The sequence below is a fragment of the Amycolatopsis anabasis genome, assembly GCF_009765355.1.
GTDB lineage: Bacteria > Actinomycetota > Actinomycetes > Mycobacteriales > Pseudonocardiaceae > Amycolatopsis > Amycolatopsis anabasis.
Genome location: NZ_VTHK01000022.1, coordinates 112,523 through 157,723, shown reverse-complemented (window position 1 = coordinate 157,723; position 45,201 = coordinate 112,523). Strand labels below are relative to the sequence as shown.

At 70.3% G+C, this 45,201-nt stretch carries 53 protein-coding genes (1 of these 53 running past the window's edge); 36 read left to right on the top strand and 17 right to left on the bottom strand.

Annotation, left to right across the window (positions count from 1 at the left end; translation table 11 throughout):
* Positions 1 to 67: 67 nt before the first annotated feature.
* Complete coding sequence (locus FXO23_RS27395; protein WP_158888320.1) at positions 68 to 1,105, bottom strand: hypothetical protein; 1,038 nt, start codon at positions 1,103 to 1,105, stop codon at positions 68 to 70.
* Between the two features lie 196 nt (positions 1,106 to 1,301).
* Positions 1,302 to 1,832 (bottom strand): NUDIX domain-containing protein, encoded by a 531-nt coding sequence (locus FXO23_RS27390; protein ID WP_425484911.1) that lies wholly within the window; start codon positions 1,830 to 1,832, stop codon positions 1,302 to 1,304.
* A gap of 292 nt (positions 1,833 to 2,124) precedes the next feature.
* On the opposite strand from FXO23_RS27390, the gene nucS reads away from it, so the two are divergent.
* From nucS to FXO23_RS27345, 9 genes are all read left to right on the top strand, one after another.
* Positions 2,125 to 2,784 (top strand): endonuclease NucS, encoded by a 660-nt coding sequence (gene nucS, locus FXO23_RS27385; RefSeq protein ID WP_179956885.1) that lies wholly within the window; start codon positions 2,125 to 2,127, stop codon positions 2,782 to 2,784.
* A gap of 93 nt (positions 2,785 to 2,877) precedes the next feature.
* Positions 2,878 to 3,948, top strand: a complete 1,071-nt coding sequence (locus tag FXO23_RS27380) for a hypothetical protein (protein ID WP_158888318.1) — start codon at positions 2,878 to 2,880, stop codon at positions 3,946 to 3,948.
* 141 nt (positions 3,949 to 4,089) lie between these two features.
* Positions 4,090 to 5,790, top strand: a complete 1,701-nt coding sequence (locus FXO23_RS27375; RefSeq protein WP_158888317.1) for a sodium:solute symporter family protein — start codon at positions 4,090 to 4,092, stop codon at positions 5,788 to 5,790.
* Between the two features lie 13 nt (positions 5,791 to 5,803).
* Positions 5,804 to 6,082: a hypothetical protein gene (locus FXO23_RS27370; RefSeq protein WP_158888316.1), complete on the top strand. Its 279-nt coding sequence runs from the start codon at positions 5,804 to 5,806 to the stop codon at positions 6,080 to 6,082.
* A gap of 47 nt (positions 6,083 to 6,129) precedes the next feature.
* Entirely contained in the window at positions 6,130 to 7,134 is a 1,005-nt protein-coding gene (locus FXO23_RS27365; protein ID WP_158888315.1) for a DUF3558 domain-containing protein, read from the top strand.
* A gap of 136 nt (positions 7,135 to 7,270) precedes the next feature.
* Positions 7,271 to 8,272, top strand: coding sequence for a dihydroxyacetone kinase subunit DhaK (dhaK, locus tag FXO23_RS27360; protein ID WP_158888314.1), 1,002 nt, complete (start codon positions 7,271 to 7,273; stop codon positions 8,270 to 8,272).
* Between the two features lie 3 nt (positions 8,273 to 8,275).
* Positions 8,276 to 8,902, top strand: a complete 627-nt coding sequence (gene dhaL, locus FXO23_RS27355; RefSeq protein ID WP_158888313.1) for a dihydroxyacetone kinase subunit DhaL — start codon at positions 8,276 to 8,278, stop codon at positions 8,900 to 8,902.
* On the top strand, positions 8,899 to 9,582 hold the full coding sequence (gene dhaM / locus FXO23_RS27350; protein WP_246257870.1) for a dihydroxyacetone kinase phosphoryl donor subunit DhaM: 684 nt from the start codon (positions 8,899 to 8,901) through the stop codon (positions 9,580 to 9,582). Before dhaL ends, dhaM begins: the two co-directional genes overlap by 4 nt.
* An 813-nt stretch (positions 9,583 to 10,395) precedes the next feature.
* A complete protein-coding gene (locus FXO23_RS27345; protein ID WP_158888312.1) occupies positions 10,396 to 12,174 on the top strand; it encodes a 3-hydroxyacyl-CoA dehydrogenase family protein in 1,779 nt (592 codons plus the stop codon).
* Here FXO23_RS27345 and FXO23_RS27340 read toward each other — a convergent pair.
* Both FXO23_RS27340 and FXO23_RS27335 read right to left on the bottom strand, forming a co-directional pair.
* Positions 12,171 to 12,389, bottom strand: a complete 219-nt coding sequence (locus tag FXO23_RS27340; protein WP_158888311.1) for an FmdB family zinc ribbon protein — start codon at positions 12,387 to 12,389, stop codon at positions 12,171 to 12,173. The two genes, FXO23_RS27345 and FXO23_RS27340, sit on opposite strands and share 4 nt — an antisense overlap.
* Positions 12,390 to 12,397: 8 nt before the next feature.
* Positions 12,398 to 12,868: an NUDIX domain-containing protein gene (locus FXO23_RS27335; protein WP_158888310.1), complete on the bottom strand. Its 471-nt coding sequence runs from the start codon at positions 12,866 to 12,868 to the stop codon at positions 12,398 to 12,400.
* A gap of 66 nt (positions 12,869 to 12,934) precedes the next feature.
* Here FXO23_RS27335 and FXO23_RS27330 point away from each other — a divergent pair, with 66 nt between their 5' ends.
* Positions 12,935 to 14,065 (top strand): alkaline phosphatase family protein, encoded by a 1,131-nt coding sequence (locus FXO23_RS27330; protein WP_158888309.1) that lies wholly within the window; start codon positions 12,935 to 12,937, stop codon positions 14,063 to 14,065.
* A 30-nt stretch (positions 14,066 to 14,095) separates the two neighbouring features.
* On the opposite strand, the gene FXO23_RS27325 is transcribed toward FXO23_RS27330, so the two are convergent.
* Positions 14,096 to 14,668 (bottom strand): class I SAM-dependent methyltransferase, encoded by a 573-nt coding sequence (locus FXO23_RS27325; RefSeq protein WP_158888308.1) that lies wholly within the window; start codon positions 14,666 to 14,668, stop codon positions 14,096 to 14,098.
* Positions 14,669 to 14,723: 55 nt separating this feature from the next.
* On the opposite strand from FXO23_RS27325, the gene FXO23_RS27320 reads away from it, so the two are divergent.
* Genes FXO23_RS27320 through FXO23_RS27310 form a run of 3 tightly spaced genes read left to right on the top strand, consistent with a single transcriptional unit; the run spans position 14,724 to position 16,525 of the window.
* A complete protein-coding gene (locus FXO23_RS27320) occupies positions 14,724 to 15,500 on the top strand; it encodes an AraC family transcriptional regulator (protein ID WP_158888307.1) in 777 nt (258 codons plus the stop codon).
* 3 nt (positions 15,501 to 15,503) lie between these two features.
* A complete protein-coding gene (locus FXO23_RS27315; RefSeq protein WP_158888306.1) occupies positions 15,504 to 15,794 on the top strand; it encodes a hypothetical protein in 291 nt (96 codons plus the stop codon).
* On the top strand, positions 15,788 to 16,525 hold the full coding sequence (locus FXO23_RS27310; RefSeq protein ID WP_158888305.1) for an alpha/beta hydrolase: 738 nt from the start codon (positions 15,788 to 15,790) through the stop codon (positions 16,523 to 16,525). Before FXO23_RS27315 ends, FXO23_RS27310 begins: the two co-directional genes overlap by 7 nt.
* Here FXO23_RS27310 and FXO23_RS27305 read toward each other — a convergent pair.
* Complete coding sequence (locus FXO23_RS27305) at positions 16,504 to 17,019, bottom strand: GNAT family N-acetyltransferase (RefSeq protein WP_158888304.1); 516 nt, start codon at positions 17,017 to 17,019, stop codon at positions 16,504 to 16,506. The two genes, FXO23_RS27310 and FXO23_RS27305, sit on opposite strands and share 22 nt — an antisense overlap.
* Before the next feature lie 38 nt (positions 17,020 to 17,057).
* Between FXO23_RS27305 and FXO23_RS27300 the strand changes: the two genes are divergently transcribed.
* Positions 17,058 to 17,810, top strand: coding sequence for an alpha/beta fold hydrolase (locus FXO23_RS27300; RefSeq protein WP_158888303.1), 753 nt, complete (start codon positions 17,058 to 17,060; stop codon positions 17,808 to 17,810).
* Positions 17,811 to 17,842: 32 nt separating this feature from the next.
* On the opposite strand, the gene FXO23_RS27295 is transcribed toward FXO23_RS27300, so the two are convergent.
* Positions 17,843 to 18,685 carry a phosphotransferase gene (locus FXO23_RS27295; RefSeq protein ID WP_158888302.1) on the bottom strand — a complete coding sequence of 281 codons (843 nt, stop codon included), beginning with the start codon at positions 18,683 to 18,685 and terminating at the stop codon, positions 17,843 to 17,845.
* A gap of 137 nt (positions 18,686 to 18,822) precedes the next feature.
* Between FXO23_RS27295 and ctaD the strand changes: the two genes are divergently transcribed.
* The 8 genes from ctaD to FXO23_RS27255 all read left to right on the top strand — a co-directional run bounded on the left by ctaD (position 18,823) and on the right by FXO23_RS27255 (position 26,394).
* The gene (ctaD, locus tag FXO23_RS27290; RefSeq protein WP_158888301.1) at positions 18,823 to 20,607 is read left to right on the top strand and encodes an aa3-type cytochrome oxidase subunit I; all 1,785 of its coding nucleotides are present in this window, start codon (positions 18,823 to 18,825) and stop codon (positions 20,605 to 20,607) included.
* Entirely contained in the window at positions 20,604 to 21,833 is a 1,230-nt protein-coding gene (gene serB, locus FXO23_RS27285; RefSeq protein WP_158888300.1) for a phosphoserine phosphatase SerB, read from the top strand. The genes ctaD and serB overlap by 4 nt, the downstream gene beginning before the upstream one ends.
* Positions 21,830 to 22,582, top strand: coding sequence for a peptidyl-tRNA hydrolase (locus tag FXO23_RS27280; RefSeq protein WP_158888299.1), 753 nt, complete (start codon positions 21,830 to 21,832; stop codon positions 22,580 to 22,582). The genes serB and FXO23_RS27280 overlap by 4 nt, the downstream gene beginning before the upstream one ends.
* Before the next feature lie 169 nt (positions 22,583 to 22,751).
* Positions 22,752 to 23,168, top strand: a complete 417-nt coding sequence (locus FXO23_RS27275) for a hypothetical protein (protein WP_158888298.1) — start codon at positions 22,752 to 22,754, stop codon at positions 23,166 to 23,168.
* Entirely contained in the window at positions 23,165 to 23,794 is a 630-nt protein-coding gene (locus FXO23_RS27270) for a DUF3558 domain-containing protein (RefSeq protein ID WP_158888297.1), read from the top strand. Before FXO23_RS27275 ends, FXO23_RS27270 begins: the two co-directional genes overlap by 4 nt.
* On the top strand, positions 23,791 to 25,104 hold the full coding sequence (locus FXO23_RS52310; RefSeq protein ID WP_158888296.1) for a hypothetical protein: 1,314 nt from the start codon (positions 23,791 to 23,793) through the stop codon (positions 25,102 to 25,104). The genes FXO23_RS27270 and FXO23_RS52310 overlap by 4 nt, the downstream gene beginning before the upstream one ends.
* 29 nt (positions 25,105 to 25,133) lie before the next feature.
* Positions 25,134 to 25,907 (top strand): ESX secretion-associated protein EspG, encoded by a 774-nt coding sequence (locus FXO23_RS27260; RefSeq protein ID WP_158888295.1) that lies wholly within the window; start codon positions 25,134 to 25,136, stop codon positions 25,905 to 25,907.
* Between the two features lie 85 nt (positions 25,908 to 25,992).
* Positions 25,993 to 26,394 carry an OsmC family protein gene (locus FXO23_RS27255; RefSeq protein WP_158888294.1) on the top strand — a complete coding sequence of 134 codons (402 nt, stop codon included), beginning with the start codon at positions 25,993 to 25,995 and terminating at the stop codon, positions 26,392 to 26,394.
* Here the strand turns inward: FXO23_RS27255 and FXO23_RS27250 are convergent.
* From FXO23_RS27250 to FXO23_RS27235, 4 genes are all read right to left on the bottom strand, one after another.
* Positions 26,391 to 27,143 carry a carbonic anhydrase gene (locus tag FXO23_RS27250; protein WP_158888293.1) on the bottom strand — a complete coding sequence of 251 codons (753 nt, stop codon included), beginning with the start codon at positions 27,141 to 27,143 and terminating at the stop codon, positions 26,391 to 26,393. The two genes, FXO23_RS27255 and FXO23_RS27250, sit on opposite strands and share 4 nt — an antisense overlap.
* 54 nt (positions 27,144 to 27,197) lie before the next feature.
* On the bottom strand, positions 27,198 to 27,548 hold the full coding sequence (locus tag FXO23_RS27245) for a hypothetical protein (RefSeq protein WP_158888292.1): 351 nt from the start codon (positions 27,546 to 27,548) through the stop codon (positions 27,198 to 27,200).
* A 78-nt stretch (positions 27,549 to 27,626) separates the two neighbouring features.
* A complete protein-coding gene (locus FXO23_RS27240) occupies positions 27,627 to 29,675 on the bottom strand; it encodes an ATP-dependent DNA helicase (RefSeq protein ID WP_158888291.1) in 2,049 nt (682 codons plus the stop codon).
* A gap of 11 nt (positions 29,676 to 29,686) precedes the next feature.
* Positions 29,687 to 30,571, bottom strand: a complete 885-nt coding sequence (locus tag FXO23_RS27235) for a LysR family transcriptional regulator (protein WP_158888290.1) — start codon at positions 30,569 to 30,571, stop codon at positions 29,687 to 29,689.
* Positions 30,572 to 30,641: 70 nt separating this feature from the next.
* On the opposite strand from FXO23_RS27235, the gene FXO23_RS27230 reads away from it, so the two are divergent.
* Positions 30,642 to 31,565, top strand: a complete 924-nt coding sequence (locus tag FXO23_RS27230) for a DMT family transporter (RefSeq protein ID WP_158888289.1) — start codon at positions 30,642 to 30,644, stop codon at positions 31,563 to 31,565.
* On the opposite strand, the gene FXO23_RS27225 is transcribed toward FXO23_RS27230, so the two are convergent.
* The gene (locus FXO23_RS27225; protein ID WP_158888288.1) at positions 31,498 to 32,082 is read right to left on the bottom strand and encodes a biotin transporter BioY; all 585 of its coding nucleotides are present in this window, start codon (positions 32,080 to 32,082) and stop codon (positions 31,498 to 31,500) included. The genes FXO23_RS27230 and FXO23_RS27225 overlap by 68 nt on opposite strands.
* A 195-nt stretch (positions 32,083 to 32,277) precedes the next feature.
* Here FXO23_RS27225 and FXO23_RS27220 point away from each other — a divergent pair, with 195 nt between their 5' ends.
* The gene (locus tag FXO23_RS27220; RefSeq protein WP_179956884.1) at positions 32,278 to 32,931 is read left to right on the top strand and encodes a hypothetical protein; all 654 of its coding nucleotides are present in this window, start codon (positions 32,278 to 32,280) and stop codon (positions 32,929 to 32,931) included.
* A 9-nt stretch (positions 32,932 to 32,940) separates the two neighbouring features.
* Complete coding sequence (locus tag FXO23_RS27215; RefSeq protein WP_158888287.1) at positions 32,941 to 33,831, top strand: alpha/beta fold hydrolase; 891 nt, start codon at positions 32,941 to 32,943, stop codon at positions 33,829 to 33,831.
* Here the strand turns inward: FXO23_RS27215 and FXO23_RS27210 are convergent.
* From FXO23_RS27210 to FXO23_RS27195, 4 genes are all read right to left on the bottom strand, one after another.
* Positions 33,811 to 34,752 (bottom strand): sugar kinase, encoded by a 942-nt coding sequence (locus FXO23_RS27210; protein ID WP_281356601.1) that lies wholly within the window; start codon positions 34,750 to 34,752, stop codon positions 33,811 to 33,813. The two genes, FXO23_RS27215 and FXO23_RS27210, sit on opposite strands and share 21 nt — an antisense overlap.
* A gap of 295 nt (positions 34,753 to 35,047) precedes the next feature.
* Positions 35,048 to 35,680, bottom strand: a complete 633-nt coding sequence (locus FXO23_RS27205) for a bifunctional 4-hydroxy-2-oxoglutarate aldolase/2-dehydro-3-deoxy-phosphogluconate aldolase (RefSeq protein ID WP_158888286.1) — start codon at positions 35,678 to 35,680, stop codon at positions 35,048 to 35,050.
* Positions 35,677 to 36,249 carry an isochorismatase family protein gene (locus FXO23_RS27200; protein WP_158888285.1) on the bottom strand — a complete coding sequence of 191 codons (573 nt, stop codon included), beginning with the start codon at positions 36,247 to 36,249 and terminating at the stop codon, positions 35,677 to 35,679. Before FXO23_RS27200 ends, FXO23_RS27205 begins: the two co-directional genes overlap by 4 nt.
* A 16-nt stretch (positions 36,250 to 36,265) precedes the next feature.
* Positions 36,266 to 37,570, bottom strand: coding sequence for a nicotinate phosphoribosyltransferase (locus FXO23_RS27195; protein WP_158888284.1), 1,305 nt, complete (start codon positions 37,568 to 37,570; stop codon positions 36,266 to 36,268).
* A 90-nt stretch (positions 37,571 to 37,660) separates the two neighbouring features.
* Here FXO23_RS27195 and clpS point away from each other — a divergent pair, with 90 nt between their 5' ends.
* From clpS to FXO23_RS27180, 3 genes are read left to right on the top strand one after another with little or no spacing between them, the layout of a single operon-like run.
* The gene (gene clpS / locus FXO23_RS27190; protein WP_158888283.1) at positions 37,661 to 37,960 is read left to right on the top strand and encodes an ATP-dependent Clp protease adapter ClpS; all 300 of its coding nucleotides are present in this window, start codon (positions 37,661 to 37,663) and stop codon (positions 37,958 to 37,960) included.
* Positions 37,957 to 38,514 (top strand): DUF2017 domain-containing protein, encoded by a 558-nt coding sequence (locus FXO23_RS27185; protein ID WP_158888282.1) that lies wholly within the window; start codon positions 37,957 to 37,959, stop codon positions 38,512 to 38,514. Before clpS ends, FXO23_RS27185 begins: the two co-directional genes overlap by 4 nt.
* Before the next feature lie 28 nt (positions 38,515 to 38,542).
* Positions 38,543 to 39,559 (top strand): P1 family peptidase, encoded by a 1,017-nt coding sequence (locus FXO23_RS27180; protein WP_158888281.1) that lies wholly within the window; start codon positions 38,543 to 38,545, stop codon positions 39,557 to 39,559.
* On the opposite strand, the gene FXO23_RS27175 is transcribed toward FXO23_RS27180, so the two are convergent.
* The gene (locus FXO23_RS27175) at positions 39,556 to 39,921 is read right to left on the bottom strand and encodes a PLDc N-terminal domain-containing protein (RefSeq protein ID WP_158888280.1); all 366 of its coding nucleotides are present in this window, start codon (positions 39,919 to 39,921) and stop codon (positions 39,556 to 39,558) included. The genes FXO23_RS27180 and FXO23_RS27175 overlap by 4 nt on opposite strands.
* A gap of 335 nt (positions 39,922 to 40,256) precedes the next feature.
* On the opposite strand from FXO23_RS27175, the gene FXO23_RS27170 reads away from it, so the two are divergent.
* The 8 genes in view from FXO23_RS27170 to FXO23_RS27135 are tightly spaced (at most 54 nt apart) and all read left to right on the top strand, a layout consistent with a single transcriptional unit that may run on beyond the window.
* Entirely contained in the window at positions 40,257 to 41,036 is a 780-nt protein-coding gene (locus FXO23_RS27170; RefSeq protein ID WP_158888279.1) for a DUF817 domain-containing protein, read from the top strand.
* A gap of 31 nt (positions 41,037 to 41,067) precedes the next feature.
* Entirely contained in the window at positions 41,068 to 41,478 is a 411-nt protein-coding gene (locus FXO23_RS27165; RefSeq protein WP_158888278.1) for a M67 family metallopeptidase, read from the top strand.
* A 51-nt stretch (positions 41,479 to 41,529) separates the two neighbouring features.
* The gene (locus FXO23_RS27160; protein ID WP_158888277.1) at positions 41,530 to 41,805 is read left to right on the top strand and encodes a MoaD/ThiS family protein; all 276 of its coding nucleotides are present in this window, start codon (positions 41,530 to 41,532) and stop codon (positions 41,803 to 41,805) included.
* Between the two features lie 3 nt (positions 41,806 to 41,808).
* Positions 41,809 to 42,759: a PLP-dependent cysteine synthase family protein gene (locus tag FXO23_RS27155; RefSeq protein ID WP_158888276.1), complete on the top strand. Its 951-nt coding sequence runs from the start codon at positions 41,809 to 41,811 to the stop codon at positions 42,757 to 42,759.
* 19 nt (positions 42,760 to 42,778) lie between these two features.
* Entirely contained in the window at positions 42,779 to 43,492 is a 714-nt protein-coding gene (locus FXO23_RS27150; protein WP_158888275.1) for an aspartate/glutamate racemase family protein, read from the top strand.
* 54 nt (positions 43,493 to 43,546) lie between these two features.
* Positions 43,547 to 44,212, top strand: coding sequence for a rhomboid family intramembrane serine protease (locus FXO23_RS27145; RefSeq protein WP_158888274.1), 666 nt, complete (start codon positions 43,547 to 43,549; stop codon positions 44,210 to 44,212).
* Positions 44,209 to 45,012: a glutamate racemase gene (gene murI, locus FXO23_RS27140; RefSeq protein ID WP_179956883.1), complete on the top strand. Its 804-nt coding sequence runs from the start codon at positions 44,209 to 44,211 to the stop codon at positions 45,010 to 45,012. The genes FXO23_RS27145 and murI overlap by 4 nt, the downstream gene beginning before the upstream one ends.
* A 30-nt stretch (positions 45,013 to 45,042) precedes the next feature.
* Positions 45,043 to 45,201, top strand: partial view of an MBL fold metallo-hydrolase gene (locus tag FXO23_RS27135; protein ID WP_158888273.1) — the 5' portion only. The gene runs 612 nt beyond the window's last position; only the first 159 of its 771 coding nucleotides appear in the window; it begins with the start codon at positions 45,043 to 45,045; the stop codon falls past the right edge of the window.

Here is a 45,201-nt window from a genome sequence, read left to right as displayed (position 1 = left end):
ACACCCGGTCAACCCCACCCCACCAGCAAAAACCAAGATGAAAAATGCCCATTGGGGGAACTTCAGGTCAGTTGATGAACGAGTCGCCGACCCACTTGGCGCCGAGGTAGTTGCGGCCGGAGAAGCCGACCGTGCCGTCCGCGGCGACCCCGGTGTTCAGGAACGCCAGCAGCTGGCCGTCGGACTTCAGGCGGCTCACGATGTCCGGCTTGCCGTCGAGGTTGACGTCCTTGACCACGGTCCGGTCCGCGAGCGACCAGCCGCCGCTGATGATCTGGTACTGCGGCACCGCCGCGGCGGCCGTGCGCGCCTGCGGGGAGGACACCCGGTTCTTGCTGAACACCACGGACGCGGTGAACGGCGCCCCGGCCGCCGAGCGGCTCTGCGCCTGCTGGGTCGGCTGGCCGTAGTAGACCACCAGCTGGTCGCCCTCGCGGACGATCGCGTCCGGCAGGGTGTCGGCGTTCAGGTCGGCGATGTCGAGCTGGTCGATGCCGTCGAAGTACTCGCCGATCTGCTGCGCCGGGTAGACCTGGATCTTGTCGGACGCGTCCGGCACCACCGGCCACACGTAGAGCTTGTCGCCCCGGCGGCCGACGACGTCGTCGATCCCGTCACCGTTGAAGTCCGCCTGCAGCTTCAGGTCGAACAGGTCCCAGCCCGCGCCGCCGAACTGCTGGGTCTTGCCGAGCGTCGCGGTCGGGTTGGCCGGGTCGTAGGCGCCCGAGTGCTGGTACGCGGTGACGATGCCGCCGACCTGGGCCAGGATGTCGGTCTTGAGGTCGTTGGTCACGTTGCCCGCGGAGATCCACGAGGCGTTGTTCCAGCCCCAGTTGATCGCCACCCCGTTCTGGTAGGTCGCGCCCGCGTTCGCGGCGTCGAACGACCCCGAGTGCGGGTACACGGTGAGCGCGCCGTTCGCCTTCCGCGAGATCACGTCCTCTTTGGAGTCGAGCGTGATGTCGCGGTTGCGGCCGCCCGGGGCCGGATCGGCCGCGGCGACGGCCGGCGCGGCGGTCAGCACGGCGAGCGTGGCCGCGGCCGCGCCGAAGAAAGCGCGCTTACCCCAGGATCTGCGGCGCGAGCCGGAATTGTCTACTGACATGGAACACCCCTGATTCAAGAAACTACCGAATAGTATGCCGATAATTGCGCGAGTCGCGAGAACCCCCGATATTCTGTCTCCCGCGCGCTCTGTCAACCTACACCATTATCCGCGGGAGCGGGATAGTGTTTTTTGTTGTTCCGCGGATTCCCGGAGGAAGTCACTAGATATGTGACGTGAGCTGTTCGTCAATTTCTCACCTTCGTTCGTGGAAGCACAACAGGGTGTACGCCGCGATCGACTGGGCGTCGGTGATCTCGTTCCGCGCGATCATCGATTCGACCTCGGCACGGCCGAACCAGGCCGTCCGCATGTCCTGTTCCTCGTGCTCCCGCTCGTGCTCGCCCTCGGTCAGTTCGGTCGCCAGGTAGACCCGGCCGCGCTGGCTGGACACCCCGGGCGCCACGTCGAGCAGTCCGAGTTCGACCATCGACCCGGCGCGCAGCCCGGTCTCCTCCCGCAGTTCCCGCGCGGCCAGTTCGAGCGGGTCCAGATCGGCGAGATCCGGCGCGGTGCCCTGGGGAAACTCCCACCGGCGGAGCCCCAGGGGGTAGCGGAACTGGTCGACCAGGTGCAGCCGGTCGCCGTCCATCGGGACGATCAGCGCGTAGGTCGGTTTGTCGACCACGCCGTAGATGCCCTCGGAGCCGTCCTCCCGGCGGACGGTGTCCTCCCGCACCGTCATCCAGTTGTTGCGATACACCTCGCGCGAAGTCATGCGTTCGATCACGCCACCCATTATGGCCGGGGCGCCGGAGCGCGTCCTCGTGGCCGTTCCGGGAGAAATCGCGTGAATGTCGCACCGGTCGAGCGGGTGTCATTCCGCTGCCGGAAAATGGCATGGAAACCCCCAATTCTGTTGTGCTGAACACCCCGAGAAAAGAAACCGGATGGCGATGCTTCCCCCGAGCCGCCCGGTCGAACGGAACACGCGGGAGCCGGGCCGGAGGTTGCCCGCCGGGACGGGTGTGTTGCGGGGTGGGAGCGAACGGCTTCGGCGCGTCCCCTACTCTCGCCGGGTGCGTCTCGTGATCGCTCGCTGTCAGGTCGACTACGCCGGTCGCCTCACGGCCCACCTGCCCATGGCCACCAGGCTGCTGCTGATCAAGGCGGACGGTTCGGTCTCCGTGCACTCGGACGACCGCGCCTACAAGCCGCTGAACTGGATGAGCCCGCCGTGCTGGCTGATCGACGACGCCAACCCGTGGATCGTGGAGAACAAGTCCGGCGAGAAGCTGGTCATCACCATCGACGAGGTGATCGACGAGATCGGCCACGAACTGGGCGCCGAACCGGGCCTGGTCAAGGACGGCGTGGAAGCGCACCTGCAGGAACTGCTCGCCGAGCACATCACCACCCTGGGCGAGGGCTACTCCTTGGTCCGGCGGGAGTTCCCGACCGCGATCGGCCCGGTGGACATCATGGCCCGCGACGCCGACGGCCGCGCGGTCGCCGTGGAGATCAAGCGCCGGGGCGAGATCGACGGGGTCGAGCAGCTCACCCGCTACCTGGAACTGCTCAACCGCGATCCGCTGCTGGCCCCGGTCCAGGGCGTCTTCGCCGCCCAGCTGATCAAGCCGCAGGCGCGCACGCTCGCCGAGGACCGCGGCATCCGCTGCCTCACCCTGGACTACGACGCCCTGCGCGGCATCGAATCCGACGAGTTCCGGCTGTTCTGAACCCCGGGCCCGGGGCCACTCGCTAGGATTGACCGACGGTGACGCACTGGTTGCGCACCGGTTGCTTCCGGCCGGTCAAGCAGGGAGTTCTGGGTGGGTGGGATCCGTCGGCGCGTCTCGCGGCCGAACCGTCTCTGGAAATATCTGAGCCATCAGCGGTACTACGTGGCGATCGTGGCGGCGCTGCTGGTCGTGGTCGGGGTGCTGCTGGCCGTCTCGAGTTCGCTGGCCGACTACGGCCCGAACCTCGGCCTCAACCTCGGCGCCGACCTGATCGGCACGATCGTGGTGCTGTTCCTCATCGCACCCCTGATCAACCGGGCCGATCAGGACAAGGAAAAGCGGCGGGAACGCTTCCACCACCACGAGTTCATGAACGAGGTCGAGACCGCGCAGGACCGGGTCCGCATCCTCGAGCTCTGGCTGGACCTGCTGCAGGACGAGTACAAGGAAACCTTCGTCAACGCGGTCCGCGCCGCCCTGGACCGCGGGATCGACGTGCGGATCCTGATCCTGGACCCGGACGCGGAAGCCGCCGAGCAGCGGAACCGGGACCTGCACGGGCAGACGAACGTCATGGCCAACATCCTGGACAACCTGCGGGTCCTCTACGGCGAATTCGTGCGCGTCCCGGCGTCGCGGAACATCGAGATCCGGGTCTACTCCGCGTTGCCGCCGGTGCAGATGTACCAGACGGACGACCACGTCGTGGTCTCCTTCTACCCGGTCGACGTCACGTCGTGGAACGCCGAGCAGTACCACACGAGCCAGTCGTCCCAGCTGGGCACGTTCGTGAGCGCCAAGTTCGACGAACTGTGGGAGGCGCACAGCACCCGGACCCTCGAGCAGTTCATGAAGGTCGCCGTGATCGTCGAAACCGGGTCGGAGCAGAAGGCCTACCGGCTCCCGTTCGTGACCAGGGGGCAGACGACGTACGTGAACGGGCGCGAGATCATCGAGCACCACGCGGCCACCGGGATCGGCGGCCTGGCCGCGCGCGTGGTCATCGGCAACGCGCACGGCCACCGGGAGGAGCGCGGGCCGTACCAGCTGACCCAGCCGAACCACGCCCACGACGAAGTGCGGAAACTCTTCGAGCGCAAGTACGGGCCGGACCACCACGAGATGCTCCTGGAGCTGGTCGAAGTACCCGCGAGGGGGTGATCGGATGCCCGATCGGGTCTCAAGAAGGACAAGACCGCCCAGCCGCATTCACCTCGCGGAAATCTTGCAGTAGTGTGCGCGTCCAGGTTGATCGTGGTGGTTCTTGTTGAAAGATGTTGACTCCGGACGGAGGTGGGTCGGGTGCATGTCCTAGCCGAGGCGAACCTGCGGCTTGATGCGAGCGCCATCGACTACGTGTTGCTCGCGTTCTATTTCGTACTGGTGCTCGGCATCGGGTACCTGGCCCGCAGGCAGGTGTCGACCAGTCTCGACTTCTTCCTGTCCGGGCGTTCGCTGCCCGCCTGGGTCACCGGGCTGGCGTTCATCTCGGCGAACCTCGGGGCCATCGAGGTCATGGGCATGTCGGCGAACGGCGCGCAGTACGGCCTGCCGACCGCGCACTACTTCTGGATCGGCGCCATCCCGGCGATGCTGTTCCTCGGCGTCGTGATGATGCCGTTCTACTACGGCTCCAAGGTGCGCAGCGTCCCCGAGTTCATGCGGCGCCGCTTCGGCAGCCCGGCACACCTGGTCAACGGCGTCAGCTTCGCGCTGGCGCAGATCCTGATCGCCGGGGCGAACCTGTTCCTGCTCGCCAGCGTGGTCAACCTGCTGCTCGGCTGGCCGATCTGGGTTTCGGTCATCCTCGCCGCGGTGATCGTGCTGACCTACACCGCGCTCGGCGGGCTGTCCGCGGCGATCTACAACGAGGTGCTGCAGTTCTTCGTCATCGTCGCCGCGCTGGTGCCGCTGACCTTCGTCGGCCTGTACAAGGTCGGCGGCTGGCAGGGCCTGGTGGACAAGGTCACCAACAGCCCCGGCGGCGCCGACCAGCTGCACTCCTGGCCGGGCAACCAGCTCACCGGGTTCGGCAGCAACTTCCTCTCCGTGCTGGGCCTGGTCTTCGGCCTAGGGTTCGTGCTGTCGTTCGGTTACTGGACGACGAACTTCGTCGAAGTGCAGCGCGCGATGGCGTCGAAGAGCATGTCGGCGGCCCGGCGCACGCCGATCATCGGCGCCTTCCCGAAGATGTTCGTGCCGTTCATCGTGATCATCCCCGGCATGATCGCCGCGGTCAGCGTCACCGAGCTGATGGGCGAGAACAAGACCGCGCTGCTGGCGGGGGACAAGGCGCCCAGCGGGGCGACCTTCAACAACGCGCTCCTGCTGCTGATGCGCGATCTGCTGCCCAACGGCATGCTCGGCATCGCGATCGCCGGCCTGCTGGCCTCGTTCATGGCCGGGATGGCGGCGAACCTGAGTTCGTTCAACACGGTGTTCACCTACGACATCTGGCAGTCCTACATCAAGAAGGACAAGCCGGACGGCTACTACCTCAGCTTCGGCCGGGTGGTCACCGCGGCGGGCACGATCCTCGCGATCGGCACGGCGTTCATCGCGTCCACCTACGCGAACCTGATGGACTACCTGCAGCAGCTGTTCTCGTTCTTCAACGCGCCGCTGTTCGCCACGTTCATCCTGGGCATGTTCTGGAAGCGGATGACGGCCACCGCCGGGTGGGTCGGCCTGGTGTCCGGAACGCTGTCCGCGGTCGCGGTGTTCGTGCTCGCCAAGACCGGCGTGTGGGACCTGCCCGGCCAGGGCGCCAGCTTCATCGGCGCCGGTGCGGCGTTCGTGGTCGACGTGGTGGTCAGCGTGCTGGTCTCCTACGCGACGCGGCCCAAGCCCGACACCGAGCTGGTCGGCCTGGTGTACTCGCTGACGCCGAAGTCCGCGCGGCAGCATTCGACGACGGGCGCGGACGCGGGCTGGTACCGCAACCCCGGCCTGCTCGCCGGGATCGCCCTGGTCATCACCATCGCCCTGAACATCGCGTTCTAGGAGGACTCCCGCAATGGCTACGGAATCCACTCGTTCCCGCCGGGCCGGCGCCTTCGACATCCGGCTGATCATCGCGCTGCTGATCGGCGTCTACGGCGTGGTGCTCACCGTCATGGGCGCCGGGTTCACCAGTGACGAGGACCTGAACAAGGCCGACGGGCTGAACATCAACCTGTGGGCCGGGATCGGCATGCTGGTGTTCACCGCGCTGTTCGTGCTGTGGGCGCTGGTGCGGCCGCTGAAGGTGGACGAACCGGAGTCCGCCGAGGGCGCGGACACCTCGGGCGAATAGCGAGGTTGTGCGGACACGCCGTGCGCGGGGCGGCTACCGTGCACGGCGTGTTCTCCTCCGTTCTCCGGCCCCGCCGGGTGCCCGCCGTCCGCACCGGACTCGCCGTGCTCACCGTGCTCGCGATGACCGCGGCCTGCGGCGGGACCGACCTCGGCAGGTCCAACTACCCGCGCACCACGGTCACCCGGGATTCGGCCGGCGCCGGATCGGCGCCGGACGGGCCGATCACCGATCAGGCGGTGGCCACCTCGGCGCTGCGGACCGTGGATCCCTGCCCGCTGCTGGACGCCACCACGCTCGCCGAACTGGGCACGCCCGGCACGCAGAGCGCGTTCGGCCTGGACAAGTGCTCGAACGAGGTCAAGGACGCGGGCGGCAAGACGATCCGGGTGTCGCTGCAACTCGGCGACTCGCTGAGCGGCGCGGGCAAGGACGCGAACGGATCGGTGGAGGGCCTGCCGCAGATCGAGCGCAAGCAGGACGACGCGACCTGTTTCGTCACGGCGGTCACCTCGAAGGAACCCGACCTCGGCATCACCGCGCAGGTCAGTTACCAGGGCGGCGATCCGTGCCGCCCGGGCCGGGTCGTGCTGCAGAAGGTGATCAAGCGGCTGCGCGACAAACCGGCCCAGTACCCGCAGGTGCCCGGTTCGCTGCTCGCGGTGGACCTGTGCACGGTCGGCGACGACGCGGTGATGGCCGAGATCTTCGGCGGTGACGTGAAGAAGTCCCCGATCGGGTTGCACAACTGCTCCTGGAGCGGCCGGAGCCCGTCCGGGAACCTGGTCTACCGCACCGGTTCCGCGCCGACGCCCGACGGCCAGACCAAGGAGGTCGACCTCGGCGGCGGGATGAAGGGGTACTCGAAGTCGCGCAGCAAGACCGGGTCGCAGTGCAACATCACCTGGCTGCACCGGCAGACCAAGGAAGGCGAGGGCGAGATCGTCTCCTTCGACTACAACAACTACACCGCCGAGGCGTCGGCCGACGACCCGTGCGGCAAGGCCCTCAAGGCCGTGAAAGCGATCGTGCCCAAGCTCCCCAAGGGCTAGCTCGCCGGGTTTCATGAGGGGACCCCTCCGGACAAATTTTGTCCGGAGGGGTCCCCTCATGACAGGGCGCGTCCGGGTCGCCAGCGCGGGGGCGAACGCCTAGGTTGGGGCCTGCACCTGATCACTGGGAGGCCGCATGAAGAAGATCATCAACGATCCGGCGAACGTGGTCACCGAGTCGCTGCGCGGGCTCGCCGCGGCGCATGCCGAACTGCTCCGCGTGCACGAGGATCCGGCCCTGGTGGTGCGGGCCGACGCGCCGGTGCCGGACAAGGTCGCGGTGATCTCGGGCGGCGGATCCGGCCACGAGCCGTTGCACGGCGGGTTCGTCGGCCCGGGCATGCTCGACGCGGCGGTGCCCGGTGCGGTGTTCACCTCGCCCACCCCGGACGCCGTGCAGGCCGCGGTCGCGGCCACCACCGGCGCCGCGGGCGCGCTGCTGATCGTGAAGAACTACACCGGGGACGTGCTCAACTTCGAGACCGCCGCCGAACTCGCCGCCGCCGAGGGGCTCGAGGTGCGCAGCGTGGTGATCGACGACGACGTGGCGGTGGCCGATTCCACGTTCACCGCGGGCCGCCGGGGCGTCGGCGGCACCGTGCCGCTGGAGAAGATCACCGGCGCCGCGGCCGCGCGCGGGGCCTCGCTGGACGAGGTGGAAGCGCTGGCGCGCAAGGTGATCGGCCAGGTCCGTTCGATCGGGGTCGCGCTCACCGCGCCGACCGTGCCCCATGTCGGCGAGCAGAGTTTCACCCTCGGCGACGACGAGATCGAGTTCGGCATCGGCATCCACGGCGAACCGGGCCGCGAGCGGATTCCCGCCGAACCGGCCGACGCGCTGATCGAGCGCATGGTCGCCGCGGTCGCCGAGGATCTGCCGTTCGCCGCGGGGGACCGGGTGCTGCTGTTCACCAACTCGATGGGTGGCACGCCGCAGCTCGAGCTGTACCTGGCGCACGGGATCGCGGAACGGCGGCTCGCCGAGCGCGGGATCGCGGTCGAGCGCAGGCTGGTCGGGCCGTACATCACCAGCCTGGAAATGCAGGGGATCAGCATCACCCTGCTGAAACTGGACGACGAGCTGATCGATTTGTGGGACGCGCCGGTGAACACGGCCGCGCTGAGGTGGAGGAGCTGACCTATGGGGTGCACCGCGCGAGATGTGGCCGGTGCCTTGCGCGCGGCCGCGGCGGTCGTCGCCGAGCACCGCGACGAACTGGTCGAACTGGACCGCGCGATCGGCGACGCGGACCACGGCGAGAACCTGAACCGCGGCTTCACCGCAGTGGTGTCCACACTGGACTCCGGCGAGCCGGAAACCCCGGGCGCGGTCCTGAAGGCGGCCGCCACCACCTTGATCTCCAAGGTCGGTGGCGCGGCGGGACCGCTGTACGGCACGGCGTTCCTCCGGGCCGCGACCGCGGTGGGCGATGCGTCCGAATTGGACGGTGCCGCCGTGGTGGCCGCGCTGCGGGCCGGGCTGGCGGGCGTGCAGGCGCGCGGCAAGGCGGTCGAAGGCGACGCGACCATGGTGGACGCGCTGCTGCCCGCGGTCGCCGCCGCCGAGGAGGCGGGCGGCGACCCGGCCGCCGTGCTGGCCGCGGCCGCCGCGGCGGCGGAGAAGGGCGCGGAATCCACGGTTCCGCTGGTCGCCCGCAAGGGCCGGGCTTCCTATCTCGGCGAACGCAGCGCCGGTCACCTCGATCCGGGCGCGCGCTCGACCGCGCTGATCCTGCGGGCCTTCGCGGACGCGGCGGGTGCCGCGTGAGCAAGGTGAGCCTGGTCCTCGTCTCGCACAGCGCGAAACTCGCCGAAGGCTTGGCCGAGCTCGCCACCCAGATGGCGCCGGAGGTTTCCGTGGTCCCGGCGGGCGGGCTGCCCGAGGGCGGGCTCGGCACCGACTACGACGCCGTGGTCGCCGCCGTGCAGCGCGCGGACTCCGGCGCCGGGGTGGTGCTGCTCTACGACCTGGGCAGTGCGCAGATGACCGCGGAGCTGGCGGTCGAATCGCTGGCCGATCCGGAGGCGGCGGTGGTCGCGGACGCGCCGTTCGTCGAGGGCGCGGTGGCCGCCGCGGTCGCGGCGCAGGGCGGCGGCGACCGGATGGCGGTGCTCGCCGCGGCCGCGAAGGCGGGCGCGCCACCCGATCTGGACACCTCGGCCGATCCGGAACCGCCGGCAGGCGTGCGCAGCCTGGAACTCACCCTGACCAACGACGTCGGCCTGCACGCCCGGCCCGCCGCACTGCTCGCCCGGAGCCTGGCCGGGCTGGCGGCGGACGTCAGCGTGAAACTCGGTGACCAGGAGGCCGACGCGCACAGCGTGCTGGCGCTGATGTCGCTCGGCGCCCGCCAGGGTGACCGCATCGAGATCCGGGCCCGCGGCGACCAGGCCGCCGAAGCCCTGGACCGGGTGAAATCCCTGGTGGAGCGCGACTTCGACGAGTAACGAGTTCTCCAATGTGGCATTGGGGGCGTTGAGGGTACCGAATGCCGCATTGGGGGCGCGGCTTGCCGGGGAGGCGGCACTTTGGGGGAAGAGTGCCCTGGTTGCGTGCGCAAGCACTTCGCATTTCGCCGACGAAGTGCGCCCACCCGGTACCGAAATCCCCCAATGCGGCATTGGGGGCGTTGAACGTTACGAATGCCGCATTGGGGGCACAGGGAACCAGGGCCGCGCCGTGGGTGAGGGCCTCCCACGGCGCGGCGGTGGTGGCCTGGTTCAGCCGATGCCGATCGCCTTCAGCAGGGCGAGCAGGGCGTCGACGAGTGAACCGAGAATGCTGGTTTCTCCCATGGAGATCTCTCCCATTCGAAAGAATTGTGGCGTGCTTGCCTGGAATGCTGACTCTTGAATCAGCCGATGCCGATCGCGTGCAGCAGCGCGGACACGGCCTCGACGAGCTGACCGATGATGCTCATGGAAACTCCTCCTGATCTACTCGTGCGGCGATTCCTCGCGGAAACGTTCGGGTTTTCCCGGACTTCGCCGTCACGACGGATAAAATCCCGTGTGTATTTCCACCGGGTTACGCGCGCTTTCCACGCGGTAAAGTAGATTCCTCATCGGTGTCGCGCAGGTGAAAAGATCACCGTTTGGCAGCGGATCGAATTGCGGGTGCCAGGTTCACCTCATCGGCGGCTGACACTCACCCAAGCGGGTGCTGACTCGATTCCGTCGGGCGGAGACTCGGTGGGAGCGGGTCCCGCGTGGCACTATCAGTCGCAGAAACTACTAGCGAGTAACCACCGGAGGCCGGTTGTGGCGCGGGACATCGCGAAGGTAGGGGTCATCGGACTCGGCACGATGGGTGCCGGGATCGCCGAGGTGCTCGCGCGCAGCGGGCTGTCGGTGGTGGCGGTCGAGATCGACGACGAGGGCGCCCGGCGCGGCCGCGGCCACATCGAGCATTCGACCGAACGCGCGCTGAGCAAGGGCAAGCTCGACGAGGCGGGCCGCGCCGCGCTGCACGAACGGATCACCTACACCACGGCGCTGGCCGATCTGGCCGAAGTGGACTTCGTGATCGAGGCGATCCCGGAGAACCTGGCCGCCAAGGCCGAGGTGTTCGCCGAACTCGACAAGATCACCAAGCCGGACACGGTGTTCGCCTCCAACACCTCGTCCCTGTCGATCACCGAGATCGGCGTGCACACCGCGCGGCCCGGCAAGGTCGTGGGGATGCACTTCTTCAACCCGGCGCCGGTGCTCAAGCTCACCGAGATCGTGCGCACGGTGGTCACCGAGCCCGAGGTGATCGCCGACGTCGTCGCCTTCGCCGAGCGGCTGGGCAAGACGCCGGTGGTGATCGGCGACCGGGCCGGGTTCATCGCGAACGCCCTGCTGTTCGGCTACCTCAACCACGCCGTGCGGATGTACGAGCAGCACTACGCCACCCGGGAGGACCTGGACGCGGCGATGCGGTTCGGCTGCGGCTACCCGATGGGGCCGCTCGCGCTGCTCGACCTGATCGGCCTGGATACCGCGTACGAGATCCTCGACACGATGTACCACCAGTCCCGCAACCGGTTGCACGCCCCGGCGCCGCTGCTCAAGCAGATGATCACCGCGGGCCTGCTCGGCCGGAAGACCGGACGCGGTTTCTACACCTACGACGCGCCGGATTCCCCGACCGTGGTCGCGGACAGCACCCAGGAATCCACTGTGGACACCGCGAGCGCGCGCCCGGTGCGGCGGGTCGGCGTGGTGGGCACCGGCACCATGGCCACCGGTATCGCGGAAGTCTTCGCCAAACGCGGTTTCGAGGTCGTCCTGCGCGCCCGCGCGGCGGAGAAGGCGGACGCCGCGGTGGCGAAGGTGCGCAAGTCCCTGGACAAGGCCGTGGCCAAGGGCAAACTGTCCGAATCGGACGCTTCGGCGGCGCTGGGCCGGATCACCCCCGCGGTCGAGTTCGACGCGCTGGCCGACGTCGACCTGGTGGTCGAGGCGGTCGCCGAGGAGCTATCGGTCAAGCAGGCCGTGTTCGCCGCGTTGGACGAGGTGGTCAAACCGGGCGCGATCCTGGCCACCACGACGTCCTCGCTGCCGGTCATCGAATGCGCGGCGGCCACCACCCGACCGTCCGATGTGGTCGGTCTGCACTTCTTCAACCCGGCGCCGGTGATGAAACTGGTGGAGGTCGTGCACACGATCGCCACCGCGCCGGACGTGGTCGCGACGGCGCACGCGGTGTGCGGCGCGGTCGGCAAGCATCCGGTGCGCTGCGCCGACCGGGCCGGGTTCATCGTCAACGCGCTGCTCTTCCCGTACCTCAACGACGCGGTGAAGATGCTCGAGGCGCACTACGCGGAGGCCGCGGACATCGACACCGCGATGAAGGTCGGCTGCGGCCTGCCGATGGGTCCGTTCGCACTGCTCGACGTCGTCGGGCTGGACGTGTCGCTGGCCATCCAGCGCACGCTGTACAACGAGTTCCGCGAGGAGGGCTTCGCGCCCGCCCCGCTGCTGGAACACCTGGTCACCGCGGGCCGCCTCGGCCGCAAGACCGGCAAGGGCTTCTACGACTACACGGTCCGCTAGCCGCAGCAGCCGCCGCCGCAGCAACCACCGCCGCCGGACGGCGCGGGCGCCGGGCCGCCGCCCGTCGCCGCTCCGGTGAGCGCGACCGTGGTCAGCAGCTTGACGGTGTCCGCGTGGCCCGCCGGGCAGGTGGCCGGTGCGCTCGACTCGCTCATCGGCCGGGACAGCTCGAAGGTCTCGGTGCACTCGCGGCAGCGGTATGCGTAGGTCGGCATGGGACCCATTATCCGGACGGCCGGGCCAGCCGGGCCAGTGCCAGGTCGAGCGGCGAGACGCGCCCGGTGAGCGGCGAGACGCCATCCCACCAGCACACCGCGCCGATCTCGTCGTTCGGGGTGAAACCGGAGCGGGGCGCCGACCGGCCGGTGTAGAGGGCGGCGTACTCGGTCCGCGGCGGCGCGACCAGAGCGAACCGCGCGTACCCGGCGAAGGCCAGGTTTTCCGCCACGAGCCCGGATTCCTCGCGCAGTTCGCGGATCGCCGCCTGCCGCGGCGTCTCACCCGGATCGATCATGCCGCCCGGTAGTTCCCAGCACCGCCGCTGCCGGTTGAAGACGAGCAACAGCCGGTCGGCGTGCCACAGCGCCACCAGGGCGGCGGGCAGGGGCGCGTCGGTGCACGCGACGTCCTCGGCCACCGCGTGGAAGGCCGCCAGGACGTCGCCGGTTTCGTCCACCGCGAGTGGGCCGGTCATGAAACCAGCTTGCGACATCCGCCATTTGCGCACCACCATTCTCCGCTCGAGTGGCAAGCTGAACGAGTGGATCTGCCAACGTTGCAAGACCGCCCTCATCTCGGCCAGGTCATCCCCGCCGCGCTCGCGGCGCTCGGTGTCGAAGGATTCGAGAACACGCTGGACTTCCCCCGGCTGTCCCGGGCATGCGTGCTGCTCGTGGACGGCCTGGGCTGGGAACTGCTGAACGAGCACATTTCCGACGCCCCCGTGCTGAACGCCCTGTCCCGTTCTTCGCTCCAGGTGGGCTACCCGGCCACGACCGCGGCCGGGCTCGCCGCGATCGGCACCGGGGTTTCCTCCGGGGAGCACGGCCTGGCCGGGTACACCTTCGAGGTCCCCGGGGCCGGGGTGATCAACGCGCTGCGCTGGTGCAGCCATCCCGGCGGCCTCGACCTGCGCGACCGGCTGCGGCCCGAAGAGGTCCAGCCGCTGCCGACCACCTTCTCCCGCGCCGCCGCGGCGGGCGTCGAGACGACCGTGGTGTCCTCGGCGGAATTCGCCGATTCGGCGCTGACCCGGGCGGTGCTGCGCGGCGCCCGGTATTCCGGGGTGTACGCGTTCGGCGACCTGGCCGCGGCGACGCTGCACGCGCTGCGCGCGAGCCCGAGCCTCTGCTACGCCTACCACAGCCAACTCGACATGCTGGGCCATCTGTACGGTCCCGGTTCGCCCGCCTGGCGGATGCAGCTGCGGCAGGTCGACCGGCTCGTGGAGTCCCTTGTGGACGAACTGCCGCCCGGGTGCATGCTCGCCGTGGTCGCCGACCACGGCATGGTGCACGTCGCCGATTCGGTCGTGGACGTCGACGCGACCCCCGGCCTGCTCGGCGGCGTGCGCGCGATCGGCGGCGAGGTGCGCGCCCGGCACGTGTACACCGTGGACGGCGCGGCGAGCACGGTGCTGTCCGCGTGGCGGGAGACCCTCGGCGACCGCGCCTGGGTGGCGAGCCGCGAGGAGGCGATCGAGGCGGGGTGGTTCGGGCCTTCGGTCGGCGACCGGATCCGCGCGCGGATCGGCGACGTGGTGGCCGCGGCACGCGGTGAGTTCGGCCTGCTCCGCCGCCGCGCCGAACCGCTCGAATCCTCCTTCTTGGGCCAGCACGGTTCGCTCACCACCGCCGAACAACTGGTTCCCCTGGTCGTCGCCTACTCGTAGCGGGAGGCTGGAGCGCGCGCGTGGTGGGAGCTAGGCGGGTTTGCGCGCGCTCCAGCGTTGCCGGGAACCGTCCGAAGTGGACACCGAGACGTCGGTGAACCCGGCGGCGGACAGGCGGTCCGGCAGGGTGGCGGGAGCGACCGGGTTGTAGGTGTCGCCGAGGTGGATCAGCCGGAACAGCAGGCCGTGCACGCCGTCGCTCCCGGCGAACGTCCCGCCCGGCCGCAGCACCCGCAGCGCTTCGGCGAACAACGCGTCCTGCTGCCGCGCGGTGGGCACGTGGTGCAGCATGGTGAAGCACACGACCGAATCGAAGTCGTTGTCCGGTAAGGGCATTCGCGCGCCGTCGCCGTGCACGAACTCGGCGCGGCCGCCGTAGCGGCGGCGCAGCCCGGCCAGCAGTTCGCCGTCGATCTCCAGGGCGGTGAGGCTGGCGACGCGATCCGCCAGCACGCGCAGGTTCGCGCCGTAGCCGGGGCCGATCTCCAGCACGCGGTCGCCCAGTTCCACCCCGGACAGCGACCACGGCAGCAGGTCCCGCTCGACCGAACGTGCCCACTTCGCCGAGCTGCAGCACTTGCGGTGGAGCCAGTTCATCGCCATGGGAACGACGTTAGGGACGCCGGAGGTTGTCCGATAGGCGCTAGGCTGTCAACCGATGTCGCGAAACGGTCAAGTGTACTCCGCGCCGGTGGAAGCCAGCGGCGCGCTCGTGCTCGGCGACTTCGAACTGGCGGCGGGCACCTGGTTTCCCTGGCACGTCCACGAAAGCCACCACCAGCTCGTCTGGGCTTCGCGCGGAATCGTCGCGGTGAACGTCGGCGACGCGCACTGGGTGCTGCCGCCGACCCGGGCGCTGTGGCTGCCCGCGGGCACCGTGCACCGCACCGGCGCCGACGGGCGCGCGCGGCTGTCCGGTATCTACGCCGATCCCGCCCGGTGCCCGGTCGGCTGGCCGGAGCCGCGGCTGATCGCGGTCGGTCCGCTGCTGCGCGAGCTCCTGCGGCACCTGACCGCCGACGATCTCGGCGAGGAGCCCAGGGCGCGCGCCGAGGCGGTCGCGTTCGACCTGCTCGAACCGGTCGACGTCACGCCGATCAGCGTGCCGATGCCGCGGGACCCGCGGGCGCGCGAGGTCGCCGAGGCGCTGCTCGCCGATCCGGCGGATCCGCGGGGACTCGCCGAGTTCGGCCGCGTGGCCGGGGCGAGCGAACGCACGCTCGCCCGGCTCTTCCTCACCCAGTGCGGGGTCGGCTTCGGCCACTGGCGCACCCAGGTCCGGCTGCGGGCCGCGCTGCCGTGGCTCGCGGCCGGGACCCCGCTGACCGGGGTGGCCCGCCGGGTCGGCTACTCCTCGCCGAGCGCGTTCGTCGCCGCCTTCCGGCGCGCGGTCGGGATGCCGCCGGGCGAGTACTTCGCCGGTGGTTACCGTTGACGCGTGCCCCGACGCAACCGCCCGCCGCGCGCCCGGCCCGCACCGCCGCGCGCGGTCGGCGCGGCGACCGGCTGGGCGCGCGCCGAATCGGGGCCGGACGGGGACTGGATCGTGCGCAGCGTCCCCGGGTCGCAGGCGACCAAGTTCTACCGCTGCCCCGGCTGCGACCACGAGATCCGGCCGGGCATCCCGCACGTGGTGGCGTGGCCCGCGGACGAGACGGGGTCGGCGGACGACCGGCGGCACTGGCACCGCGGCTGCTGGGAGGCCCGGGGAAGGCGGCGGCCGTGGTGACCCGGATCGGACCGAACACCCGGCTCCCGGCGCGGCGCGAGCGGATCACCCTGCACACCGGGGACGGGTTGCGCCTGGTCGGCGAGCTCGCGCTGCCCGCCGATCGCGACCCGATCGCGACGGTGATCCTGCTGCACCCGCTGCCCACCCACGGCGGGATGATGGATTCGCACGTCCTGCGCAAGGCGGCCTTCCGGCTGCCCGCACTGGCCGGCTTCGCGGTCCTGCGCTTCAACACCCGCGGCGCCGCGAGCGAGGCGGGCCGCAGCGAGGGCGAGTTCGGCCGCGCCGAGGCGGAACGGTTCGACGTGGCCGCCGCGCTGGGGTTCGCGCGGGCGCGGGAGCTGCCCGGGGTGTGGCTGGTCGGCTGGTCCTTCGGCACCGATCTCGCCGTGCGCTACGGGCACGATCCGCTGGTCACCGGGCTCGTGCTGATCGCGCCGCCGATGCGCTGGAGCACCCCCGAGCACCTGGCGGCCTGGGCGCCGACCGGGAAGCCGGTGATCGTGCTGGTGCCGGAGTTCGACGACTTCCTGCGCCCGGACGGGGTGCGCGAGAAGTGCGCCGTGCTTCCCGGAGCGCGGGTGATCGAACTCGCCGGGGCCGGGCATCTGCTGGTCGGACATGCCGACGAGGTGCTCGACCGGATCGTCGCCGCGGTGGCTCCGGAGGTGCCCACCCCACTGCCGCGCACCTGGGACGGCGAGAGCTACGAGGTGATCTTGCGGTAGTGGCGCGAGAGCGCCCCGTCGTACATGTCTTCGAGGAAACAGGTGAACCCGAGTCGCTCGGCGACCCGGATCGACGGCTTGTTCCCCACCGAGATGCTGATCAGCACCGGGCGTTCGGGCAGTTCCCGTTCCGCCCAGTCCACCACCGCCGCGGCCATCTCCGAGGCGTAGCCCTGCCCCCAGGCAGCCGGCCGGAACCGGTAGTAGAGGTTGAGCACGTCCGCACCGGCGTGCTGGCGGACCTGCACACCGCCGAGGCCGAGCACCTTCCCGGTCGCGGCCTCGAGCACCACGAGGTAGCCGAAGCCGTACCGGCGCCAGTGGTCCAGCCAGTACGCGAACTTCTGCTCGGTCTCTTCGACCGTGGGCGGACGCGGGTTGAACTCGTTGGTGCGCGGGTCGGTCTGGATCTCGAGCACGGTCGGGCGGTCGGCCTCGCGCAGCGGCCGCAGCACCAGGCGCTCGGTCCGGATCTCGGTGAACTCGGTGATCACTGCCTGACGGTAGCCCAAGGATCCGACAGAATGCGGGCATGGCTGAACTTCCCCTGGTCCTGCTGCACGCGTTCCCCCTCGATGCGCGGATGTGGAACCCGGTGCGCGAACCGCTCGCCGCGCGGACCCGGCTGATCACCCCCGACCAGCGAGGACTCGGCCGGACCAAGCTCCCGGAGACCGATCGGGCGCCGAGCCTCGAGGATGCGGCGCTGGATGTCCTCGCGCTGCTCGACAAGCTCGAACTGGAGAAGGTCGTACTCGGCGGGTGCTCGATGGGCGGCTATCTGACGCTGGCGGTGCTGCGCGCGGCGCCCGAGCGGATCGGCGGCCTGGTGCTCATCGACACCAAGGCGACCGCGGACGCCCCGGCCGCGGCGGAGAACCGGCGGGCGATCGCGCGGCGCGCGGAATCCGACGGGGTCACCGGCTGGCTGGCGACCTCGATGCTGCCGAAACTGCTCAGCGTCGGCACGATCTACCGGCGGCCGGACATCGCGGAGACGGTCCGCGACCTCGCCGACTCGCAACCGCCGTCCGGGATCGCCTGGGCCCAGCGGGCGATGGCGGCGCGGCCGGATTCGCGGGAACTGCTGGCCGAGACCGAGATCCCGGCCCTGGTGATCGTCGGCTCCGAGGACAAGCTCACCCCGCCGGACGCCGCCCGCGAACTGGCCGAAGCCCTGCCGAACGGGGAACTCGTGGTGGTCCCGGGCGCCGGGCACCTCACCCCGCTGGAGAAACCGGCCGCGGTCACCGAAGCCATCCTCGACTGGTACCCGGGGTCGTGAGTGTTCGGGCCGGTTAGAACCGGTCCAACCGCTCACGACCCACTGAGGTAGGCGGCCAGGGCTGACTCGGCCTCGGGCTGCCGATCCGGGAACCGGCGCGCGATGGCGAACCGCCAGCAGACGCCGAACAGTTCGCGCAGGGCCACGAAAGGCGCCAGTTCGGCGGCGGGCGGGGCGTCCGGATAGGCGGCGAGCGCGGCCGTGCCGTCCAGGCGCGGCGTGGTCGCGAGGCAGGCCAGGTCCCAGCCGAGCGGCCCGTGCCAGGTGTCCTCGAAGTCGAGCCAGCACGGGCCGTCCGGGGTGGCGATCAGGTTCCCGGGATGGGCGTCGCCGTGCAGCGGCTGCTCCGGGCCGTCCGGCAGCGAGGTGGCGATGGACGCCACGGCCCCCCACAGTTGGTCCGGCGCGGGGTCGTCGCCGAAAAGCCGGTCCAGCATGGTGCCGATCTCCACGAGCGGTCCGTTCGCGGGAAGTTCGCCGGGGTATCCGCGTAACGCCTCGTGCAGCGCGGCCAGCGATTCCGCCACCTCGGCCGGGCGGAACCGGTAATCCGGATCATGCGGGGTGAAATGCCACAAAGTCACCGGCAGGCCGCCCGCGAAATGCGGGCCGGGCGGCGGGTCTGCGGTAGGTGAGACGACGCGCACACCCTGTCCGGCGAGGTAAGCCGAGAGTGCCACGTCCCGCCTCAGCCAGGCTTCCACGCCGGGCCGGGTGAGCCGGGTGGTCGCGGGCACCCTGGCCACCACCGCACCCAGTCTCACCAGCACATTCGACCGCGCGTGCAGCACCTCGGCCGGGTCGGCCGGGAGCCCGAACCGGGCGGCCACCTCGCGGGCGGCGGCGATCGCGTCGCGGGTGTATCGGTCGGTCATGGCGTGATCTTGCCAGGCGGTGCGCGCGGGCCGGGACAGCGAAGGATACGATCCACCTCGAGCCGCCGGTGCCCGCGTAGTGCACTGGTGACCCGGACTAAAGACCACCACAAGGTTTCACAGTGCAGGAGGCAGGAGTGACGGCCGTAGCCCCCCAGCCGATCGCCACGCGTCCGTATCCGACGCGCGAGTCGGTTAAGGGTTCGTACCTGCTGCGGTTGTTCCGCACTACGGACCACAAGCAGATCGGGATCATGTACCTGGTCACGTCGTTCGCCTTCTTCATGGTGGGCGGCGCGATGGCGATGCTCATCCGCAGTGAGCTCGCCCGGCCGGGGCAGCAGTTCCTGTCGCAGGAGCAGTACAACCAGCTGTTCACCATGCACGGCACGATCATGCTGCTGCTGTACGCGACCCCGATCCTGTTCGGTTTCGCGAACTTCGTCCTGCCGCTGCAGATCGGTTCGCCGGACGTCGCGTTCCCGCGGCTGAACGCGTTCTCCTACTGGCTGTACCTGTTCGGCGGCCTGATCGTGATGTCCGGGTTCCTCACCCCGGGTGGCGCCGCCGACTTCGGCTGGTTCGCCTACACGCCGCTGTCGGACGCGATCCACTCGCCTGGCGTGGGCGCCGACCTGTGGATCTCCGGTCTGGTGGTGTCCGGTCTCGGCACCATCCTCGGCGCGGTCAACATGATCACCACGGTGATCTGCCTGCGCGCCCCCGGGATGACCATGTACCGGATGCCGATCTTCACCTGGAACATCCTGATCACCAGCATCCTGATCCTGCTGGCGTTCCCGATCCTGACCGCGGCGCTGATGGGCCTGCTCGCCGACCGGCATCTCGGCGCGCACGTCTTCGATCCGGCCAACGGCGGCGTGATCCTGTGGCAACACCTGTTCTGGTTCTTCGGCCATCCCGAGGTCTACATCGTCGCGCTACCGTTCTTCGGGATCGTGTCCGAGATCTTCCCGGTGTTCAGCCGCAAGCCGATCTTCGGCTACAAGGGCCTGGTCTGGGCGACGCTGTCCATCGCGGCGCTGTCGGTCGCGGTGTGGGCGCACCACATGTACGCCACCGGTGCGGTGCTGCTGCCGTTCTTCTCGTTCATGACCTTCCTGATCGCGGTGCCGACCGGCGTCAAGTTCTTCAACTGGATCGGCACGATGTGGAAGGGGAACCTGAGCTTCGAGACGCCGATGCTGTTCTCGATCGGGTTCATCGTCACCTTCCTCTTCGGCGGGCTCACCGGCGTCCTGCTGGCCGCGCCCGCGATCGACTTCCACGTCTCGGACAGCTACTTCGTGGTGGCGCACTTCCACTACGTGCTCTACGGGACGATCGTGTTCGCCACCTTCGCCGGGATCTACTTCTGGTTCCCCAAGATCACCGGCCGGATGATGGACGAGCCGCTGGGCAAGCTGCACTTCTGGACCACGTTCATCGGCTTCCACGGCACCTTCCTGGTCCAGCACTGGCTGGGCGCGGAGGGCATGCCGCGGCGGTACGCGGACTACCTGGCCAGCGACGGCTTCACCACGCTGAACATGATCTCCACGATCGGCGCCTACATCCTGGGCGCGTCGACGCTGCCGTTCATCTGGAACGTGTTCAAGAGCTACCGCTACGGCGAGATCGTCACGGTCGACGACCCGTGGGGTTACGGGAACTCGCTGGAATGGGCGACCTCGTGCCCGCCACCGCGGCACAACTTCACCGAGCTGCCCCGGATCCGGTCCGAGCGCCCGGCGTTCGAACTGCACTACCCGCACATGATCGAACGGCTCCACAAGGAAGGTGAGATCACCTTCACCGGTAAACCCAAGGTGCACGGCGAAGGGGCGAAGGCGCCTTCCCAGGTGCTCACCGAGGCGGCCATTCCGGGGGAGCACGACAAGGACAACGCGGGCGAGCAGTGAGCACCACGCCTGTCCTGATCACCACTACCGGTCCGGACAAGCCCGGCGTTTCCTCCGTTCTCTTCGCGGCGCTGACCAAGCACGGCGTCGAGCTGATCGACGTGGAGCAGGTGGTCATCCGCGGGCAGCTGGTGCTCGGCGTGCTGGCCGGGGCGCACGAGGACCCGGAGGCGCTGCAGGAGGCCGTCGAGCAGGCCATGGCCACCGTCGGCATGCACGTCGAGGTGCGGATCGGATCGGCCATCGGCGCCGATCCGTTCGCCCCCGGCCGCCAGGGTTCGACCCATGTGATGGTGGTGCTCGGGCGCCCGGTCACCGCGCGGGCGTTCACCGAGGTGGCGCGCAAACTGGCCGCCCTGGGCGCCAACATCGACGCGATCCGCAGCGTCGCCGACTACCCGGTCACCGGGCTCGAGGTGCACGTGTCGGTCGCCGAGGACACACCGGCAGCCGACGAGGAGCTGCGGTCCGCGGTGGTCGACCTGTCCACCCGGGTGAGGCTGGACATCGCCGTCGAGCGCGCCGGGCTGACCCGGCGGGCCAAGCGGCTGGTGGTCTTCGACGTCGACTCCACGCTGATCCAGGGCGAGGTCATCGAGATGCTCGGCGCGCACGCGGGCGTGGAACCGCGGGTGCGCGAGATCACCGAGGCCGCGATGCGCGGGGAACTCAACTTCACCGAATCGCTGCGGCGCCGCGTCGCCCTGCTCGAGGGCCTGCCCGAGACCGTGCTCGACGAGGTCGCCGAGTCCCTGGAGTTGACCGCCGGGGCGCGGACGACCGTGCGCACGCTGAAGCGGCTCGGCTTCCGCTGCGGGGTGGTCTCCGGTGGTTTCCGCGGCATCATCGAGCGGCTGGTGGACGATCTGGGGCTCGACTTCGCGGCGGCCAACGAACTGGAGATCGTCGACGGCAAGCTCACCGGGCGGGTCCTGGGCGAGATCGTCGACCGGCCGGGCAAGGCGACCGCGCTGCGCCGGTTCGCCGCCGAATACGGCATCCCGCTCGCGCAGTGCGTGGCGGTCGGCGACGGGGCCAACGACATCGACATGCTGAACGCGGCCGGGATGGGTGTGGCCTTCAACGCCAAACCGGCGCTGCGCGAGGTGGCCGACACCGCGCTGTCCCATCCCTACCTGGACGCCGTGCTGTTCGTGCTCGGCGTGACCCGGGCCGAGGTCGAGGCGGCGGACGCGGCCGACGGCCTCGAACTCGCCCGGCCGTGAGCATCCTCGACCCGCTGGCCGCCCGATACGCGGACTGGCTGGAGCTGCCCGCCGAAGAAGCCGCCCTCCCCGAGGCCGGTCCGGACGAAGTGCGCGCGATGCCGATCGTGCTGCGCATGGAGAAGGCCGAGCCCCCGCCGCGGACCGCCCTGCTGGAAGCGGCGGCGACCGCGGCGCTGGCGGTGTGCCTGGACGAACGCGCCCGGCCCGGCGGCGAATGGCACGAACCGGTGCGCGCCTGGGTGTCCGGGCACATCCGCAAGGTCGCCCGCCGGGCGCGCGGGGCGCACTGGCAGGCGGCGCAGGCGCATCCCGGGATCACGGTGACCGCGGACGGCGCCCAGGCCCGTGCGTTGGTGCCGAGCCGGGTGGTGGACACGCCCAAGGAGATCTCCCGGCTGCAGATCTCCGGTAGCGAACTGCCCCCGGACGAACCGGGGCCGCCGTCGTCCGGGGTGCCGCTGCTCCTGCTCAACCCCGAGGTTTCGATGACCGTCGGCAAGGCGGCCGCCCAGGTCGGGCACGGCACGATGATGCTCGCCGCGCTGCTGGACGCCGGTGACCTCGCGGCGTGGGGCGAGCGGGATTATCGATGCGCGGTTCGCATCCCGACCGTGGGGCAATGGAAAGATCTCCACCCCGGTGACGATCCGGCGGGCGCCTGGCGGGATCGCCGGGTGGTCGCGGTGCGCGACGCCGGGTACACCGAGGTCGACCCGGGCACGGTCACCGTGCTCGCCCGATGGTGAGCTAGCAGTTCGTCCGTTCGCGGGACGGCAACGCCTACACCGTCTGGTTCATTTAGCGGAGTATCTGTTCACAGCGGGTGCCCGCTCCGCTACTGTCGCTCCCCGCATGGGATTTGCGCAATTTGCAGATCGCAAGTTTTCTTCGCGATCTCCACGGGGAGTGGGTGCGATGAGCTGGTGGGATCAGGTCGGTTTTGAAGTGGTCGACCACGCGTCCCTGGTGGGCAGAGCGGCGGCCGGTGTCGCGGCACCTCCGCACACCCCCGCGGGTGTGATCCGAATGAGCCGCGAGGAGATGCGTGTCGCCCTCGGCGATGCGGAAAGGCTGCTGGATCAGATCAACGAGCAGCGGAAACCCGCTCAACGGCTGACCAATATGCGGCCTCCTGCCGACGAAATCGCGAGCGAGGGTTACAACTCCCGCGCGAACGACGTGGGCCGAGTTTACCTGGCGCATCTGGATCGGCAGGTCAACTATCTGACGACGCTGATCAAGAAATTGAAGAAGGCGCTGGGCATCATCGTAGAAAACGATCAAGAGCAGAAAGCAGCCATGCCCAAACAGGGGGAGGGGTCGATCGGGTGAACAAGCGTGTGTGGGGTGTCGCGAGCGCATTGTTGCTGATGTTCGGCGCGGGGTGTTCGAGCGGGACGGAGGGTTCACCGAGCGGCGAGTCTCCCGGCAGTACTTCCGCGAGCACACCTGGAGGCGCTGCGGGGCTGCCGCGAAGCGGCGCTCCGAAAGTCGCGGATCCGCTGCCCGCTTCGGTCTTCGAGAAGCATCCGTGCGACGGATCGCTGACCCCGGCGCAGTTGACGGAACTGCTGGGGGAGGTGCCGTCCGCGAGGAAGACGGACAACGCCGCGGGGCCCGGTTGCGGCTGGACGAAGAGTTCCACCCACGCGATTGTCGACGTGGGCTACATGACCGGCGTGACCGACGGCCTGACCCAGATGTACGAGGTCCAGAAGCCCAAAGCCGCCTTCTGGCAGGAACTCGCGCCGGTAGCGGGCTATCCCGCGATCGCCTACGACGCGACTCGTGCCCAACCCGTTGAGAGCTGCGCCGTGGCGGTGGGGGTCGCCGACAACCTGGTGTTCGACGCGGCGGCCACGCTGGGGCAGAACCGGATCGGCAAGGTCGATCCCTGTGAAGCGTCGCGGAAACTCGCGGAGATGGTGTTGACCAATCTCAAGGCGGAGGCGAGATGAGCTGGCTTTCCGACGCCTGGGACGCCGTCTCCGGTGCGGTCGGTGATGCCGTCGGCTGGGTGGGCGAACGCATCGGCGATGTCGGCAACTGGTTCGGTGAGCTGTTCTCGGGTGATCTCGGGGCACAGGCAGTTCCGGCGCCGGAACTGGTCAAGAAGATCATGGAAGGGCGCGGGCCCGGTGACTGGTATGAGGGTTCCGAGGTCGCGAAGAAGCAGTCGGGTGCGCAGGACGCCATCGCCGACCAGTCGCATGAGCTGGTGGGGAAGCTGGAAATGGCGTGGAGCGGCCAGTCTTCGGAGGCGGCGAGGGAGAACATCCGGCCGCTGGCCACCGCGGCCGACGCGGGTTCGCAGACGTTGACGGCGAACGGGGAGAACCTGCGCACCCAGGCGGACCAGTTCGCGCATCTGCGGAAGTCTCTGCAAAAGCTGGCGGATCCGCCGCCGGACAAGGATTTCTGGGACATCGTCACGCCCTGGGACAGCGACACCGAGGATGCCGTCGCCGCGTACAACCAAGCGGTCAAGGAGAACATCGAGCGCTACGACGGGTATCACCAGCAGTCGACGACTTCCGCCCAGTCGCTGAACACCGACTACGGCCGGGTGCCGGACGACGTGGGCGGCGACTACCGCCTCGAACGCGGCAAAGCCGACCCCGGCGACCCGGGAAAGCCCATTCACCTCAAGGATTTCGAAGTCCACGGCAAGGACGAGCCCGGCCGGAACCGGATCGACACCGTCCAGCCGCCACCGCCCGTCGTGCCGGTCGACCCGGACCACCGCGGGCCCGCCGTCCCGTCGCGGCCCCCAGGCTGGAGCCCGCGGCCGGGTGAGCAGATGCCGGGGTACGAGCGGCCGGACGAGACCACGCACGCCGCCGCCTTCGGCCCGTCGGCCGGGATTTCGGGCGGGTTTCAGCCGAGTGGGTTCGGCCCCGGTGCGGGGTTCGGTCCCGAGGGCTCGAGTGGTCATGCGCCGACCGGCTTCGGCCCGGTGGGCGGTTTCGGGCCCGGCGCGGGGGTGCCCGGCGGTGGTTCCGGCGCACCCGGTGCGGGCAAGTCCACCGGAACCGGGGCTCCTGCCGCCGGGAACGCGGGCAGGCCCGGCGCCGTTCCTGGCGGCGGCGCGGCGGGCAGCCGGGGTGGCGGTGGCCTGACCGGTCTCGGTGGCTTGGGCGCCGGTGGGGGCCGGGGCCAGGGCGCCGAGGACGAGGAGCACGAGCGTCCCTCGTTCCTGCTGGAAGGTGATCCGGAGAGCGTATTCGGCACCGACGAGCGGACGACGCCGCCCGTTCTCGGGGAATAACACGTGCCTACGAGGGGAAGTCGATCATTTTGGGCAAGCCCGTGGTGCTGCCGAGGCTTGTGTTCGTCAAAACCTGGGAGCGGGAGGGTTTCGGCCAGCCACATCCGATCGTCGGTGTGGACGACTACTGGCTGAACGCCGAAGCCAAACGGCTGCTCTGGAAAGGAGTGGACGAGGCGCTCGCCGAGGCGGGGGTGGCCGACAACGGGCTGCTTTCCCCCGAATTCCGGAGAATGATTTCCGTCCTGGCCGCCGGTGAATGTGAATTCTACGCGTGGAGCAGCGATACCCGTTCCGGGGAAACCGGCGCCGTACTGGTGAGCATGCGCGGCCGCGATGCCGTTCGGCTCATCCGCGACGACGACGTCGTCCTGGTCGACCGGATACCGGCGAACCGGCTTCCGGAACGGTTCCTGCAAGTGCTGCCGGCCGTGGAAGGGGCCGATCTGGCGCCGATCAAGGTGCCGAAATCGGCGTATTCCGATCGGCCGCCCGGCAAGGCCGAGCACTACGACCTGGAGATCGAGACCCGGTATGCCGAGGCCGCCCCCGGCGAGCGGCTGCGCGAGCTGATGCGTGCCGAGCGGACCGGGCTGCACCAGATGTACGCCGCGGTGCGGGATCGGCGGGGCCGCCGGTGGCGCAGCAGCCCGTTGAGCGCCATCGACCTGGCCGAGTCCGGCCGGATCCTCACCTTCGTTTCCGAGCCGCCGAACGCCGAACCGGAGATCAACTGCGTGTCCGGCACCTGGTCGGCCCTGGTCCGCACGCTGGACGCCACCCGTATCGCGCTCGAAGCCTGAGTTTCCACCCGGTGGGCCGCGGAACAAGGCCGTGGCCAGGCCGGTTGCACTGGTCGAAGATCGGGTTCAAGCAGGGGAGCACGGGATGGCACTCGAAGTCCAGCGCGAAGGCGAGCACGAGTTCGTCGGGCGCAACGAGCGCGGCGCTGAGGTCCGGATCGGCCGCAAGGGCCAGGACGGCGCCTTCTCCCCGGCCGAGCTGCTGCAGATCGCCGCCGCCGGCTGCTCGGCGGTGACCGCCGAGGAACTGATCACGCGGCGGGTGGGCGCGGATTCCCGGTTCCGGGTGGAGGCGTCGGCCGACCGCGAGGGCGCCCAGGAACTCGACGCGGTGCACGTCCGCTTCGACGTGGACCTCTCGGCGCTGGACGCCGGGCAGCGCGAGGCTCTGGCGGCCGCGGTGGACCGCTCGATCGAGCGCCTGTGCACGGTGAGCCGGACCCTGAAGAAGGGCATCCCGGTGCGGGAGGAGTTCCCGACCGCCTAGGTGACTTCGCTGATCCTGCCGTCGGCGAGGTCGTAGGTGGCCGCGACCAGTTTCAGGCCCCGTTCCGCCACGGCCGAGCGGATCGGCTCGGACCGTTCGGTGAGCGCGGTCCGCACCCGGCGAGCCTGTTCGATCACGCAGGCGGCGAGGAACTTCTTCGCGTCCTGATCGGCCGGGGTGGCCAGCACCGCCGGTTCCACCTCGTGCACCAGGGTGCTGATGTGCCCGGTGAACTCGCCCTTGCGCCGCACCAGGTCCACGGCGGCGGAGACGGCCCCGCAGTTGGCGTGGCCGAGGATGACCACGAGGTTCGTCCGCACGTGCTCGACGCTGTACTCGATGCTGCCGACCACGGCGTCGTCGAGGACCTCCCCGGCCGAGCGGACCGTGAAGACATCCCCGAGTCCGGTGTCGAAAACCAGTTCCGGGGAGACGCGGGAGTCGCTGCAGCCGAGGACGCAGGCGAACGGATGCTGCCCCTCGACCAGGGACTTCCGCCATTGGGCCGCCTGATGCGGATGGGCGGCCTTGTCCTCGACGAACCGGGAGTTCCCCTCGACCAGCCTGCGCCACGCCTCCTCGCCGGAGACCGAACCGGGTGGTTCACCGGCACCGACCGTGGCCGATCCCGCGGGCGGTGGCGGGGTGGAAGAGTCGCACGCGGCTACCGCGCCGCCCCCGGCCAGCAGCGTGGTGAGGCCGAAAACCCGCCGTCGCGTGAGCCGATGAGGACCATCGGGTCGTGTCATTTCAAGCAGCGTACGCCGCCGCCGGAAGCGCCGGATCCGGGGTTTCTCGCCGGTTTAGGAAGCGGTGGCGTCTTCGGCCTTCCACACCACGTACGCCTCGTCGGCGTCGGTGGTCATCGCCTCGATGAACTTCTCGTTGTCGAAGCCAGGCAGGGTCTGGAGCCGTTCGATCAGCGCGTCGGCGGCCGGATCGCCGCTGGGGACCGCGGTGCCGTTGCCGTCCGCGCCGGCGAGCATGAGGAACACGTCCTCTTTCCACGGGCCCTCGGGAATCACCCTGATCACCACCGCCGACAGTTCGGACCAGGTGACAGACTCCTCGCTGCCGTCAGCGAGCTGGCGTCGCACACCGGTGTCGTCGACGCTGACCGAACGCGACTGCGCGCGAGGTGAGTCCTGGGACAACAGGGTCTCCTTAGCTTTGCGTTCTGTTTACGGTACTGCCGCAGCCCTCGGCGACTCCGGCGGGGTTGACGGGAGACCCTAGTTCCCCGCCGCCGCATCCAGTCTTCGCAGGGCAGCGCGGGCGACTTCGGGATCCGAAGTCGGCCACAGCGGCGGCAGCGAAGCGCGGAGGAAGCCGCCGTAGCGCGCGGTCGCCAGCCGGGAGTCGAGCACCGCGACCAGGCCGCGATCGGAGACCGAGCGGTGCAACCGGCCGGTGCCCTGCGCGAGCAGCAGCGCGGCGTGCGTGGCGGCCACGGTGAGGAATCCGTTGCCACCCCGGGCCTCCACCGCCCGCTGGCGCGCCGAGGAGACCGGATCGTCCGGCCGCGGGAACGGGATCCGGTCCACCAGCACGAGTTGCAGCGACGGGCCCGGAACATCCACGCCCTGCCACAGCGAAAGGGTGCCGAACAGGCACGTGCGCGGGTCGTCGGCGAACTTCTGCACGAGCAGGCCGGTGGAATCCTCGCCCTGGCACAGGATCGGATGTTTGATGCGGTCGCGCAGCTCCTCGGTGGCCTGCTTCGCCGCCCGCATCGACGAGAACAGGCCCAGCGTGCGCCCGCCCGCGGCCTCCACCAGCTCGGCGATTTCGTCCACTGTGGACTTGGCGAGCCCGTCGCGGCCGGGTGGGGGCAAATGCTTTGCCACGTAAAGAATTCCGTTGCGCCGGTGGTCGAAGGGCGAGCCCACGTCGAGGCCGGTCCACTTCGGGCCGTCGTCGTCAGCCGGCGGCGCCTTGTCGGTGGCGGTGCCCTCGGCCTTGACCGCCCGGGCCTGTCCCGGTGGCAGGCCCCACTGCCGGGCGAGGGTGTCGAACGTGCCGCCCAGGGTGAGGGTGGCCGAGGTCAGGACGGTGGTGTTCACGCCGAACACGCGCTCCCGCAGCAGGCCCGCCACGGCGAGCGGGGCCACCTTCAGCGCGGGCGGGCGCGGGTTCGCCGAGTACTTGTCCCCGGTCACCCACACCACGTCGCGCTGGTGCGCCTGGTCGGTGTCGAACGCCTCGAGCAGGCGCACCGCGGTGTCGTGCACCTCGTCCAGCAGCGAGCGGGCGAGTTTGCGCGCGGTGGCCTCCTCCACCTCCTCCTTGCGCTCCGAGCCGAGCGCGGTGATGCACGCGTGCGCCGCGTCGCGGATCGCGGGCAGGGCGCCGGAAAGCGCTTGCGGCAGCGCGTCCATCCGGCCCGCGGGCAGATCGTCGAGGACGAGCGCCAGGCCGTCGCCGGATTCGAGCAGCCGGTCGGCGATGTCCGCGTCGATCAGCTTGCCGCAGCGGCGGACCGCGACGGAGATCATCGAGCTGGTGAGCTCGGCGGTGGCGACCGAGGTGACCCGGTCGACCAGGTCGTGCGCCTCGTCGATGATCACCAGATCGTGCTCGGGCAGCACCTGGTAGCCCTGCAGGGCGTCAATGGCGAGCAGGGCGTGGTTGGTGACCACGACGTCCGCGCGGCCCGCCTCGGCGCGGGCGCGTTCGGCGAAGCAGTCGGTGCCGATCGGGCAGCGGGCGACGCCGAGGCATTCCTTGGCGGTGACCGAAACCTGGCGCCAGGCCTGCTCGGAGACGCCGGGGACCAGTTCGTCGCGGTCGCCGGTCTCGGTATCGGAGGACCATTCGTAGAGCCGTTTGACCTCGCTGCCGATCCGGGACACCGCGAACGGGTCGAACAGCGCGGCGTCCTCGGGTTCGTCGGGCGCGCCGGTGTCCAGCCGGTGCAGGCAGAGGTAGTTGCGGCGGCCCTTGAGGATGGCGAAGGTCGGCTCCCGGCCCAGCGGTTTCTTCAGCGCCTTGGCCAGGCGCGGGAGGTCGCGGTCGACCAGTTGCCGCTGCAGTGCGATGGTGGCGGTGGAGACGACCACGGTCGCCTCCTTCTCGACGGCGTGCCGGATCGCGGGCACCAGGTACGCCAGCGACTTCCCGGTGCCGGTGCCCGCCTGCACGGCGAGGTGCTCGCCGGTGCGGATCGCGCGGCCCACGGCCTCGGCCATCTTGACCTGGCCCTCGCGCTCGGCGCCGCCGAGCGCCTCCACCGCGTGGGTGAGGAGTTCGTTGACACCGGGGAAATCTGCGGAGGCGGGCACGGGGACAAACGTTACCCGGCGCCACCGTCAGAACCCGCGCGCCCGGGAACTCCCGCGACCAGAGCGGAGACCGCCGGGTGCCACGGGCCGCGCGGCGGGCCGGAGAGCACCAGGCGCCGGGACAGCTTCTGGCGCAAGGGAACCAGGACCAGGTGCCGGTCCAGCATGGCGGCGGCCAGGCCGGGCACGACCGACACGCCGAGCCCGGACCGGACCATCGCCAGCAGCGTGCCCAGTTCGCGAACCCGATGAGTGGGCCGCAGCCGTGACGACGAGCGCCGGTAGATCTCGTGCAGGTGCCGTTCGCAGCCGCCGCAGGACAGCAGGAACACGTCGTCGTCCAGCTCGGCCACGTCGAGTTCGGGCTGCCCGGCCAGCGGATGGTCCACCGGCAGCAGGGCGTGGAAGGTGTCCGAGCCGACCTCGGCGCCCAGCGAACGCGGCGGGTCGACCAGGATCGCGGCCTCGACCGTCCGGCGTTCCAGCCAGTCCGCCACCTCGTCGTCCTCGCCCTCGAAGACGCGGACCGAGATTCCGGGGAACTCCGCCCGCCAGGCGGTCAGCAGGTCCGGCAGCAGGCCCTGGCAGACGGTCGGCGGCGCGGCGAGGCGGATCGTGCCGGTCGGTTTGCCGGTCTCCTCGAGCGCGAGGTCGGCGATCGCCGCCGCGGCGGCGACCGCGTTGCGCGCGTGCTCGAGCATCCGGCTGCCGAACGCGGTCGGGCGGCAGCCCGGCCCCTCCCGCCGCAGGACGGGGACGCCGACCGCCTTCTCCAGCGCGGCGACGGCGTGCGACACCGCGGACTGGCTGATGCCCAGCCCCGGGGCCGCGGCGCCGAACCCGCCTTCGTCCACCACGGCCACGAACGCGCGAAGCTGCGCGAGGTTCACGCTCATGAGCAACCCTCATGCTTGGGGAAAACACACTTGTTGGACTCATCATCCCCGGTTGGGAGAGGGTCTGGCCATGCCGAACCGCAGCTGGTTGCCGGGATTCCTGGTGCTCGGCCTCATCTGGGGCGCGAGCTTCGCGTTGATCAAGATCGGGGTGTCCGCCGGGGTGGGGCCGGTGTGGATCGCCCTGTGGCGGTGCTTCTTCGGGGCACTGGCCCTCTGGCTGATCTGCGCGGTGCGCCGCAGCGAACTTCCGCGCGGGCGCGCGGTCTGGGGCCACGCGGCGGTCGTCGCGCTGCTGGCCAATTCGGTGCCGTTCGCGCTCTTCGCGTTCGGCGAAACGCGGATCAGCTCGGTCGTGGCCGGGGTGTGGAACGCCGCGACCCCGTTGATGACCACGGTGTTCGCGTTGCTGCTGCTCCGCGACGAGCGGCCGACGCCCGGTCGCCTCGCCGGGCTCGCGTTCGGGCTGACCGGCGTGCTCGTGGTGCTCGGCGTCGGGCAGGACACCGAACTCGGTTCGGTCGTCGGCAGCCTGGCCTGCCTCGGCGCGACCGCCTGCTACGGCGCCGGATTCGCCTACACGCGGCGGTTCCTGTCCGGGCGGGCGCATTCGGCGGTCGCGTTGTCGGCGGCGCAGATCAGCTGCGCCACCGGGCAGCTCGCGCTGGTCGCGCCGCTGGCCGAGGGGGCGCCGAGCTGGCCGGGGTTCGGCCCGATGGCGGCGCTCGTGGTGCTCGGCGCGGTCGGCACCGGCGTGGCCTTCCTGCTCAACTTCACCGTCATCCGGGCCGCCGGTTCGACGGTCGCGTCCACGGTGACCTACGTGACGCCGTTGTGGTCCACCGCGATCGGCGCGGTGTTCCTCGCCGAGCCGATCGGCTGGAACATCGTCGCCGGTGGCGTGCTGATCGTGGCCGGGGTCGCGCTCAGTCGCGGCCGCGCCCGGCCAGCTTCCACGCGGCCGGAAGCAGCCCCGCGGCGAGTGCGATCTTGATCGCGTCCCCGATCAGGAACGGCAGGACGCCCTTGTCGAGGCCGGTCGCGAGGTCCACCGACGCCGAGGCCATCAGCCACGGCACGCCGATCGCGTAGATCACCAGGTTGCCCAGCACCATGGTGCCCGCGGTGCGCAGCGGGGTCCGGTCCCCGCCGCGCGCGGCGAGCGCGCCGACCAGCGCCCCGGCGAACACGAAGCCCACGATGTACCCGGCGCTCGCGCCGGACAGGCCCGCGCTGCCGTCCTGGAACCACGGAACCCCGGCCGCGCCCGCCAGCAGGTACAGCAGCATCGACGCGGCGCCCCGCCGCCAGCCCAGGGCGGTGCCGACCAGGAGCGCGGCGAAGGTCTGGCCGGTCATCGGCACCGGGCTGCCCGGCACCGGGATCGAGACCTGCGCGGCCAGTCCGGTCAGCACCGCGCCCCCGGCGACCATCGCGATGTCGCGGACGAGTTTGCCGGGGACCAGGTCGGCCAGCACGAGGCGGCGACCGGTGAGGGACAGCGAAGACACGAAGACCTCCCAGGAAGAGCACAGATCTGGCAGCAGGCTAATGGCCTCGGCTTGAGATTGGCTGGACAAGTTGCCTTCCTCACCTGCCGCCGAGATCCACACGTCCGGGTGGTGTATGCGCCGCGCTGTCAGGGTGCTGCCCCTGGTGGCCGATGCCGAGCCAGGGAGATTGCGCGATACGGAAGGAAGTTTTTCGTGGTCAAGGGCAGGCGAATCATGCTGGCGGCGATCCTGGGCGGTGGTCTGGTGGTGCTACCGGCCCAGGCACAGGCCCAGGAGGTGGTCTCCACCGCGGAGGGTTCGCTCGGCAGCGCCAGGATCACGGTGGGCGGCCAGACCGTGGCAGCCGAGCCGATCGCCGCCTGCAAGGTGGGCGGCACCCTCAAGGGCACTTCGAGCGGCGTTTCGGTCGGCACCACCACCGAATACGGCAAGGGCGAAACCACGTGCACCCGGGATGACAAGGGGGTCTCGACCGCGACCGCGAGCGGAAAGCGGTTCGAGACCAGGGTGCTCAGGCAGTTCGGCGGCCCGATCATCCGGGTCCAGACCTACGGCGCGAGCTGTGCGACCACGGAGAACGGCAGCAGCGGGAGCATCCAGCTCGGCGCGGTGTCCGGCGTGCAGATCCCGCAGGAGATCCCGGCCAACCACACGGTGACCATTCCGGGGAGGCAGGCCGGGGACCCGCCGATGGCCGAGGTCGTGCTGAACGAGCTGATCGCGCCGAACCCGCCGGACGGCAGCCTGATCACCAACGCCATGCACATCAAGCTGTTCCCGCGGGGCGGCCCGGCCGAGGGCGACATCTTCGTCGGCACCGCGGGCTGCGACCCGTACGGCGGTTAGTCTGCCGATATGACTCCCGCCGCCCCGCCCGCCGTCCTGGCATGGCGGGACGGCGGGAGTCCGGTGCGCACCGGGGCGGGGCCGATCTTCGTCCGCACCACCGGCGGAGCGGGCCGCCGGATCGTGTTCCTGCACGGCTACCCGTCCAGTGGCTACGACTTCCGGCACGTCGTCGAGCACTTCCCGGGCACCCCGACGCTCGTGCTCGACTTCCTCGGGTTCGGGCTGTCGGCCAAGCCCCGGCGGCACCGGTACAGCCTGTTCGAGCAGGCGGACCTCGTCGAAGAGGTCGTCGCACTGCACGAGACCGGGCCGGTGGCGGTGGTCGCGCACGATATGGGCACCTCGGTGGCCACCGAGCTGATGGCTCGCGACCTGCGCGGCGAACTGGGCTTCGAGCTGGAGCACGTGGTGCTGTCCAACGGCAGCGTGCTGCTCGACCGGGCCACCCTGCGGCCGATCCAGCAGGTCCTGCGCGGACCGCTCGGACCGGTGGCCGCGCGGCTGAGCAACCGGCCGATGTTCGTCCGCGAGTTCTCCCGGCTGTTCTCCCCGGACCACCCGCTCGGCCGTGAGGAGGCCGCCGCGCAGTGGGCGTTGATCGCGAACGAGGGCGGGAACCGGATCATGCACCTGCTGGCCGGTTACCTGGGCGAGCGGGTGACGCACGCGCCGCGCTGGCATGGCGCGGTGCGGGACTGGCCCAAACCGCTCGGGCTGCTGTGGGGCCTGCGCGATCCGGTCGCCACGGTGGACGTGCTCGCCGGGCTGCGCGAACTGCGCCCGTCCGCCGGGGTCGTCGAACTGCCGGAACTCGGTCACTATCCGCAGATCGAGGACCCGGGCACGTACGCCGACGGTGTGCGCACGCTGCTCGGCTCAGCGCAGGACGGTGCCTGAGCGGGTGAGGAGGCCGAGGTCTTCGCGGCTCGGCAACCCCTCCCAGTCGCCGAGCACGGAAACCGCGAACGCGCCGCACGCGGCCGCCGTGCGCAGCCTCGCCGCGGCGGGCTCACCGGCGAGGAGGTCCGCGAGGTAGCCCGCGACGAACGCGTCCCCGGCGCCGACCGGGTCCACCGCCCGCACCGCGAACGCGGGGATCCGGTGGCGGACGTCGTCGATGTCCGCGATCGCCCCGCGCGCGCCCAGTTTGAGCACCGCCTGCCCGGGACCCAGTGCGCGCAGCCCGCTCAGCAGGCCGTCGTCGTCGCCGTCGAGACCGAGCAGTGCCGCTTCGTCGTCCCCGGCGAAGAGCACGTCGGCGCGCCGGGCGAGGTCGGTGAGCACCGGGCGTGCCGCGTCGGGTGACCAGAGTGCGGTGCGGTAGTTGACGTCGAAGGACACCGGAACTCCGGCCGTGCGTGCGGTCTCGGCCGCGGCGAACACGGTTTCGCGCGCGGTGGCGGAAAGCGCGGGGGTGATGCCGGTGAGGTGCAGGACCCCGGCCGAGGTCAGTGCGCCGGTGTCCAGATCGTCCGGGCACAGCCGGGAGCCCGCGCTGCCGGTGCGGTAATAGGTCACCCGCATTACGTCGGCCGTGCGGTAGTCCTTGAGCATCAGCCCGGTCTTCGCCTCGGGATCGACGACCGCGCCGTCCGTGCGGACGTCCTCGCCGCGGATCCGGGACAGCACGAGCTCGCCGAGTTCGTCGGCCCCGACCCGGCCCAGCCAGCTCGCCGGGGCCCCGAGCCGGCGAGCGCCGATGGCCACGTTCGATTCGGCGCCGGCCAGGCCGACGGTGACCGTGGTGGCATGTCGCAACCGGCCGGAGGGCGCTGTGAACACCGCCATCGCCTCGCCGAGTGTGAACAGTGTTTTCACGCAGAATCTCTCTTGCAGGCTTCACACGGGTAGGGCTTGTGTACCCGGTCGCATCCGGATCGGGTTGACAAACCGATCAACACAATCTGGCACGGCAACCCGATTCACGCCGGCACCGGGTGGCGACACCCTTCACAGGCAGAAGCGCGTCAACATGATTCACAACGAAAGTCTTGGCTACGCGGTTCACACGAAGAACCTCGGCAACGCGCTTCACGCGGAAAACCCCGGTGGCAGGGTTCACGGGAAGAACCTTCGGCAACGCATTACACACGCACGGTGCTGGCGGCACGGTTCACGCACAAGCCTCGACGAAACGGCGTGCACGGGCGGCGAGCTCGTCCAGGCTGCCGTCGGCCAGCGCGTCGCCGATCAGCGGGGACGCCGCCGCGACCGCGACCGCGCCCGCCCAGAGGTAGGCGTTGACGTCGGACAACCGCACCCCGCCGGTCGGCACCAGCGGCACATCCGGCAGCGGGGCCCGCACGGCCTTCAGGTAGGCGACCCCGCCCGCCTCGGCCGCGGGAAACACCTTCACCGCGGCCGCGCCGTACAGCCAGGCCTGGTCGATCTCGGTGGGGGTGAACGCGCCCATGAGCACCGGGAGGGACTTCGCGTGCGCCCGCTCGAGCACGTCCGGATTCACCGTGGGGGTGACCAGGAAGTCCGCGCCCGCCTCGGCGGCGGTGTCCACGTCGTCGGGGGTGCGGACACTGCCCGCGCCGACCACCGCGTCGTCCGGGAGGGCGTGCTTGATCGCGGTGATCGCCTCCGGCGCCCCCGGGGTGGTCAGCGCGGCTTCGAGGAGCCGGATCCCGGCGTCGTAGAGCACCTTGGCGGCTTCGGCGAACCGGGTGGTGTCCGCCGCGCGCAGGATCGCGATGAGCCGGTGCTCCGACAGCAGTTCCCGGAACCGCTCGCCGGTCACGCGGCGACCCTCGGCGTGCCGGTGAGCGCGACGCCCGCCGCCCGCAGCTCGGCCAACGCGGTGTCCACAGTGGACTGCGAAACCCCGGCGGTCAGGTCGAGCAGCACGCGGACCCTGAATCCCGCCTTCGCCGCGTCCGCCGCGGTCGCGCGCACGCAGTGGTCGGTCGCGATGCCGACCACGTCCACGTCGGTCACCTCGCGATCGCGCAGCCAGGTCGCCAGGTCCTCACCGGTCTCCGCGTGGCCCTCGAAGCCGGAGTAGCCGTCGCTGTACTGCCCCTTGGAGAACACCGCCGAGATCGGCGCGACGTCCAGCTCCGGGTGGAAGGAGGCGCCCGCGGTGCCGGCCACGCAGTGCCGCGGCCACGAGCTGACGAAGTCGGGCTGGTCGCTGAAATGACCGCCGGGGTCGATGTGGTAGTCCCGGGTGGCGACGATCCGCTCGTACCCGGCCTTGCGCAGGTGCTCCGATATGTCCGCGGCTACCTTGGCGCCACCGGCCACGGCCAGCGACCCGCCTTCGCAGAAGTCGTTCTGAACGTCCACCACTATCAGCGCCGTACTCATGCTTGTGCACTCCCATCTACGCGAACACTGTCGGAATCGCGGGCTCGCCGTGCGAAAGCTTGAGGCCCTCCCAGGGCAGGCTCACCAGGCCCCGGCGCAGCCGCTGCCTGGCGTCGTCCAGCGTGGGCAGATCCCCGGCGATTTGTCCACCGCGCAGCAGGGGAATCTGCAGCTCGCGGTCGTGCGGCCCGGTTTCCGGCGCCGGTCCGTCGGCCCGGTAGATCACCTCTTCGATCGCGGTGCCGGTGCCGCGGTGGCGGCGCAGCGCGCGTTTCCGCCCACCCCGGGATTCCTTGTGCGCACTGCGTTTCGCCACCGGCCGCCCGTCCACCTCGACGAGTTTGTAAACCATGCCCGCGGTCGGCGCGCCGGAACCGGTGACCACCGAGGTGCCGACCCCGTAGGCGTCCACCGGTTCCGCGCGCAACGCGGCGATCGCGTGCTCGTCGAGGTCGCCGGAGACCACGATCCGGGTGTCGCGCGCACCGAGGGCGTCCAGTTGCTCGCGTGCCTTGCGGGCCAGCGGGCCGACGTCCCCGGAGTCGATCCGGATCGCGCCCAGTTCCGGACCGGCGACCCGCACCGCCGTTTCGATCCCGGCGGTGATGTCGTAGGTGTCCACCAGCAGCGTGGTGTCCGCGCCCATCTTCTCGATCTGGGCGCGGAACGCGGCTTCTTCGCTGTCATGCAGCAACATGAAGGCATGAGCCACGGTTCCGCGGGTGGGAATGCCGTAGCGCCGCCCGGCCTCCAGATTGGACGTGGTGGCGAACCCGGCCAGGTAGGCGGCGCGTGCGGCGGCGACGGCCGCGTACTCGTGCGTGCGGCGGCCGCCCATCTCGATGATCGGCCGGCCGTGTGCCGCGCCGGACATCCGCGCCGCGGCCGAGGCGATCGCGCTGTCGTGGTTGAGGATCGACAGCGCCAGGGTTTCCAGCACGACCGCTTCGGCGAAACTGCCGCGCACGGTGAGGATCGGCGAGCCGGGGAAGTACAGCTCCCCCTCGGGATAGCCGTCGATGTCGCCGGAGAAGGAGTAGTCGGCGAGCCAGGACAGGGTGTCCCCGTCCACCACCGCGGTCGACTCGAGCTGGGTGAGTTCGGCGTCGGTGAACCGGAAGTCGGCGATCGCGTCCAGGACGCGCGCGGTGCCGGCGACCACGCCGTAGCGGCGGCCGTCCGGCAGGCGGCGCGCGAACACCTCGAACACGCACGGCCGGTCGCCGGTGCCGTCCGCGAGCGCGCTGCCCAGCATGGTCAGCTCGTAGTGATCGGTCAGCAGCGCGGTGCTCGTCCCCGCGACGAAGTCGTCCACAGCCATGGGAGAAGCCTATGGGGCAAAGGGCGTGGTCACCCACATGGACCGACCTACTGGACCCCGGGGGGTGCCTTCCGTGACACCATGGAGCGCATGACCACGCCTGTCGAAGCCGAACAGACGCAGGTTGATCCACTCGGTGCCGAACTCGGTGCCGAGGACAAACCCTGGCAGACGGTCGTCTGGAACGACCCGGTGAACCTGATGTCGTACGTGACGTACGTCTTCCAGAAACTGTTCGGGTACAGCCGGGAGCATGCCACCAAGTTGATGCTCGACGTGCATCACAAGGGAAAGGCGATCGTGTCGTCCGGGTCCAAGGAGAAAGTCGAGACCGACGTGGCGAAGCTGCACGCGGCCGGGCTGTGGGCGACCATGGAGCAGCCTTCGTGAACGGCTGGCGGCGCAAGGGCGCGACCATGCTCGCCGGGTTCGAGCAACAGGAGGCCGCCGTGCTGCGCGGGCTCGTGAGCCAGCTCGAGGACATGTTGCGCGCTCGTTCGGACGAGGCGCCGCAGGACGAGCTGTCCGAGCTGACCGGCATCCGCACCGGGCCCACCGAGTCGCCGAACGACCCCGTGCTGTCCCGGTTGCTGCCGGATTTCCACCGGCTCGACCCGGACAACCCCTCCAAGGAGGACCTGGATTCGGCCGCCGCGCTGCGCTCGTTGCACGAGCCGCAACTGCTGGACGCCAAGGTGGGCGTCGCCGCGGTGGTGATGGACACGCTGCCGCGCGACGGCGGCGAGGTCCGGCTGACCTTCGAGCAGGCCGACGCGTGGCTGTCCGCGCTCAACGACGTGCGGCTCGCGCTCGGCACCGCGCTCGACGTCACCGAGGACATGCCGGACGAACTGCCGGACGACGATCCGCGCGCCCCGCACCTCGGCGTCTACCACTGGCTGACCTGGGTGCAGGAGAGCCTCGTCCAAGCGATGACCGAATGACGGCGCGCAAAGCCGCGGAGAAACGAGCATGACGAAGGTCGGTCCGCTCAACTCGATCACCGACGTGGCCGGGGTGCGCGTCGGCCACTTCCAGCGCGTCTGGGAGGGCTGGGCGACCGGCACCACCGTCGTGCTCGTGCCGGACGGCGCGGTCGGCGCGGTGGACCAGCGGGGCGGCGCGCCCGGTACCCGGGAGACGAACGCGCTGGAGCCGGAGAACCTTGTGCAGCGCGTCCAGGGCGTTTGCCTTTCCGGCGGCAGTGCGTACGGACTGGCCGCGGCGGACGGTGTGATGCGCTGGCTCGGCGAGCGGAATCACGGCTTCCGGGTGGGCACGCAGCCGCACGAAGTGGTGCCGATCGTCCCGGCCGCGGTGCTCTACGACCTGCCGCAGAGCGCGTGGGGCAACCGGCCGGACGCCTCGTTCGGCTACGCGGCGTGCGAGGCGGCCGGGATCGGCCCGGTCGAACGGGGGACGATCGGCGCCGGAGCGGGTGCGGTGGTCGGCTCGCTCAAGGGCGGGATCGGCAGCGCGAGCGAGGTGGTCGAAGGGTTCACCGTAGGCGCGCTCGCGGTGGTCAACGCGAGCGGTCAGGCGGTCGAGTTCGCCACCGGGCTGCCCTTCGCGGCGGATCACGGGGTGGACGGCGAGTTCGGCGTGCGGGCGTGGCCGAACCGCCCGGGGCAGGCGCCGCCCCGGCAAACCCCGTTGAACACCACGATCGGCACGATCGCCGTGGACGCGGCACTGTCCAAAGCGGAGGCTCGCCGGCTCGCGGTGGCCGCGCAGGACGGGCTGGCCCGGGCGGTCCGCCCGTCGCACACGATGTTCGACGGGGACACGGTTTTCGCGCTGGCGACCGGTGCGCGGGAGTTGCCGGCGACCTCCGGCCCGTTCGGCGACGCGATGCGGGCGGGCGCGCTGGACGCCCTGTGCTCGGCGGCGGCGAGGACGTTCGCGCGGGCGATGGTGCACGGCCTGCTCGCCGCCGAATCCGCGGCGGGCGTGCCCGCCTACCGCGACGTGTGGCCGGAAGCCTTCTAGCCTTCGTCTTCCGCGGGACGCTGCCGCTTCGCGGCCCGGCGCTGCTGCTCGGCCCGCTCCCGGCACTGGCGCAGGAACTCCTCGTCGGCGGCGGGATCGGTGGCGACGTGGCGGCCGGGCCGTTCGTACTCCGGGAACCGGCTGGGCGCGCTCCGGTAGGCGGACGTCGTGACCGTGCGCGGCCGCCCCGCGACCAGCCACACGATCGAGCCGATCTCGGGGAGCAGCAGGACGATCAGCAGCCACCCCAGCTTCGGCAGGTTGCGGCAGTCGGATTCGTCCGTGGTGGTCACGTCGACGATGCAGAAGATCCAGAGGGCCAGCAGCACCAGGCCAACGGCGCCGAACCCGAATATCGGCATTTGCGCGAACCCTTCCCCAGGCGATTCGAGACCGGGGCAAGGTACCGTATGCCCCCGACAACCAGTGGCCCGCGTCACCGCAGACTTGGAGCAAAGGTCCCCCGCTACGGCTGAACTGGAGCAAAGGTCCCCCGCTACGGTTCAACTGGAGTAAAGGTCCCTCGCTATCGCGTAGCCGGAGCAAAGGTCCCTCGCTGCCGGTATTCCGGAGTAAAGGTCCCTCCCTGCCGCCCAACCGGAGCGAAGGTCCCTTGCTGCCGCCGCGGCGACCGGGGTGGCGGTGCCCGAAAAGTGCGCCGGTGCAACCCGGTGGGAGGGGGCGGCGTCCTCGGGGTATGGCAGGGGTCCGGGGAGCGTTCGCCCAGCTGGTGCGGTTCGGCTGGCTCGAAGCCCAGTGCTGCGCGTTCGCGGTGACCCTGTTCGCCGGGCTGGCCTTGTCGTCGAAGATCCCGCTGCCGATCCCGCGCTACGACGCCCTGCTGCTGTACTGCGTCGCGGTCACCGCCCTCTTCCGGCTCGTGCGGCTGGAATCTACCCGGGACGTCCTGCTCATCGCGTTGTTCCACCTGATCGGCCTGCTCTTCGAACTGGTCAAGGTGCGCCTGGGCTCCTGGTCCTATCCCGAACCCGCGGTGCTGAAGATCTGGGGCGTCCCGCTCTACAGCGGGTTCCTCTACGCCGCCGTCGGCAGTTACGTGTGCCGGGCCTGGCGGCTGTTCGACCTCGGCTTGTCCCGGTACCGCCGCGTCGCCGTCGCCGTGGTCGCCGCCGCGATCTACGCCAACTTCATCACGCACCACTGGCTGCCCGATCTGCGCTGGTTCCTCGCGGCGGCGCTGCTCGTGGTGACCTGGGGCTCGTCCGTGCACTTCACGGTCGGCGACCGCCGCTACCGCATGCCGCTGGCGCTGTCCTTCGTCCTGATCGGGTTCTTCCTCTGGGTGGCGGAGAACATCGCCACCTTCCTCGGCGCGTGGCGCTACCCCGACCAGCTCGACGTCTGGCGGCTGGTGCACCCCGCGAAGTTCGGTGCCTGGGCGATGCTGGTGAGCGTCGCGTTCGTGGTGGTCGCCACCGCGAGTTCTAAAACTCGGGTGGCCGGTCTCACCATATGAACGGACTGTGTCCAACACGTAAGATGACTTCGTGCTTCGCATTCGCCGTGAACTCGTCAACGAGATCGTCGCGCACGCCCGCCGTGACCATCCCGACGAGGCGTGCGGGGTGATCGCGGGCCCCGAGGGCTCCGACCGCCCCGAGCGCTACATCCCGATGCTCAACGCGGCCCGCTCACCCACATTCTACGAGTTCGACTCTGGGGATCTGCTCAAGCTTTACCGCGAGATGGACGCGAACGACGAAGTACCGGTCGTGATCTACCACTCGCACACCGCGACCGAGGCATACCCTTCGCGCACCGACATCTCTTACGCTTCCGAACCCGACGCGCACTACGTGCTGGTGTCCACCCGGGACCCGGAGCGGCACGAGTTCCGGTCCTACCGGATCGTCGACGGGGTCGTCACCGAGGAGCCCGTCGAGGTAGTCGAGGAATAACCGCACCACTTCGAACGTCTGCCCGTAGAGAAACCCAAGCGGAGGTAATCCATGGCCGTGACCGTGTCCATCCCGACCATCCTGCGTACGCACACCGGCGGCGAGAAGTCCGTCGAGGCGAGCGGCAGCACGGTGCTCGAGGTGATCGACGACATCGAGTCCAGGCACGGCGGTCTGAAGGCGCGCCTGGTCAAGGACGAGAAACTGCACCGCTTCGTGAACGTCTACGTCAACGACGAGGACGTGCGGTTCGCGGGCGGGCTCGGCGCCGAGGTCAAGGACGGCGACACGCTGACCATCCTGCCCGCGGTAGCCGGCGGCGCGTAGGCGATGACGCGCTACGAGTCGCTGCTGGACGCGCTCGGTGGCACACCGCTGGTCGGGTTGCCCCGGCTGTCCCCGACACATGACGTGCGCCTGTGGGCGAAGCTCGAGGACCGCAACCCGACCGGGTCGATCAAGGACCGCCCCGCGCTGGGCATGATCGAGGCCGCCGAGCGCGAGGGACGGCTCCGCCGCGGGTCGACGATCCTGGAGCCGACCTCCGGCAACACCGGGATCTCGCTGGCCATGGCCGCCAAGCTCAAGGGCTACGGCCTGGTCTGCGTGATGCCGGAGAACACCTCGGCCGAGCGCAAGCAGCTGCTGCAGGCCTACGGCGCGCGGATCGTGTTCTCCCCGGCGGCGGGCGGTTCCAACGAGGCCGTGCGCCGCGCGAAGGAACTGGCCGAGGCGAATCCGGACTGGGTGATGCTCTACCAGTACGGCAACCCGGCCAACGTCGACGCGCACTACACGACCACCGGGCCGGAACTGCTCGAGGACCTGCCCACCATCACGCACTTCGTCGGCGGTCTCGGCACCACGGGCACGCTGGTCGGCGTCGGCCGGTACCTGCACGAGCAGAAACCGGACGTGCAGATCGTCGCCGCCGAACCGCGGTACGGGGAACTGGTCTACGGGCTGCGCAACCTCGACGAGGGGTTCGTGCCCGAGCTCTACGACCCCGAGGTGCTCAACGGGCGGTACTCCGTGGGCGCCTACGACGCGCTGCGCCGCACCCGCGAACTGCTCGAGCACGAGGGCATCTTCGCCGGGATCTCCACCGGGGCGGTGCTGCACGCGGCGCTGGCCGTGGCGGAGAAGGCCGCGGCGAAGAACGAACCGGCCGACGTGGCGTTCGTGGTCGCGGACGCGGGCTGGAAGTACCTGTCCACCGGCGCCTACTCCGGTTCCCTCGACGAGGCCGCGGAGCGGCTGGACGGTCAGCTCTGGGCCTGAGCACGGGCAGAATGGTCCGATGAAGGTCATCGGACTGCTCGGCGGGATGAGCTGGGAATCGTCGAGCCACTACTACCGCCTGGTCAACGAACGCGTCCGCGACACCCTCGGTGGGCTGCACTCGGCCTGCTGCGTGCTGTACTCGGTGGATTTCGCCGATATCGAGCGCATGCAGGCCGAGGGCCGCTGGGACGAGGCGGGCAAGGCACTGCGCGACGCCGGTGCCGCGCTCCAGCGCGCCGGGGCCGACGTGCTGGTGCTGTGCACGAACACCATGCACAAGGTCGCCGGGGCGATCGAGGAGGGGCTGGACATCCCGCTCCTGCACCTCGCGGACACCACCGCCGCCGCGATCACCCGCGCCGGGATCGCGAAGGTCGGCCTGCTGGGCACCGGATTCACCATGGAACAGCCGTTCTACCGCGAGCGGCTCGCCGCGCACGGCCTCGAGGTGCTCGTCCCCGAGCGCGCCGATCGCGAGCTGGTGCACCGGGTCATCTACGACGAGCTGGTGCTCGGGGTCGTGTCCGAAGATTCCCGGCAGGCCTATCGCGAGGTCATCGGGCGGCTGGTCGAGGCGGGAGCCGAGGGCGTCATCTACGGCTGCACCGAGATCGAGCTGCTGGTCGGCCCGGAGGACAGCGCGGTGCCTGCCTTCCCGACGACCCGGCTGCATGCCGAGGCCGCGGTGGACTACGCCCTGGGCCGCGCATCCCTTCCCTCGACCCCTTGATCTCAGGGATTTCTCCCGAGGCAGGTACGGCGACACGGTCGTAGCCTCGAGGATGTGAGCACTCAGCCCCAGCCGGTTCCGGCCGGCAAACCGCCCGCGCCGAACGCCGCCAAGCGCATCCTCCCGGCCAACCCCAAGGCCGCCGGGATCGTCGCGCTGGCCTTCACCGCGGTGCTGTACCTGGTGGAACTGGCCGACGTGGTCCTGCCCGGCGACCTCGACCAGGCGGGGATCCGCGCCCGCAGCCTGTCCGGCCTGGACGGGGTGATCTGGGCGCCGCTGCTGCACGGCGGCTGGGGCCACCTGCTGAGCAACACCATCCCGGTGCTGGTGTTCGCCTTCCTCGCGATGGCCGCCGGCATCGGCCAGTGGATCGCGGTCACCGCGACCATCTGGATCGTCGGCGGGCTCGGGGTGTGGCTCACCGGACCGTCCGACGCGGTCACCGTCGGCGCCTCCGGGCTGGCCTTCGGCTGGCTGGCGTACCTGCTGGTGCGCGGGCTGTTCAACCGCAGCCCCGGCCAGCTCGCGGTCGCCGTGGTGCTGCTGGCCGTGTGGGGCGGCATGCTCTGGGGCGTGCTGCCGGGCAATCCGGCGATCTCCTGGCAGGGCCACCTCTTCGGCGCCCTGGCCGGGGTGCTCGCCGCCTGGATCGCCGCGAAGGCGGACAAGTCCCGTAGCGGCAAGGGAACGGCCGCGCCGGGTAATCTCGGGGTGTGAGCCCGCCCGCCGATGCCCCGATTGGTGTTTTCGATTCCGGAGTCGGCGGGCTGACCGTCGCACGGGCGATCCTGGACCAGCTCCCGGCCGAACGGCTGCGCTACGTCGGCGACACCGCGCACAACCCGTACGGCCCGCTGCCGATCGCCCGGGCCCGCGAACTCTCCCTGGCCGCCCTGGACGAGCTGGCCGAAGGCGGGGTCAAGGCGCTGGTCATCGCGTGCAACACGGCCTCGGCCGCCTGCCTGCGGGACGCCCGGGAACGCTACGACGTCCCGGTGATCGAGGTCGTGCTCCCCGCGGTGCGCCGGGCGGTCGCGGCGACGCACACCGGCCGGATCGGTGTGATCGGCACCGAAGGAACGGTCCGTTCACGCGCTTACGAGGACGCCTTCGCGGCGGCGACCGGGCTCACCGTGACGAGCGTCGCATGCCACCGGTTCGTCGACTTCGTCGAGCGCGGGATCACCTCCGGCCGCCAGATCCTGGGCCTCGCCCAGGGCTACCTGGAGCCGTTGCTGCGGGCCGAAGTGGACACCCTGGTGCTCGGCTGCACGCACTACCCGTTGCTGACCGGCGTGTTGCAGATCGTGATGGGACAGCAGGTGACCCTGGTCTCCAGTGCGGAGGAGACGGCGAAGGATGTGGTGCGCGTGCTCACCGAAGCGGAACTGCTGTCCGAACGGGACACCCCGCCCCGGCACGAGTTCGTGGCCACCGGTTCGGCCGAACCGTTCGCCCGGCTCGCCCAGCGCTTCATGGGGTTCGCACCCGGTGTGCTTTCACCCACCGTTGCGTGACGGACCACAAACACACATAGGGTGTCGATCGTGCGACTGACGATCCTCGGTTGCTCGGGAAGCATCCCCGGGCCGAATGAAGCCGCGTCTGGTTACCTGGTCGAGGCGGACGGCTTCGTACTGGGGCTGGAGCTGGGCAACGGCACGCTGGCCCAGCTCCAGGCCAAGCGGGACCCCTTCGAGCTGGAC

What these genes read in the sequence shown, in the direction of transcription:
- FXO23_RS27395 (WP_158888320.1), bottom strand. Translation starts at nt 1,105, where the DNA reads ATGTCAGTAGACAATTCCGGCTCGCGCCGCAGATCCTGGGGTAAGCGC.
- FXO23_RS27370 (WP_158888316.1), top strand. Translation starts at nt 5,804, where the DNA reads ATGGCTACGGAATCCACTCGTTCCCGCCGGGCCGGCGCCTTCGACATC.
- dhaK (WP_158888314.1), top strand. Translation starts at nt 7,271, where the DNA reads ATGAAGAAGATCATCAACGATCCGGCGAACGTGGTCACCGAGTCGCTG.
- dhaL (WP_158888313.1), top strand. Translation starts at nt 8,276, where the DNA reads ATGGGGTGCACCGCGCGAGATGTGGCCGGTGCCTTGCGCGCGGCCGCG.
- FXO23_RS27340 (WP_158888311.1), bottom strand. Translation starts at nt 12,389, where the DNA reads ATGCCGACCTACGCATACCGCTGCCGCGAGTGCACCGAGACCTTCGAG.
- FXO23_RS27335 (WP_158888310.1), bottom strand. Translation starts at nt 12,868, where the DNA reads ATGACCGGCCCACTCGCGGTGGACGAAACCGGCGACGTCCTGGCGGCC.
- FXO23_RS27325 (WP_158888308.1), bottom strand. Translation starts at nt 14,668, where the DNA reads ATGGCGATGAACTGGCTCCACCGCAAGTGCTGCAGCTCGGCGAAGTGG.
- FXO23_RS27320 (WP_158888307.1), top strand. Translation starts at nt 14,724, where the DNA reads ATGTCGCGAAACGGTCAAGTGTACTCCGCGCCGGTGGAAGCCAGCGGC.
- FXO23_RS27300 (WP_158888303.1), top strand. Translation starts at nt 17,058, where the DNA reads ATGGCTGAACTTCCCCTGGTCCTGCTGCACGCGTTCCCCCTCGATGCG.
- FXO23_RS27295 (WP_158888302.1), bottom strand. Translation starts at nt 18,685, where the DNA reads ATGACCGACCGATACACCCGCGACGCGATCGCCGCCGCCCGCGAGGTG.
- FXO23_RS27275 (WP_158888298.1), top strand. Translation starts at nt 22,752, where the DNA reads ATGAGCTGGTGGGATCAGGTCGGTTTTGAAGTGGTCGACCACGCGTCC.
- FXO23_RS52310 (WP_158888296.1), top strand. Translation starts at nt 23,791, where the DNA reads ATGAGCTGGCTTTCCGACGCCTGGGACGCCGTCTCCGGTGCGGTCGGT.
- FXO23_RS27255 (WP_158888294.1), top strand. Translation starts at nt 25,993, where the DNA reads ATGGCACTCGAAGTCCAGCGCGAAGGCGAGCACGAGTTCGTCGGGCGC.
- FXO23_RS27250 (WP_158888293.1), bottom strand. Translation starts at nt 27,143, where the DNA reads ATGACACGACCCGATGGTCCTCATCGGCTCACGCGACGGCGGGTTTTC.
- FXO23_RS27235 (WP_158888290.1), bottom strand. Translation starts at nt 30,571, where the DNA reads ATGAGCGTGAACCTCGCGCAGCTTCGCGCGTTCGTGGCCGTGGTGGAC.
- FXO23_RS27230 (WP_158888289.1), top strand. Translation starts at nt 30,642, where the DNA reads ATGCCGAACCGCAGCTGGTTGCCGGGATTCCTGGTGCTCGGCCTCATC.
- FXO23_RS27215 (WP_158888287.1), top strand. Translation starts at nt 32,941, where the DNA reads ATGACTCCCGCCGCCCCGCCCGCCGTCCTGGCATGGCGGGACGGCGGG.
- FXO23_RS27200 (WP_158888285.1), bottom strand. Translation starts at nt 36,249, where the DNA reads ATGAGTACGGCGCTGATAGTGGTGGACGTTCAGAACGACTTCTGCGAA.
- FXO23_RS27195 (WP_158888284.1), bottom strand. Translation starts at nt 37,570, where the DNA reads ATGGCTGTGGACGACTTCGTCGCGGGGACGAGCACCGCGCTGCTGACC.
- clpS (WP_158888283.1), top strand. Translation starts at nt 37,661, where the DNA reads ATGACCACGCCTGTCGAAGCCGAACAGACGCAGGTTGATCCACTCGGT.
- FXO23_RS27180 (WP_158888281.1), top strand. Translation starts at nt 38,543, where the DNA reads ATGACGAAGGTCGGTCCGCTCAACTCGATCACCGACGTGGCCGGGGTG.
- FXO23_RS27175 (WP_158888280.1), bottom strand. Translation starts at nt 39,921, where the DNA reads ATGCCGATATTCGGGTTCGGCGCCGTTGGCCTGGTGCTGCTGGCCCTC.
- FXO23_RS27170 (WP_158888279.1), top strand. Translation starts at nt 40,257, where the DNA reads ATGGCAGGGGTCCGGGGAGCGTTCGCCCAGCTGGTGCGGTTCGGCTGG.
- FXO23_RS27160 (WP_158888277.1), top strand. Translation starts at nt 41,530, where the DNA reads ATGGCCGTGACCGTGTCCATCCCGACCATCCTGCGTACGCACACCGGC.
- FXO23_RS27155 (WP_158888276.1), top strand. Translation starts at nt 41,809, where the DNA reads ATGACGCGCTACGAGTCGCTGCTGGACGCGCTCGGTGGCACACCGCTG.
- FXO23_RS27150 (WP_158888275.1), top strand. Translation starts at nt 42,779, where the DNA reads ATGAAGGTCATCGGACTGCTCGGCGGGATGAGCTGGGAATCGTCGAGC.